At 42.0% G+C, this 57,671-nt stretch carries 47 protein-coding genes, 1 pseudogene and 1 riboswitch (2 of these 49 cut by a window edge); of the genes and pseudogenes, 17 read left to right on the top strand and 31 right to left on the bottom strand.

Going from position 1 to position 57,671, the window contains the following annotated elements; genetic code table 11:
* From GSF13_RS13390 to GSF13_RS13380, 3 genes are all read right to left on the bottom strand, one after another.
* Positions 1–742: the start of an ATP-binding protein gene (locus tag GSF13_RS13390; RefSeq protein WP_227387192.1), read on the bottom strand. 872 nt of this gene lie to the left of the window's left edge; 742 of the gene's 1,614 nt are visible here — the first part of the coding sequence; the start codon lies at positions 740–742; the stop codon falls past the left edge of the window.
* Between the two features lie 31 nt (positions 743–773).
* Complete coding sequence (locus GSF13_RS13385; RefSeq protein ID WP_206472983.1) at positions 774–1,577, bottom strand: PhnD/SsuA/transferrin family substrate-binding protein; 804 nt, start codon at positions 1,575–1,577, stop codon at positions 774–776.
* A gap of 119 nt (positions 1,578–1,696) precedes the next feature.
* Positions 1,697–2,584, bottom strand: coding sequence for a LysR family transcriptional regulator (locus GSF13_RS13380; RefSeq protein ID WP_211868678.1), 888 nt, complete (start codon positions 2,582–2,584; stop codon positions 1,697–1,699).
* Positions 2,585–2,691: 107 nt separating this feature from the next.
* On the opposite strand from GSF13_RS13380, the gene GSF13_RS13375 reads away from it, so the two are divergent.
* Complete coding sequence (locus tag GSF13_RS13375; protein WP_211868676.1) at positions 2,692–3,354, top strand: NAD(P)H-dependent oxidoreductase; 663 nt, start codon at positions 2,692–2,694, stop codon at positions 3,352–3,354.
* A 146-nt stretch (positions 3,355–3,500) separates the two neighbouring features.
* On the opposite strand, the gene GSF13_RS13370 is transcribed toward GSF13_RS13375, so the two are convergent.
* From GSF13_RS13370 to GSF13_RS13340, 7 genes are all read right to left on the bottom strand, one after another.
* Entirely contained in the window at positions 3,501–4,115 is a 615-nt protein-coding gene (locus GSF13_RS13370; RefSeq protein ID WP_010604523.1) for a MarC family protein, read from the bottom strand.
* Between the two features lie 355 nt (positions 4,116–4,470).
* Complete coding sequence (locus GSF13_RS13365; RefSeq protein WP_211868674.1) at positions 4,471–7,155, bottom strand: DUF349 domain-containing protein; 2,685 nt, start codon at positions 7,153–7,155, stop codon at positions 4,471–4,473.
* A complete protein-coding gene (locus GSF13_RS13360; protein WP_010604521.1) occupies positions 7,145–7,426 on the bottom strand; it encodes a DUF1315 family protein in 282 nt (93 codons plus the stop codon). Before GSF13_RS13360 ends, GSF13_RS13365 begins: the two co-directional genes overlap by 11 nt.
* A 2-nt stretch (positions 7,427–7,428) precedes the next feature.
* A complete protein-coding gene (locus GSF13_RS13355; RefSeq protein WP_010604520.1) occupies positions 7,429–7,755 on the bottom strand; it encodes a hypothetical protein in 327 nt (108 codons plus the stop codon).
* A gap of 108 nt (positions 7,756–7,863) precedes the next feature.
* Positions 7,864–9,534 (bottom strand): AGCS family amino acid carrier protein, encoded by a 1,671-nt coding sequence (locus GSF13_RS13350; RefSeq protein ID WP_174169027.1) that lies wholly within the window; start codon positions 9,532–9,534, stop codon positions 7,864–7,866.
* A gap of 135 nt (positions 9,535–9,669) precedes the next feature.
* Positions 9,670–10,797 (bottom strand): carboxypeptidase family protein, encoded by a 1,128-nt coding sequence (locus GSF13_RS13345; protein WP_174169028.1) that lies wholly within the window; start codon positions 10,795–10,797, stop codon positions 9,670–9,672.
* A gap of 245 nt (positions 10,798–11,042) precedes the next feature.
* Complete coding sequence (locus GSF13_RS13340; RefSeq protein WP_010604517.1) at positions 11,043–12,488, bottom strand: glyceraldehyde-3-phosphate dehydrogenase; 1,446 nt, start codon at positions 12,486–12,488, stop codon at positions 11,043–11,045.
* 188 nt (positions 12,489–12,676) lie between these two features.
* Between GSF13_RS13340 and GSF13_RS13335 the strand changes: the two genes are divergently transcribed.
* Positions 12,677–13,477, top strand: coding sequence for a DUF2989 domain-containing protein (locus GSF13_RS13335; protein WP_010604516.1), 801 nt, complete (start codon positions 12,677–12,679; stop codon positions 13,475–13,477).
* Positions 13,478–13,538: 61 nt separating this feature from the next.
* On the opposite strand, the gene GSF13_RS13330 is transcribed toward GSF13_RS13335, so the two are convergent.
* The 4 genes from GSF13_RS13330 to nhaD form a co-directional block, all read right to left on the bottom strand.
* Positions 13,539–14,864 (bottom strand): sodium-dependent transporter, encoded by a 1,326-nt coding sequence (locus tag GSF13_RS13330; RefSeq protein ID WP_174169029.1) that lies wholly within the window; start codon positions 14,862–14,864, stop codon positions 13,539–13,541.
* Positions 14,865–14,943: 79 nt separating this feature from the next.
* Positions 14,944–15,474 carry a DUF924 family protein gene (locus GSF13_RS13325; RefSeq protein WP_010604514.1) on the bottom strand — a complete coding sequence of 177 codons (531 nt, stop codon included), beginning with the start codon at positions 15,472–15,474 and terminating at the stop codon, positions 14,944–14,946.
* Between the two features lie 122 nt (positions 15,475–15,596).
* Positions 15,597–16,943, bottom strand: coding sequence for a lysine-sensitive aspartokinase 3 (gene lysC, locus GSF13_RS13320; protein WP_211868672.1), 1,347 nt, complete (start codon positions 16,941–16,943; stop codon positions 15,597–15,599).
* An 88-nt stretch (positions 16,944–17,031) separates the two neighbouring features.
* A riboswitch (Lysine riboswitch) is annotated at positions 17,032–17,202 on the bottom strand.
* Between the two features lie 145 nt (positions 17,203–17,347).
* Positions 17,348–18,595 carry a sodium:proton antiporter NhaD gene (nhaD, locus tag GSF13_RS13315; RefSeq protein WP_211868670.1) on the bottom strand — a complete coding sequence of 416 codons (1,248 nt, stop codon included), beginning with the start codon at positions 18,593–18,595 and terminating at the stop codon, positions 17,348–17,350.
* A 156-nt stretch (positions 18,596–18,751) separates the two neighbouring features.
* Between nhaD and GSF13_RS13310 the strand changes: the two genes are divergently transcribed.
* The 12 genes from GSF13_RS13310 (at position 18,752) to GSF13_RS13255 (ending at position 34,479) form a co-directional block, all read left to right on the top strand.
* The gene (locus GSF13_RS13310) at positions 18,752–19,996 is read left to right on the top strand and encodes a hypothetical protein (protein WP_206472742.1); all 1,245 of its coding nucleotides are present in this window, start codon (positions 18,752–18,754) and stop codon (positions 19,994–19,996) included.
* Positions 19,997–20,000: 4 nt separating this feature from the next.
* A complete protein-coding gene (locus tag GSF13_RS13305) occupies positions 20,001–20,549 on the top strand; it encodes a hypothetical protein (RefSeq protein ID WP_010371906.1) in 549 nt (182 codons plus the stop codon).
* The gene (locus tag GSF13_RS13300; protein WP_174169034.1) at positions 20,546–23,323 is read left to right on the top strand and encodes an ATPase; all 2,778 of its coding nucleotides are present in this window, start codon (positions 20,546–20,548) and stop codon (positions 23,321–23,323) included. Before GSF13_RS13305 ends, GSF13_RS13300 begins: the two co-directional genes overlap by 4 nt.
* A gap of 107 nt (positions 23,324–23,430) precedes the next feature.
* Positions 23,431–23,982 (top strand): DUF4136 domain-containing protein, encoded by a 552-nt coding sequence (locus GSF13_RS13295; RefSeq protein WP_010604509.1) that lies wholly within the window; start codon positions 23,431–23,433, stop codon positions 23,980–23,982.
* A 400-nt stretch (positions 23,983–24,382) separates the two neighbouring features.
* The gene (darA, locus tag GSF13_RS13290) at positions 24,383–24,559 is read left to right on the top strand and encodes a darobactin family peptide antibiotic (protein WP_157782782.1); all 177 of its coding nucleotides are present in this window, start codon (positions 24,383–24,385) and stop codon (positions 24,557–24,559) included.
* A 65-nt stretch (positions 24,560–24,624) separates the two neighbouring features.
* Complete coding sequence (locus GSF13_RS13285; protein ID WP_211868668.1) at positions 24,625–25,701, top strand: hypothetical protein; 1,077 nt, start codon at positions 24,625–24,627, stop codon at positions 25,699–25,701.
* A 1-nt stretch (position 25,702) separates the two neighbouring features.
* Complete coding sequence (gene darB, locus GSF13_RS13280) at positions 25,703–28,006, top strand: darobactin export ABC transporter permease subunit (protein WP_211868666.1); 2,304 nt, start codon at positions 25,703–25,705, stop codon at positions 28,004–28,006.
* Between the two features lie 8 nt (positions 28,007–28,014).
* Positions 28,015–29,253, top strand: a complete 1,239-nt coding sequence (locus GSF13_RS13275; protein ID WP_211868664.1) for an HlyD family efflux transporter periplasmic adaptor subunit — start codon at positions 28,015–28,017, stop codon at positions 29,251–29,253.
* The gene (locus tag GSF13_RS13270; protein ID WP_102056618.1) at positions 29,246–29,920 is read left to right on the top strand and encodes an ABC transporter ATP-binding protein; all 675 of its coding nucleotides are present in this window, start codon (positions 29,246–29,248) and stop codon (positions 29,918–29,920) included. Before GSF13_RS13275 ends, GSF13_RS13270 begins: the two co-directional genes overlap by 8 nt.
* Positions 29,921–29,932: 12 nt before the next feature.
* Complete coding sequence (gene darE / locus GSF13_RS13265; RefSeq protein WP_010604503.1) at positions 29,933–31,225, top strand: darobactin maturation radical SAM/SPASM protein DarE; 1,293 nt, start codon at positions 29,933–29,935, stop codon at positions 31,223–31,225.
* Positions 31,226–31,228: 3 nt separating this feature from the next.
* Positions 31,229–32,965 carry an ABC transporter ATP-binding protein gene (locus tag GSF13_RS13260; RefSeq protein ID WP_211868662.1) on the top strand — a complete coding sequence of 579 codons (1,737 nt, stop codon included), beginning with the start codon at positions 31,229–31,231 and terminating at the stop codon, positions 32,963–32,965.
* Between the two features lie 2 nt (positions 32,966–32,967).
* The gene (locus GSF13_RS13255) at positions 32,968–34,479 is read left to right on the top strand and encodes an NAD(P)-binding domain-containing protein (protein WP_102056616.1); all 1,512 of its coding nucleotides are present in this window, start codon (positions 32,968–32,970) and stop codon (positions 34,477–34,479) included.
* 307 nt (positions 34,480–34,786) lie between these two features.
* Here the strand turns inward: GSF13_RS13255 and GSF13_RS13250 are convergent.
* From GSF13_RS13250 to GSF13_RS13200, 11 genes and pseudogenes are all read right to left on the bottom strand, one after another.
* Positions 34,787–36,349: pseudogene (locus GSF13_RS13250) on the bottom strand (IS66 family transposase).
* Positions 36,350–36,429: 80 nt separating this feature from the next.
* Positions 36,430–36,774 carry an IS66 family insertion sequence element accessory protein TnpB gene (gene tnpB, locus GSF13_RS13245; RefSeq protein ID WP_211868660.1) on the bottom strand — a complete coding sequence of 115 codons (345 nt, stop codon included), beginning with the start codon at positions 36,772–36,774 and terminating at the stop codon, positions 36,430–36,432.
* A complete protein-coding gene (locus GSF13_RS13240) occupies positions 36,771–37,073 on the bottom strand; it encodes a hypothetical protein (RefSeq protein WP_174169042.1) in 303 nt (100 codons plus the stop codon). The genes tnpB and GSF13_RS13240 overlap by 4 nt, the downstream gene beginning before the upstream one ends.
* Before the next feature lie 698 nt (positions 37,074–37,771).
* Positions 37,772–38,950 carry a cystathionine beta-lyase gene (locus GSF13_RS13235; protein ID WP_010604064.1) on the bottom strand — a complete coding sequence of 393 codons (1,179 nt, stop codon included), beginning with the start codon at positions 38,948–38,950 and terminating at the stop codon, positions 37,772–37,774.
* 2 nt (positions 38,951–38,952) lie between these two features.
* Positions 38,953–39,855 carry an NAD(+) diphosphatase gene (nudC, locus tag GSF13_RS13230; protein WP_010604063.1) on the bottom strand — a complete coding sequence of 301 codons (903 nt, stop codon included), beginning with the start codon at positions 39,853–39,855 and terminating at the stop codon, positions 38,953–38,955.
* A 147-nt stretch (positions 39,856–40,002) separates the two neighbouring features.
* Positions 40,003–40,797, bottom strand: coding sequence for a glucosamine-6-phosphate deaminase (nagB, locus tag GSF13_RS13225; RefSeq protein ID WP_010604062.1), 795 nt, complete (start codon positions 40,795–40,797; stop codon positions 40,003–40,005).
* Positions 40,798–41,059: 262 nt separating this feature from the next.
* The gene (locus tag GSF13_RS13220; RefSeq protein WP_010604061.1) at positions 41,060–42,193 is read right to left on the bottom strand and encodes a DUF5009 domain-containing protein; all 1,134 of its coding nucleotides are present in this window, start codon (positions 42,191–42,193) and stop codon (positions 41,060–41,062) included.
* A gap of 237 nt (positions 42,194–42,430) precedes the next feature.
* Complete coding sequence (nagA, locus tag GSF13_RS13215; RefSeq protein WP_206472717.1) at positions 42,431–43,555, bottom strand: N-acetylglucosamine-6-phosphate deacetylase; 1,125 nt, start codon at positions 43,553–43,555, stop codon at positions 42,431–42,433.
* Positions 43,555–44,466, bottom strand: a complete 912-nt coding sequence (locus GSF13_RS13210; protein WP_211868658.1) for a BadF/BadG/BcrA/BcrD ATPase family protein — start codon at positions 44,464–44,466, stop codon at positions 43,555–43,557. Before GSF13_RS13210 ends, nagA begins: the two co-directional genes overlap by 1 nt.
* 310 nt (positions 44,467–44,776) lie before the next feature.
* Positions 44,777–45,619, bottom strand: a complete 843-nt coding sequence (locus GSF13_RS13205) for a 2OG-Fe(II) oxygenase family protein (protein WP_017219251.1) — start codon at positions 45,617–45,619, stop codon at positions 44,777–44,779.
* Positions 45,620–46,005: 386 nt separating this feature from the next.
* Complete coding sequence (locus GSF13_RS13200) at positions 46,006–47,127, bottom strand: hybrid sensor histidine kinase/response regulator (protein ID WP_174169046.1); 1,122 nt, start codon at positions 47,125–47,127, stop codon at positions 46,006–46,008.
* A gap of 105 nt (positions 47,128–47,232) precedes the next feature.
* Here GSF13_RS13200 and GSF13_RS13195 point away from each other — a divergent pair, with 105 nt between their 5' ends.
* Positions 47,233–50,964 carry a response regulator gene (locus GSF13_RS13195; protein WP_211868657.1) on the top strand — a complete coding sequence of 1,244 codons (3,732 nt, stop codon included), beginning with the start codon at positions 47,233–47,235 and terminating at the stop codon, positions 50,962–50,964.
* Between the two features lie 99 nt (positions 50,965–51,063).
* On the opposite strand, the gene GSF13_RS13190 is transcribed toward GSF13_RS13195, so the two are convergent.
* The gene (locus GSF13_RS13190) at positions 51,064–51,738 is read right to left on the bottom strand and encodes a DUF3334 family protein (protein WP_010378035.1); all 675 of its coding nucleotides are present in this window, start codon (positions 51,736–51,738) and stop codon (positions 51,064–51,066) included.
* A gap of 115 nt (positions 51,739–51,853) precedes the next feature.
* On the opposite strand from GSF13_RS13190, the gene cmoA reads away from it, so the two are divergent.
* Together cmoA and cmoB are read left to right on the top strand one after the other, a co-directional pair.
* Positions 51,854–52,579 carry a carboxy-S-adenosyl-L-methionine synthase CmoA gene (gene cmoA / locus GSF13_RS13185; protein ID WP_102056606.1) on the top strand — a complete coding sequence of 242 codons (726 nt, stop codon included), beginning with the start codon at positions 51,854–51,856 and terminating at the stop codon, positions 52,577–52,579.
* Between the two features lie 8 nt (positions 52,580–52,587).
* Complete coding sequence (cmoB, locus tag GSF13_RS13180) at positions 52,588–53,556, top strand: tRNA 5-methoxyuridine(34)/uridine 5-oxyacetic acid(34) synthase CmoB (protein ID WP_211868655.1); 969 nt, start codon at positions 52,588–52,590, stop codon at positions 53,554–53,556.
* 64 nt (positions 53,557–53,620) lie between these two features.
* On the opposite strand, the gene GSF13_RS13175 is transcribed toward cmoB, so the two are convergent.
* From GSF13_RS13175 to edd, 5 genes are all read right to left on the bottom strand, one after another.
* Complete coding sequence (locus GSF13_RS13175) at positions 53,621–53,812, bottom strand: hypothetical protein (RefSeq protein ID WP_102056604.1); 192 nt, start codon at positions 53,810–53,812, stop codon at positions 53,621–53,623.
* A gap of 240 nt (positions 53,813–54,052) precedes the next feature.
* The gene (gene adk / locus GSF13_RS13170) at positions 54,053–54,697 is read right to left on the bottom strand and encodes an adenylate kinase (RefSeq protein ID WP_010378026.1); all 645 of its coding nucleotides are present in this window, start codon (positions 54,695–54,697) and stop codon (positions 54,053–54,055) included.
* 168 nt (positions 54,698–54,865) lie between these two features.
* Positions 54,866–55,870 carry a type I glyceraldehyde-3-phosphate dehydrogenase gene (gap, locus tag GSF13_RS13165; RefSeq protein WP_211868652.1) on the bottom strand — a complete coding sequence of 335 codons (1,005 nt, stop codon included), beginning with the start codon at positions 55,868–55,870 and terminating at the stop codon, positions 54,866–54,868.
* A gap of 17 nt (positions 55,871–55,887) precedes the next feature.
* A complete protein-coding gene (locus GSF13_RS13160; protein ID WP_010378022.1) occupies positions 55,888–56,508 on the bottom strand; it encodes a bifunctional 4-hydroxy-2-oxoglutarate aldolase/2-dehydro-3-deoxy-phosphogluconate aldolase in 621 nt (206 codons plus the stop codon).
* Positions 56,509–56,531: 23 nt separating this feature from the next.
* On the bottom strand, positions 56,532–57,671 hold the 3' portion of the coding sequence (edd, locus tag GSF13_RS13155) for a phosphogluconate dehydratase (protein WP_095727894.1). The gene runs 714 nt beyond the window's last position; 1,140 of the gene's 1,854 nt are visible here — the last part of the coding sequence; the start codon falls outside the window, past its right edge — the gene reads right to left on this strand; its stop codon occupies positions 56,532–56,534.

Raw genomic sequence — 57,671 nt, 5'->3', positions numbered from 1 at the left:
TATTTAGCTCAATCAAGTCATGCTTATATCGCTCTCGACGCTCATGCTCTTCGGCTAAGGTTTGTGATAGCTCATCAAACGCCAAAGATAGCTCTTGTAACTCATCTTTACTCTGTATTGGTTTCCATTTGAAATCAAACACGCCGTTTTTGACATTCCGAGCGATAAATTTAGCTTGATTCTTCAGTATATACAGATTGGTTGTGAGATATATACCGAGAAAATAAGAGAAAATAGCAACTAACGCCATTTCAAACAGCGCGATGGAAACCGTCCAGCGTTTTACCTCTGACATAGCTCGATTTATGGTGCCAATATCTATGCCTATTTGAATGGTGCCAAACAGGGTCCCACCCTCAACAATATCAGCATGAATATCAAAAATACCGTCGGTAACTGTTTCAACTAACGTATCACCTTCAAATGTACGTTCTTTTAAGCGCTCGTTACCTGCAAAAGAAAGAGTTTGGTTTTCACCATCGATGACTTTAACGTAAAGGATATCTGGGTTACTTAATAACTCATTGGTAAAAGCATCCAGTGTGGCCAAATCGTATGACAGCACCGCATCTTTGGTCGCACTCGCAAACAGGCTTGCGGTTGTCGTTGCGCGTTTATTCATGGCGTCATTTGCAGACTCCATCATAAAATCAATCACTACAAATATGAGCGCACTCAACAACACCGCTTCAATAATAGCGGTGCCAATCATGGTTTTGAGTCTTAACGATAGCCTTTTCATTCAGTTGTGGGGCTTCTTAATAGTCCGCGTACTAATTGCCAACTAAGGTTTCTAATTCTAATGCTTTTACGTCTTGCCAGTCCTCGTTCGACGCCGCCATAATGCCTTTGAAATTCACCGCTTCGAGTAGCCTAATGCCCTCTTCACTCAGTTCAAGAGAGGTCAACGCCTCTACTAATCTTTGCCTTGCATCTTCTGGCATTGTTTTTTTTACGGCAAATGCATGGGGCGTATAACCTTTTGTCGTCCAGAGAATGTCGAGTTGTGATTTAATTTTGGGATCGGCGTTGTTGAAAGTACGCATAACACCACCGCCCGCTTTGACAAATCCTCTCGACACGTTGAGATAAACAGAATCATGGGAAGAGACATACCTTGGTGTAAATTCAATACCTTGTTTCACAAGTTCACCACGGGGCAAAATGCTTGCAGCGAATGCAGCAGGAGCCGGAAAAGCAAGCGTCTCTCCTCGCAACTGCGATAAGTCAGTAATACCCGTTCCCTTTTTAACCACGATGATCCCTTTGATCATTTTATCTCTTTGCTTGGCGATAGCTTGATAACCTGCCTGCTCATTAAATACAACAAAGTGATAGGGATTCATGTATGCCACATCATACTCTTGCTTCAACACCCGAGCTTCAAAGGTTGGTATATCTTTAGCGGTTTTAAACGTGTAGTTATCTTCGGTCTTATCACTGAGATAATCGAGAATAGGCTGCCAATTTTTGGCTAACTTATTTGCAGACTGCTGCGGCACAAAGGCGAAGGTATAATCACCACTCAAACATAAAGCGGGAAATAAAATGAGACTCATCAGCAGGATTTTTATCATCACATCACCACCTAGCAATAAACACTTTTCGAATAAGGACTTAAGCTCCACAAAAGTATAGATCAATATTAAAAAACGGCTTATTTGCTCATTGATAAAAGTGCCTGTCCTTTATCTTTTTATCTTATGTCCTTATCTTTGTTGGCCTTGATATTTTGTAACGCGCTTGCCAGCCAAATGGTAAACTGGTGAACAATCGCCGAACTCTTGCGATAAGTCGTTTGCCTGAGCCAATAGCCATAGCCTGAAAATTCCTCCATTGTTGGGCTTTTACTTAACCACCCCTGTATTACTGCTAACTCTGCTAATACATCGCTCAATAGTGCCAGCCCTTGCCCGGCCACAGCCGCCTGCAAGACAAAGTGTTCTTGCTCAAAATAACGCAAGTCATAATGGCTTTCGTCAATGTGCGCTCGCCAAGGAATATTTTCAAGCCCCGTTTCGTCTTGCCAATGGGTGAGAAATAGTACAGGTTTACCTTGGTCTGGCACCCGATAATTTGGGCTAGCATAAAGCCCAATTTTCTCGGTAATAAGATGAGTTTCATTAGAATTCGGATCCGCTTTGCCATAACGCAGGGCGATATCAATATGCTTCTCTTTATTTAAATCAATGAGTTGATCGCTCGCGCATATTGTGACGGTTTGGTTTGGGAAAGCATGATTAATGGCAGCCATATTCGGAGCAAGCCAAAGTGCAGCAAATGAATTACAACATGAAATAAGCAAATCATTCTTTTGCTCGGTAAACTCAATAAACGCATTATCGAGCATATTGAGTGAATCAATACATACCTTTGCAAGTGCCTGTCCTTGTAATGTTAATTGCACTGCTCGCGTTTTTCGCTCAAAAAGCTGAACCCTTAACTGTGATTCCAGTGACTTTATCTGATGTGACACTGCCGTAGGCGTAACATTAAGTACCCGCGCCGCATCTTTAAAGCTCAAGTAGTGCGCAGCAACCGCAAAGGTTTTTATGTTATTCAAAGACGGTAAATGTGTGAACATAGCAAACCTATAAGTTAGTTTATCTCATCTATTTATGGATTCTTCTCAGTTGTCACATTGCTCTCGCAGGCACAAAATAAAACACAAGACACAACTGGAGAAAAGCCATGAAAAACATTCTATATATAAGTAGTAGCGTAAGAAAGTATAGTGAGACGAGTTCGCAACATCAGTCAATTAGCCGGAGGTTAGGTGAGCAATTTTTGACAAAATTTAGCTGCTTCACACATGAAGTGGAAATCACCCATCGCGACCTCTCCGTGAAACAACCTGCATTCATCGATGAAGCATTTATAGCGGCTGCATTTGCAAAAGGCGTGTTGAGCGAAGAGCAACGCTTAGTACTCGCTGAGTCTGACGAAATTATCAAAGAAGTGACCAATGCCGATATTATCGTGATCGCAAGCCCTATGTATAACTACGGCATGCCTGCCGTGCTAAAGGCTTGGTTTGATCTGGCGATCCGAGTAAATAAAACCTTCAGCTTTGATTTAGCACGAGGTGATAAACCACTTGAGCCAATTTTATCGGGTAAAACTCTCGTATTACTGGCATCTTGGGGAGAATTTGCATTTAAAAAAGGTGAGTCACAATATCATTTGAATCATCTAAGTAGCCATATCGAGCAGTTGGCTCCATATTTAGGTGCTGAGGCGTTTTATGAAATCGCATCTGAGTATCAAGAGTTTGGAGATGACAGGCATAAGCACTCAAAACAACGTGCTATTGATGATGTACACAAACTAGCGCAAATACTTAGCGCTAAGTAAGAGCACAAGTGAGCGTATTACGCTCACGCAGCTTAGTGCTTATAGCAATAGGTAATCTTACTTTCTGAGTTTGGGCTTTCCTTTTAAACTGATTTGGATTATTACAGTAGTAACCACATTGATTAGCATGCATATACTTAATGAAATCATAGCGCGTTTTCTACCCACTTGCTGACGCCAATGGCTTCCATAATGAACTCTACTGATAATGCTGCGAGTATCATGCCCATAAGTCGAGTAAGTAGTGACGCTCCTGCAACTCCGATAAATTGAAGTATTCGCGTGGAATAAAGTAACATTAAAAGTGTGATAAATAATACAACCAACATAGTAGTAGCTGTAACTAGCTGTTCTTGAATGGTATAAACGTGATTATCAGTAATTAAAATTACTGCCAAAATTGCACCAGGAGATGCAGTAGAAGGTATTGCTAAAGGAAAAACGGAAATATCATGCATCGGCTCTTTCGTATTCTCGCTGGATTCTTTAGAAAAAACCATTTGTAATCCAAATAAGAACAATATAACTCCACCAGCAACCTGAAAAGAAAGTAGGCTAATACCCAAAGCTCCTAATAGAATTTGTCCAATAATTATGGACCCTATCAAAATGATGGAAGCATAGGCTATAGTTTTGATCGCCGTCTTCTTACGTTCTTCAGTAGAGAGATTAGCTGTAAGCGCAACGAATATCGCCATAGTGCCAATAGGGTCGATGGTGACCCATATGGTTAGAAAGTCGTGCAAAATTTTTTCAGTCATAAACCGCTTCCAATTTAAATTATCTAGGGGTGTAGAAGCTTGCCTTTCACTTATTATCAATATCTTACTAAAATTAACAGTATCACAAGTTGTTATAGATAGATCTATAAAATAGCTTTTCTTAACTAAATTTTTCGTGCTCATTACTAAAGCTGATATCAAGCAAGTTAATCATGTCTGATGAACTTAAGATTTAGGTGGGTTTGAAAGTGATTGAGCTTGTATCAGGCCGAAATCAACGCAATCCAAATATATAATCAACAAATTAGCGATAACAAGGAGAAAAATAATGGAAGGTCTTGATTCGGAAAGAGGCCAACTCAAACCGCACGGTTTAAGTTGGCTGTATAGGAAGTTAAGCGTTTAAGACCGCCAATAATCTCCCCTTTGAAGTCACTATATCGGCTTTTTCAGCTTCAGCTAGATAACTGATAAGGTAAGTCTCAAGGCTGCTTTCTTCACCTTGCAGTTTTGCATCCAGCATCGCGACTTGCTCAGACATTCTTTCGCTTTGCAACGCTTCCGGTGATGACTGATTCGTTAAAATCTCAAGCCTCAATAGCAACTGAGCAGCGTTTAGCGAGGTTTTATTATTGCCTTGCCAAGAGCTAGGAATATCACCGTCAGTGTCTACTGCTTCCACCAGTTCATTGAACTTTTCACGACGCTGTGAAGAAAATAGATCATCTAATTTCGACTTCACTTGAGACAATAAACGATTCTTTTCTTGCTTCAGTCCTGGCACTACAATAAACGTATTGAGTTCGTTACGAATAGCAACCAGTTCATTTTGAGTTACCGCTTCTATGACCTTGTTGTCGAACTCTGCTAACAACTGACGCTGCTCGGCTTCCTGCGACTTCTCCTGTGCTTTTTGCTCTGCATATTGTGCGCTGCGCTTTTCAAACACGGCATCATTATGGGCACGAAATGCTTTCCACAGAGTATGCTCTTGTTTGGCACCAGCAAAACCAATTTGCTGCCACTGTTTTTGCAATGATTTCAGTAAGTCACAAGCTGCTGCCAAATCTTCAGCCTCTAGCTGCTGCTGTGCAGTTTCAACTAGCTTGGTCTTTTCAACGGCATTGGCTTGATGGAAGGCTTTAAGTTTCTCGTAAACCGCTTGATGGTGCTCACGGTAAATCGAATTCAGCTTTTGATAGACTTTGGCATCCACATTGCCAGCATTTTTCCATGCTTTGGCTAGGCGATTAAATTGTGCTTCAACTTCTCGCCAATCAATACCTTCGTTATCCAAAGTACCAAGCAGCGCTTTCACTTCCTCGATCAGCGCTTCACGTGCAATTTTTGCCTGCTCACGCTGTACTTCTTGCTCCGCAAAGTAAGTGCGACACGGTACAAACAATAATTCAATTTTTTCATCAAATTGAGCGGCTTGTGCCTTTTCCTGTTCCGTTTCAACATGACCAAGCTCGTTCCAACGTACTCTAAGTAATTTTACTTCCTCAGCACGCTTAACTGGGTCAACCGCCTCCTCAGCGAGTTTGTTATCAAGCTCCGCAAGCAATTCTTCACGTTTAGGTGTAGCAGCATACTTTTGCCAATCTTTAAGATCTTTTAATGCTTGAGACAAGCTTTCATGCTGGTTTTCGAGCTGCTTTTTGTAGCTTGGCGTTAGCAACTCAAACTGCTCGATAAAGCCATTAAAAACGCCAAATGCCACGTTAAATCGGCCCTGATCAATTAATCGTTGCACATCGCGTGCTTTCTTCTTCGCGATTTTGAGTACTTTTTCTTGCTCATTTTTCAGCGGCTCGATAGCTGTCATAAACACTTGGCTTGCATCTGATAGCTCAGCTTTTGCTGATCTATGCAATACCTTAGGCAGTGAATCTAGTGCTTTACGCGCTGCAACATAGCGGTCTTTTTGTGCTTGCACTTGGGTATCAAGCGATTCTAATGAAGTTGGTACTTCAACTGCTTTCAACTCTGCTAAGGCATTATTGAAGGTTTCACTTGCAGCAATAAGTGCGGGCAAATCGGCAAGATCACGCTCAATATTTTGCAGTTTTCGGGTGAACTCGCCAAGCGCTTCAACGGTGACATATTGAGGTGCAGACACTTTGCCTTTTAATACTTCACTACGCTTAACCAGTACATCGTGCGAGGCTAAGTCTAGTGTTTTACATGCAATTTCGACCGATTTTTCAATGGCTTCAAGTTCAGCAGTTAATTCAGCAACCTCTAGGGCTTCATTTTGCTTTTGCATTAACTCAGCTTGCTGCGCTTGATGTTTAACTTGTAACTCATTGAGATGACGGTTTAATTTATCTGCTACTTGTTGATACTTTTCATCTAGTGCAGTTACCGTTTCAGCATCTAACCACTTAAGCTCAATGCTTTGCCACTGTGCAAATAACTGTTGTGCTTGCGCGTTCACAATTTCATAGCTTTGCTTATCTCTTAGCGCGTTTAACTTGGCAAGTACAACCCGCGTTTGCTCAGCAACTTGAGTAGGCATTTCTTTTGCTAATCGCTGCTGCTCCAGTGATCCAGTAAGAGAAGTCAGCGCTTCACCTTTGGCTGCTTTTAGGACACTCTTTTCAAGTGAATGCTGTGCAATCAGTTCCAACATAGCGATCTGAAGTGCTTCATCACCTTCTTTGAAGGATTTTTCGATTAACGTGGCGTTCGCAAGGCGCTTAAGCAGTTTAACTTTGTTCGTTAAATCAGTCTCAATTAACGCGACTTTCTCAAGCGTTTTAGCTGGTGCATAGCGTTCAATGTATTCATCACGAATGTTGCTCTGCAGTGCGGTGTCTTGATTAATAACCGCACTCGAAATTTTCTGCTCAGCAAGCTCTTTTAGCTCACTATCTTGCTTATAAACTTTCCACCAAAGACCAAGGTCATTTACCTTAGTAAGTACCTTTTTTCTGATCTGTGCAGACTCGTCCTCAAGTGCTAGCGTATGTAGTAAAGTTGCGTCTTTGCTTAAGTCTAACTTGTCCACTGCTTGTGAGCGAACGTCAACCTTAGGGTGTTTCCATTTCGGTGTAAAAAGGTGTTTAAAGATCATTTTCACTGAACCTAGCTATTTCGTTGTCGGCTTTGAATTCTTGTTGTAATTCGCGTTTGGATTTTTGCACCATTTCACCTTTTTCGTTGATGGTGAACTGCTCATTGGACTTGGCTACTTTTGCTTGATATAGCATGACCAACTGCACGGTTTGCTCTTTTTGCGCATCACTTAGCGACGTACCATCAGGCCACTTTCCAGTTGACGCGCCGTATTGCAAACGCTCGAATACTTCAGGGGTAATATTTTGAACTAAGCTATCTACATTCATTACTACTTTTTCTTTTTCAAAATAACGAGGATGACTCGATTAATTAAGTACCAAACCGCACCTATGCCTATAGCGCTTTTGCTTGCGATCATTTCAAACGAGTTAGGTTCAGGCTGCTGCCAATAGATATATAAGAATCCGCCTAGCACTAAGATCAGTGCAATAAACGAGTAATTCATTACTGATTGCTGACGTTTTACACGGTTTCTAGAGGCCGCTCTCTCTCTGTCTTCTTGAGAAAAGTCTGCTAAATTGGTTTCACAATGCGGGCAGGACTTATGTTTGGAGGAAATAGATTTACCGCAGCTTGGGCACTGTGCTATTGCCATCGTGTTACTTCTCCATAATACAAAAAAGGGCACCTGTGAGGCGCCCTATTCTACTACCTTTGCAAACTCTTGTCCTTAAATGACAAGATAATTTTAATTAAAATTCACTCACTGTTTGTGTTCTTTGTTGAAATCTTCCCAGTATTCTTTAACTGAAGATTTCATTTCTTTTCTGAGTAGTAAAATACCAAATAAGTTAGGTAAGGTCATCACTACAATGGCCACTGCAGCCAACTTCCACACTAGTGTCGTATCAGCAAACGACGCCCAGAAGAAACCTGCAACATAGAATACGCGATATGGCATGACCGAGCGGCTACCCAGAAGATAAATCATCGCGCGGTCGCCATAGTATGACCATGCAATTGCCGTAGAAAACGCGAATAACAACAAGCCAATCGAAACGATGTATTTACCATTTTCGCCCAAATAACCTCGGGTAAATGCTTTGGTTGTCAGCTCTGCCGAATGCACTAAAGAGTAACCAATCACGCTGATGCTATTGTCTGTTGGCAAGCCGTCTTTCACTTCGACGGTACCTGTGTACTTGTGACGCTCTGTAATACCAAAACGTACTTGCTCACCAATAGAACGCGAGTGGATCACGGTAAAGTTTTCTGTTACCGCCTTACCCTGTACGACTTCAATCTCACCATTGAAAGGTTTGACAGTATGCTCTTTTTTACCATTCAAGTAGGCGTACAATGCATCTCGGTCTTGTTGATTCGATTCGTCATATTTACCGTCTAAGATAACCATAGACGAGCGCTCAAAATGAGTTTCGAACTTTTCGGTCCACACACCCGATGACAAAATAACCAATCCCGTCAAGGTACAGATAATAATTGTGTCAATAAACGGTTCAAGAATGGAAACCATACCTTCAGACACTGGCTCATCGGCTTTTGCCGAGGCGTGCGCGATTGGCGCTGAACCTTGACCCGCTTCGTTGGAAAACAGACCTCGGTTAACCCCACGGTTAAATGCATACGCAAAAGAAGCCCCTAAGAAACCACCCGCTGCCGCAGATCCCGTGAAAGCATCTGTAAATACAGAAAGGAAAGAAGGAACGATATTCTCAATGTTGTAGAAAATAACGGCAAAAGAGCCAAGAATATAAATCGCAGCCATTAATGGCACAACGCGAGAAGTGATGGCAGCAATACGCTTGATACCACCAAGAATAACCAAAGCAAGTAGAATAGAAAGCACCGCACCTGTTGCCATCGGTGCAAAACCAAAGGTCGCTTCCATACCTTGAGCAATGTTGTTGATCTGCGGCAAACTACCTGTACCAAATGAGCTAATCACAGTAGCAATTGCAAATAATACCGCTAGCCACTTCATGTTTAAGCGACGATCCATATAGTACATTGGACCACCGGCCATGGTGCCATCATCTGTTTGTACACGGTATTTATGCGATAGCGTGACTTCCACAAATTTGGTTGTCATACCAAAAAAGGCCGTCATCCACATCCAAAATAATGCTGCAGGCCCGCCGATTGAAATTGCCAGTGCCACCCCACCAATATTCCCAGTACCAACTGTGCCAGAAAGTGCCGTTGCGAGTGCTTGGAAGTGTGTGGTATCCCCTTCTAGGCCCTTTTTATCGTATTTTCCGGTAACGACTTTACAAGCATGTTTGAAATATCGGATCTGTGGAAATTTCAAGTAGATTGTAAAAAACAAACCTACCCCTAACAGTACATACGGGAACCAAGGTGAACCACCTAACATTCCATCCAAGCTATCTAATAAGCTGCCTAACGCATCCACGAATATTCCCCTTTATTGTTGTTATTACACCCTGTTGAGGTGTTCTACCTTATTATTTTTAAATATTATTTTGTTGTTCTTTTAAACGCACAAAAATAAACGGGTAATCAATATGGTGATTACCCGTCTTTAAGCTTATCTTAAGTCGTCAACCACATTTAAGATTGCAGCTAAGGTGTCTTGACCAAACTGATATGAGCGTCGGTCTGACCAACCGAAGTATGGATCCGGCAGATTTGCATTATCCTTAAACGGCATTTCAACGGTATAAGCCAACGCTTTGAACGCTTCACCAACAGCACATGATGCTACAGTAAGGTTTGCTTCACCCGGTGCATCTTTATCGTAACCAAATTCATCTTGGAACTCAGGTGTGATAGTTAACAGTGCCGCCTTGAAAGACTCTTCCAAACGCTGTAGGCGCTCATCATAACTCGGAATACCTTCACTGCCCGCAACGAAGTTATACGGTAGTGCTTCGTCACCATGAATATCTAGGTACATATCCAACCCAGTTTCATGCATTTTATTTAATACATAATAAACTTCAGGTGAGTTCTCAAGTGTCGGGGTTTGCCATTCACGGTTAAGGTTAACGCCTTTTGCATTAGTGCGAAGATGACCACGAACGCTGCCGTCCGGATTCATATTTGGCACGACATAAAATATCGCTTTCGATAACAGTGCAGCAGCATGTGGGTCTTCGTCATCCAATAGTTTGTGAAGTAGACCTTCAACAAACCACTCTGCCATCGTTTCACCCGGGTGCTGGCGCGCCGTGATCCAAATCTTTTTCTTCTCATCTGACGGCTCACCAATAGTGAGTAAGCTCATATCACGGCCGTCAAGTGTTTGACCTAGCGTCTCTACAACGCACGCATCGTGGGCTTGAGCCCAGTAGACTAAGTCTAAATGGCGCTCATAACTATAAGGAGCAAAATAAGCAAAGTAGGTATGAACACATTCAGGCTCAAAATCGATAGTTAATGTGCCATTCTCATAACGGGTTGGCACACGGAACCAAGTTTGACGATCGTAAGATGCAACCGCATGATAGTCATCCCAACCTTCAGGGTATGCTGAGTTTAGTAGTTGGTTGATATGAATTTTGTGCTCTAAAAAAGGCGTAGACTCAAGTCTAAAGTGAAACCATTGAAAAAAGTCAGACTCATTGTCTTTATTGATTTCTAGTTGAATATCCGCAGGTGATTCTGCTTTTACCACCTTGATATTACCACTATCGAAATTACTCGTAATGCGCATAGGTTTCCCTAAATAAGTTAAAAACTGTTGTGTAAATACACTGTTACCATACTCAACTTTGCTTCAGTCTAGAACAATATTAAGCCTCAAAAAGAGGTAATACTGTGCCTGCCTTTGCACAAAGTTAAGGTGTAACTTTTTGTTAGCTAATTGTAGCTGACCTATCTTTGCAAGCCTACCACAACCAATTTGTTTCAAAAACTAAAAAAGCCAGCTGGTGCTGGCTTTTTGTCGTAAATTTCGTGTTAGCGAGGTAGGCTCGGGAATTTTACTTCCGCCATGTCTTGCATTACACGTACAACCTGACAGCTGTAACCAAACTCGTTATCGTACCATACGTAAAGTACTACGCGGTCGCCATCAACGATGGTTGCTTTTGAGTCAACCACACCTGCATAACGGCTACCCACAAGGTCAGTAGACACGATTTCTGTTGATGCAGTGTAGTCAATCTGGTCACGTAGTTCAGAGTAAAGTGAAGACTCACGAAGGAATTCATTTAGCTCTTCAGCAGTTGTTTCTTTACCTAGGTTTAGGTTAAGAATTGCCATTGATACGTTTGGTGTTGGTACACGAATTGCGTTACCAGTTAGTTTACCAGCAAGCTCTGGAAGTGCTTTAGCAACCGCTTTCGCAGCACCGGTTGAAGTAATAACCATGTTCAATGCTGCACTACGACCACGACGCTCAGCTTTGTGGTAGTTGTCGATCAAGTTTTGGTCATTGGTGTAAGAGTGAACCGTTTCAACGTGACCATTCTTAATACCAAACTTGTCGTTAAGTGCTTTTAATACCGGTGTGATTGCGTTAGTTGTACAGCTTGCTGCAGACACAATCTTGTCTTCAGACTGAATGTCTGAGTTGTTAACACCATAAACGATGTTTTTGATGTCACCTTTAGCTGGCGCTGTAAGTAACACTTTAGACGCACCGATTGACTTAAGGTGCTTACCTAAGCCATCTTCGTCTTTCCACACACCTGTGTTATCTACGATAAGCGCGTTTTCAATACCGTATTTTGTGTAATCCACTTCTTCAGGTGAGTTTGCGTAGATAATCTGAATGTAGTTACCATTTGCTTTAATCGCACCTTTTTCATGGTCTACTGTGATTGAACCATTGAAAGGACCATGAATTGAGTCACGGCGCAATAAGCTTGCACGTTTCTCGAGATCACCATCGCGGCCACCGCGAACAACAATTGCACGAAGGCGTAAATCAGCGTGAGAGCCGCCACGTTCGATAAGTAGGCGTGCTAATAAACGGCCAATGCGACCAAAACCATAAAGAACGACGTCACGAGGCTCTGGACGTGCACCTTGGTTTAGTAATTCTGCAAGTTCTGCATTTAAAAACTCTTCGATTGAGCGGCCTTCACCTGCATTTTTATAAATGTAGGCATAAGCTAGCTTACCAAGGTCAACACGACCTGGTGCTAATTCCATTTTGCTGATCACTTCTAAGAATGGAAAGCTTTCACGAAGACGTAGTTTACGCTCTTCAAAGCGTGCTACTGTTTTGTGTGCTTTGATAACATCAATGGTGCTTGCGCTCACAAGAGGACGACCGTATACAGAGATTTCAACGCCTTTGTTACGGTATAGACGACCGATTAGGGGTTGCATGCTTTCTGCATAATCTTGACGCTCTTGCCAGCTGTTTTGATATTCTTGCTCGTGAGATAAGGTCATTTTTTCTGCCTAATAAACAATTTTCTTTGAACGGATAGCCCGAATGGGCACGGCTATTCTAATTTAAACTGCCGTGATTCTCCACTGTTACCGAACAATTCATTGCGTTAAACTAGTAAACTATTAGCTCTACCCTGTTTATTCGGGCGTAACCCCCTATAATTATAAAAAATCATTGAGGTCAAACTATGGCGTTTAAAAAGTCGCTAGTCTTTGCAGCGTTACTACTTGCTGGTTGCGACGACACCCTAACCTTGAACCAAGTGTGTAGCGAAACGCCTGGTTTTTGTGAAGACTTAAATAAAGACAGTCACTGTAAAGACGAACGTGCGTCGCTAATTTACGCGCGCTACCACGAATACAAGTCTCCAACGGACGAAAACAAATATGACTTGTTGCAAAATTTAGAAAGCTACAACCAATGTGTTTCTCGCGCCGCCAAAATTGAGCACATCAAGTTAAAAGAAAAAACCACTTCACGAGTGGAAGGTCATCTCACCGCACTAAAAGAAATGACGCGTATTTACAATGAAACAAAAGACAGTAACCACCCAGGCCTGCTCTATTATCATTGGTCTCGTAACAGTGATCGCACAGCAATGAACAAGCTACTGAATATGCAAGACGACCCTAGGGTCCAAAACGATCCCGAAATTCAGCTTTTCCTCGCAGAGTTTTATGCCAAAGTAGATGACGATAAAACCGTTGATATTCTCTATCGCGTATTAGAGCTGAATAAAAGAGGTCATACCCCTAACCCAGAAGTCTATTCATCTTTAGTCAGTATTTTCTACAAACACGAAAAGTATAAGCACGCATATACTTTTGCCCGAGTGGCCCAGCTTTCTGGGGTTGAAGATATTGATATTATTCCAGTAACAAACCAACTGGCTTCAATGGGCAAAGATTTAGCCAACTTAGATTCATTGGCGCAAAGAACTTACGAAAGCATTCAAGCTGGGGAGTTTGTTTCCCCACGAGATTTTTGAGCTTAGTTATAAAAATCAAAACGGGAAGCCAATGCTTCCCGTTTTTGAGAATAAATGATCACTACTTTGCCAGTGCTACGTTAATAAATACCGCGGTCATTAAGATTGGGCAAACAAATCTAACGTACTGAGCAAACAAGTAATGTGCACCACGGGATTCTAAGTGGAGCTGATTACCGCGCTTCCAAACCCAGCCAACAGTAATAAAGTAGAACAGCCCCATCAATGGTAGCTGATATTGCGTGAATAGACTGATCACCAATTCGAACAACCAATCAAAGTTTAGAATAATCGTGCTCGATGCTAATAAGATAACTAACGTAACCAACCAAGTCGCTTGTTTACGTTGAAAGCCATGGTTTTCAACCAAGAAAGATACCGGAATTTCTGTTGAAGAAATGGTAGACGTTACCGACGCAATAGACATAAGCACAAAGAAAGTCAGGCTAACTAATAATCCCATTTCACCCATATTGGCAAATAGCTCGGGTAAAATGGCAAAAATCAACCGCCCTTCACCGATTAATTTGCCGTCTTGAAATACTTGAACACCATTTTGCTGCGCAACGAATATTGCAGGGATAATAAGTAAACCGGCCAAAAATGCGACACTGGTGTCTAGCATTGCAACACTAAACGTCAGCTTAGGTAGATTTTCATTCGGTTTTAAGTACGAGCCATAAATCATCATGCAGCCCACACCCAACGACAACGAAAAGAATGCCTGCCCCATCGCCGCAATGATCAAGTCAGGATCGCTAATTTTTGAAAAGTCCGGAATTAAATACGTTCTAAACCCTTCTGCTGCACCGTTTAATGTCGCCATATAGCCAATAAGGCAAAGCAGTAATACCAGTAACAACGGCATAAGTCTGCGCGACCAAGCTTCTATGCCTGATTTTACGCCTTTAAGAATAATGCTCGCAGTCAAAATTAACATTAGTGGCGTAAAGATGAAGTTTCTCAGCATCGAATCACCGCTAAGAAACTGATGTGCAGCATCTAGTTCAGCCATTTGCGCAAGAGGATCAAGTGCATGAGACAGCATCCACCCAGCCACGATGGAGTAAAAGCTGAGCATCACAATAGCACCAGCAAGGCCGATATACCCCGCCGCGGCTCCTATTTTCGGATTACCTTCACGCCAGGCTGTCTTAAGTGCTTTAACTGGGTTTGCTTGTGCCTGATGGCCTAAGTACAATTCTGTGTAAAGTGCAGGTAATGCGAGTAAGAAAATTACCGCAAAATAAACCAGTAAAAATGCACCGCCACCGTGGTTTGCGGCTTGTGTGGGAAATCCCCAAATATTACCAAGTCCAACAGCCGCACCAGCTGCTGCTAACACAAAGCCAAGTCGGCTTTGAAATCCATCGCGCGTATGAGCCATGTCTGTAATCAATCATTATTTTTGTAGACGGCCGATTATACGTACTTCCGCTAAAAATGCGAGAGGTTCGAGCCGTGCCTCAGAAACTCGAGTTGGGCGTCTCTAGAAAGTCCATTTCTTCTTCTGTTGAATCGCGATTGAGTATTTCATTTCGATGGGGATAACGGCCAAATCTATCGATAATTTTTTTATGCGCGACTTCAAAATCATAATTGGGCAGGTCTCGAAAATAATGATCTGCGGCACGATGGATGATGCGACTTTCGCTATGCATCATAGGTAGGTATAGAAACATCAACTCAGTGTCGTTGAGCTGGCGGTGATAACCCTTTTCGATAGCGTGTTGGGTGAGGCTCAGCGCCAAAGGGTCACTGGCAAACGCCTCTGGAGTGTCTCTGAATATATTGCGTGAAAACTGATCTAAGATAATGATTTCGCACAGCGCGCCAAGTGGCGTCGCTCTCCAGCTCGAAAGTTCACCTTGGTGCGCCATTTGGTGCAAAATACCGAAGCGATTTTTTATGATGCGATCAAAGTCCGCAGACTTCTTCCACCAATCTGATTCAGTGCATTCAACAAACCAGAATTCGTAAACGTCTTTATAATTCATGATGGCACTCCTAGGGAAAAACAAACTTGAAGGTCAGCAGACCCTAACCGTCATAAACAAAGTGCCACCCATCGCTCAATAATGCAACTTTTTTATTAGTTACTGAAAAACAATAAATTCACTTACGCAACCTCTAGTAATTTAGCATGAATTGACTGCACGACCTGATCTGACTCCTGCTGCTCAACTAAAAAGCACAGATTGTGCTTGCTCGCACCATGGCATATCAATCGAATATTAAACTCTGACAACACATCCATCAGGTTAAGTTGGCACTTCTTCAACTGGATCTCAGAACCTATCATGGCCACCAAAGTAAGATTATTTTCAACGGTCACATGACAAAACTCGCCAAGTTCATCCAAACAAGCTTGTTCTAGCTCTGGTCGAGAAGCATTCGGCGCATTATCCAGCGTAAGTGCAACACTAATTTCCGAAGTCGTTACCAAGTCAACCGATATATTGTAATTGCTTAAAATGGTGAAGATACGAGCCAAAAAGCCGCTAGCAAGAAGCATTTCAGGGCTCTTTAACGTCAATAGTATTTGGTTTTTGCGTTGTGTCACTGCGCGAATGCCTGCTTGCGCCGTTTTCTCTTTTTCAATCCAAGTGCCACCCGCTTGCGGATCACGGCTTGAACCAACAAATACTGAAATACCTTTACGACTCGCTGGCAATATAGTTGCGGGATGTAACACCTTAGCACCAAATGTCGCCATTTCTGCCGCTTCATCAAAACTCAAACGAGGAATAGGTCTAGCCTTTACACACAAACGCGGATCGGTACTGAAAATACCAACGACATCGGTCCAAATATGCACACTTGACGCGTCAATTGCCTCTGCTAACAATGCAGCACTATAGTCAGAACCGCCACGACCAAGCGTAGTCGTCTGGCCGTATTGGTCACTACCAATAAACCCTTGCGTCACCTGCACTGTGTCGCCAAGTAGCGCGACCAAATTGGTTTGCGCAGCTTCACGCGTAGCTGCAATATTTGGATTCGCTTTTCCAAATTGATTATCTGTTTTAAGCACTTTACGCACATCAAAGCGCGACGCCTGAACCTGGTTATTACGTAGTATTTGGGTAAACAAATAAGAAGAAAAACGTTCGCCAAAGCTCAACATTTCATCGCATTGCTGTCTGCTAAGTGCAGGTAAACTCGCAAGGCTTTCAAATTCACTGAAAGTTTGCTTGTAACCCTCAGCAAGATCAGCATCCAAAGACACTTGGTCGATAATCGCTTGCTGTATGTTTTCAACCGCTGCAACAACCGCTTTGCGCCCGGCCTCATCTTCCTTTTGTTGGGTTAGCGTTACAAGGTGATTGGTTACGCCAGCACACGCACTCACAACGACCACTCGAACATTTGGGTTGTCACGAACAATGTGAGCACAACGAGACATAGCCTCAAAGTCAGCGACACTGGTACCGCCAAATTTGGCTACAACATACTGCGAATTCATTTTCTCTCCTCTCGACTGTTGGCACAGTCAAATTTTATAAGGAGAACTCGGCATGGGATTTCTAAAAAGACGAACGCTTGAAATGACCTTTGCCAGAAGCTCTCCACCAATACGGTGACAGTTCCGAGGATTCAGCCTCGTAAACCGAAGAATCGTTGCGACGAGCAACTTTTCTCCTCGGCGAATACTTCCCTCACTAGTGGTCATTGGTCTCGTCACCTCACACTAACTACCTAAGCATCGCGCCTCTTCTGTTTATTTTGCCTTTGTTAATCTGAATAAAAGCAAAATAAAAGCCCGCAATAAATGCGGGCGATGTGAGAAAATTATCTTTTAGCCGTCTAGGTGTCAAGTTATTTATGAAAAACTTATCCCAAAGCGCTAAAAAATTAAATCCATTGGTCTTAAATAAGCTGACCCGCGAAATACGCGCCACTATATCCAATGGTATATGCGATAAGCAGGTAGATACTCATTTTAAGATAGCTTGAGAAGGTTAACGCTTTAACCTTACTCATTGCAATGATCCCCGCTGCAGAACCAATGATGAGCATAGAGCCACCAACGCCAGTCGCATAAGTAAAGGTTAGCCATTGCGCTGGAGTCATCGTAATATCTGCTTTTAATAGCGCAGCCGTCAAAGGCACGTTATCTACCGCCGCACTCATTAAACCGACCAAGTAGTTTGCGTATTCCGGTGCAAGATGCAGATATAAATCGGTAAACTTAGACAGTACACCGACCTCTTTCAACGCGCCAACTAATAACAGCACACCCACAAAGAACAACAAGGTGTCGTATTCAATTTCACGGATATAGTCGATGATTTTCTTATTAACGTCTTTCTTGCGCATCAAGAATTGCGCCATTAAGAACATCAAAGACAAGCCAAATAAGAAAGTTAGCATCGGCGGTACATGGTATTGCACGCTTAAGAATAAAGTAGCAAAAATGGTTGATAAGAAGATGAGCGCAATGGTGATATCGGTCTTTTCAATTCTGCGTAATTCAGCCTTTTCAAAAATGATCTTATCATTCATGCCGATTGATAGCATCGCAGCTAAGATAAATACGCTAAAAATAGAAGGGGCAATTAGTAAAAGCAGATCAGGGATGGTTACTTTATCGGCCAAAAATATCATCAAGGTGGTTACATCACCGGTGATCAATGATACCCCACCGGAGTTAACACTGAAGATGATTAATGTCGCATATCTAATTAGCTTTTTCGGGTCTAATTTCAAAGACATGACCACAGCTAATGAAATAAGCGTCGCAGTAATATTATCCGAGATGGATGAAAATATGAATGCAAAAGCACCGACCAAAAACATTAGCTTGCGTTCGCTAATATGGGTTGGCATGATCCGGTGAACAATATTTTGGATAAACCCTTTTGAGTTCAAGTAGGCGACAAACGTCATGGCAGCCATTAAAAACAGCCAAAGCGTCGCGATTTCCAAAATGTTATGGTCTAGTTCAATTTGTACAATTTCTGGGCTTTGACCATGAATTGGAGAGATAAAGGCGATAATCCAACATAAAGTACCAAAAAAAAGCGTTGTTTTGGCCTTGTTTACGTGAATAATATCTTCTATAACGATGAGTATAAAAGCGATGGCGATCAGGGTTAGAATAATGGGCGTGACCATAATGCGCAAACAACCTGTAATTAAATATAACAAGGGGTGGGTTCGATTTCGGGGCGGATTCTAGCACCATCGCAGGCCCCATGCCACGTACAATAAACATTTTGTGACAATTTGATGAAGTGGTGATGAAACTTCTCTACTACACACTGGAAAGTTATGATCCCAGCAAAAAAATTATTAAATACGATAAATGAACACTGGAGCGTACTCGAGCTACTTTTTAAACGATTTAAGCTCGCAGATTTCAGTCTAAAAGATGTACAAAACATCCTAAAGCAGAAAAATTCTAGCTGGTCGAGTGAACGGATATATAAAGAAACCAATCGATTACTCCAACAAGAAATTATTATTCCTTTAGCTAAATCTTCACAGTTAGAAATCAACCGTGCAATCGCTGACTTCGCCAGCTTTCTTTTACAAGAAGAAAGCCTCGGTTTAGCGGAAGAGATCACGGTGCTGGTAAAAGACTTAGAAAGATTAGGTAATCGCATCGCACAAGCCGGTGAAGAGGCTGACTACTCTGAGCTACGCCGCTTTAGCCGCATTATGGACGAACGCGTTCGTAAAATTGTTAAGCTGTTCGAGCATAACGAAAGCGCTATCATGAACTTGGTTGAACAAGCAAAGTCTGACACCTCAACGCTGTCTCTTGGCATGAGATATAAAGCCGTATTAGAAGCTTTTGACGAATATATCGAACCTATGTTGGAAATGGTTGATATTCATGGCCCTTTCCAACGCTGCTTCGATCAGATAGAGCTTCAGGTCAGTGAGCAAATTGACGAGATTGAACAATTAGGCCGTGGTGCTGCAGACAAACGCATGCTGGAGCAGCTCAGAACACGCATTTTAGATATGCACCTCATTGGTAGAGAAAGTTTAAGCCGCAGTGCCGATCTCCTCATGCCGTTACGTGAAGAGCTACGCCGCAATACACTCATTACGCGGCAAGCCTCTAAAGTCCTTGGACAAATTAGAAAGCGCGGTGTTGACCGTTTACTCTCACCAGTTCAACCAGAATTTGTGTCAGACATTCAACGTTTTAACCTTGGGCAAAAGCGTCACATGGTCGCATATATGGCAAGTCTCGTTGAATTTGAGCATGAAGAATATCAGCTGCCCGATCACGACGATGTGCCAGCTTATCAAAGCCCTAACATTCCAGATTACAACTCGGTAAAAACGAGATTTCAACAAACCGGTAAAAAGCGCCAGGCACTATTGGGCTTTTTAAGCGATAGCTACCCTGATCTTGAAGCAGACGAAATGCTGTTCCTTTATCAAAAACTGATCAACGAATCTGACTTGGCACTTAGCCAAGAGCAACAAAAGAGTAAGATCACTATCGCATCGCATACCTTCTCTTTATATCCATTTAGTGCCAAAGCAAAACAAGATTAGCATTATGACGACAATTAACTTAGACATGCTCAATGAACTCCAAGCCATTAATAAAAAACTGGTGAGCGGGTATCATATCAGTGAGCAAGACACTACCCTTTGGCAAGAGTTAGATCAGCAAATTGATAGCTATCAAGCGCTATTTTCAGCTTTAGGCCATGACTTACAGCACGATGCCCGTGGTTTTTATTATTTGGCAAGCGATGAAAGCACGCCAAATATGGGGAAAATTTCCCGTGCGATTGCCCTAACCATTTATATTTTAATTGAGCACTATGCCAACCAAGGTAAAGATCCGCTTCGCGTACTATTTGATGAAAGCTGCGATTTAGAGCTAATGCAAACCATAGTACAGCTCAATAAGCATCTTTTTGACCAGTTGGAGATTTTTTCGGGCTCAGATCTCAGAAAAGACGTGTTTTTACGTATGGTGAGACTGGGTCTAGCCCGTGAGGTTGAGCAAGGCTTTATGCTACTTGCACCGATTTATCGCTACATTGACGCGCTAATGGAAGTAAACGAAGAACAATATGATATTGAGGACGAGCTATGAGCGAGCAGTTGTACGGCCTAAGTAAACTCGCATTATTAAATACCGCCGGATACGCTAAGTGTGTCATTCCTCTGGATAAAAGTGCGTCTATCTGCGCCCCGAATAACACCGGTAAAAGCTCGGTGATCAACGCGCTACAGTTTCCACTTATCAACGATTTAAGACTGACTGAATGGGATGGCCACGATTTAGAAGAAACGCGTAAGTTCTACTTCTCTTCTGATCAATCCTATATTTTGCTTGAAGCCAACCTCCCCCACGGCGATGTGGTCATTGGCGTTGCGGGACTGGGTAAAATCGCCGGTTACGCGCATCAGTTTTTTTGCTATCAAGGCAAACTGAATCTTGATGATTACACCCAGGGTAAAAGTATCATCAAGTACACCAAGCTATTTAATCACTTACAGGAAAAACAACTTAAGCCTGTAGAGCTAAAAGCACAAGAACTTAATGCCCTGCTCACAGGTGGCGCCACACCATTTGATGGCGATATCAACCTGAAGATGATCCCACTGAATAATGTCCAAGATGCGCCTGTATATAAAGAAATATTCCGTCGTATTTTGAATCTGCACAAACTCGGTGCACAAGACGTAAAGCGCTTTATGCTCAAGGTGTTCGAACGCCATATGTCGAACTCGAAAGTCGATTTTTATGAAGTCTGGCGTCGCGCTTTTGATAAGGTTAACCGTGCGCGTCGTGAACTAAATGCGCTGGAGTCAATGCAAGAGCCAATTTCAGCCCTTGAGAAAATGCTTGAAAATGAGGCGGTATTAAAAGGTAAACTGGCGGCTTACGCACCGAAACTCGATTTAGCTTTGGTTGAATATGATAACTATCACAACGAGCAAATTGCAGAGCTGGCAACACAGCTAGAAGACATAGAAGCTGAAAAGCGCGAATTTGAGTCTAAGCAGCAGCTGTACGTCCAACAGTCTCGAGATATCGAGCGTAAACAAACCCAAATAGAACAATGGTTTACTGATTTCCACGCGTTAAAACGTGAATTTGAACTAACGAATCATGCAACGCTTAAAACCAATTTAACTCTGTTGAAAAAGGAATATGAGCAGCTTTCCTTCTCTATTAATAGTGCACAGGGGCAAAGTCTCCATACCCTTGATTTTCGCATCAACGAAACGCAAAAGCAGATTAAGAGTTTAAAACTGCAACTCAAGAACCTTGAGTTCAACCTGTTTACTCGTATGCGTGAAGATCTTTCTTTAAAAGAAGTGGAAGAGATCTCACGGATCTTGAATCCGGATTTGTTATCGTTTTCAACCACCTCTCAAGGTGAAATTGATATCACCGACGAAGATGCCTTTGGCGCATTTTTGGAGTCCCTATCTAAGTCAGTTCAAGGTGGTGAGCTTAAAGTACCTGGTGCTACCGTTAAGTTGAAAAAACTGAGTCCAGTACAAATGCAAAGCGGTGAGAACAAAGCCCAACTGCAAGCACAGCTGGAGTCACTACAACAGTCGCTTAACGACTTAAAGCAGCAGCGTGAAGTCGCCGCAAACGTCGCTGAAAAACAAAAAGAACGTGATGCTCTATATGATGAACTAATGGCTACCGAAGCGGCCATGAAACGCTTTGAGCAATATCAAACCATGTTGCAATCCGTCGATGCTCAGCAAGCACTAAAAGAGCAGCTTGAGATGGAACGTGAGCAAGTTGATGAATATTTACATGATATTCAGCGTAATGCCGGTTCGATTTCAGATCGCCGCTCTATCATTAAAAGCAAGCAAGACTTATTGGTACGCCAAGCCGACCGCTTAAAACAAGTAAAGTCAGAACGTATCGATCACACACTAGACCTATACTCGGGTAAACTGGCACCGTACGAAATCGAAATTAATCTTGATTTTGATAACCTGTCTGAAGTGACCCACCAGTTTAATAAAGACTGTAATGAGCTTAGAAACTTAGACGTTAATGTGCGTAATACCTACTTGCATATCTACAATGCTGGGATCACTAAGTTTGAAAACGAGTCAGACGTTACTATTAAGTATCAAAAGCTGATCAGCGCGTATCACAACCTAGATAACGAACGAGATGCCGTCGATAAACAAGCACGAGTGGCGCTCACTGAAGTGGCCGCAACCATTAAAGGACTGCGTCAAGACTTAGACCGCTTACGCCGAGAGATGAACAGCTTTAACAAAGGCATAAGCCAGCATCGTATCTCTAACTTGCAAGCGTTTAAGATTAATGTGATCCCTCGTAAAATGCTTATCGATAGCATAGACACCATTATCAGCACTTCAGATTTATACGAAAAAGGCGAAAGCTTAGACTTACTTAGCGAGCAGCCTAGCTCAGAAAAGTCCGTTAATGAGGCGAAAGATCACATCATCAAACTTGCAAGTGATAAAGCGGGATTGACGTTAACTGACCTCTTTGACATTCGCTTTGAAGTGGTCAACCGCGCGGGTGACATTGAACACTTCGATAAAATTGACTCGGCCGGCTCAAACGGTACACGGATCACCATCAAGCTTTTATGTGGCATGCTATTTATTCGCTATCTGTTATCTGATCAAGAGCAAGCAATGTATCGTATCCCGATTTACATCGATGAAGCCGCGGATATCGACCCACAAAACCAAAAGGCCATTATCGAAACCGCACTAAGCTTTGGGTTTGTGCCAATTTTTGCATCGGTGAAACCACAGATCAGCTGTGACTACCTAGTGCCGATCCGCAGTGTTGCACAAGGTAGCCAAAACTGGGTAGATGAAAAAGACTGGATAGAAGTGGAACATTAATCTCAAGTTAATGTCTTAGATACAATTATTAAAGGGTGCTTGTCTCTACCATTTAACGCCTTAACACGTTAAGGTAGAGCAAACATCCGACTAAGGAGTAAAGACACATGTTTAAGAATATTGTTATCGCCATTTTGGTGCTGATGTTAGCGGCCTGCGCCAAAACCCCTGATTGGGATTATGATAAGTCTGTACAATTCGCTAACTACAAAACCTATGCTTGGTCACCTGAAGCGGACCTAAAAAATAATGGTCGTGAATACCAAGTCAATGACTTAATGGAAAAGCGGATCCGCAGTGCAATTCAAAACGAAATGAGCAAACAAGGTTTCACTCTCACCGATCCGCAATCGGCTGACTTACTGGTTAACTATCACGCATCAGTTGATACAAAAATTGAATCTGACTCGCTTCACACCACGTATGGTGCGCGTTGGAATTACTGGGGTATTGGCTGGCAAACACAGACCACAACACGTGAATATGAAGTGGGCACGCTAGTACTCGATATGATAGACAAAGCGTCTAACCAGCTAGTTTGGCGTGGAGCAAAAGAAGGTCGCTTACGTAGCAATCAATCACCGGATCAAAGAACAGAGTCAATAAACAAAACCATCTCAGAACTATTGGCTAACTTCCCTCCCAAAGCACAGCATTAAGTTTTATAAGTGGAGTATGTATTACTCCACTTCTACATCTACATCTACATCTACATCTACATCTACATCTACATCTTCCAAAAATCTATCACCATAATGCAAACTCTAAAAATAGCCAAACAGCCCACCAACAAACCCATAAAATTAACATAAATTCAACACAACTTCATTCTCAGCGTAAGCTTCGCCATGCCCCAAGCTAGGCCCATCAAATAAAAAACCAATAAAAACTAACAATCCAATGACTTACAAAAAATTAAGTTAAAGAAAATAAGTGCAAACCAACGTCACACTCTAACAAGTTAAAATAAAAAATTTGACACCACATTATCATTTAATGTACAAATATTTCGAGGATGTATCCTCAAGGTATAATTTAACTTTTAAGAAGGAATTAAAAATGATCGTTGAAGCACCAAAAGAAAAAATTTCTGTTGCAGAAAAACTAGATGCGTTAAAAGCTAGCTTTTCAGATCAAACACTAAATATTGCAAACGTTGACCAATCTCGTGTTGATAGCATTGCGATTGCTCCACCAATTACCGCTTGGAACTGGTCTAAGTCGTTCGAGAAGTAACCACCTTTTGGTTGATTAGCTGTTAAAGATGTGCAGTGTTAACAGCTTTATTTAGGACGAATGTTATGAATATTTTAACGAGCGAATTACCCAGTTGTCTGAAGTTTGAGAACGACTCCTTTGTTGAGATATTTACGCGATGTAAATTAACATTAATGATAGATATCATTGAGAAAGAGGTATTATCAAACAAACCGCTCTCAGAATTGTTTGATAAGCTCTCTGAAAGACTGTCAACTAATGATCTGTACCAGCTTTTAAAATTACCAAGATTTTGGAATACATTGATCGCACGCCGTGGTGATGAAAAATATCAATCAACGATAGAGAGATTACTAATTACAGAACTTTCTTTCTTGGAATTTAACCCTGACTATATTATCCAAAGTGATTTCATTGATGAAACCTCAGTCACTTGGAACTTACGCGGTAACCTTGGTTATCAAGCATCCTCAGATAAACTGTTTAAAAATCAAAATGTTCATCCCGACTCAAACATTCTTCTAGACTACTTTAGTGACCTAGCAAGAGGTGTCCAAAAAGATATTCCTTGGGACGATACGGGCATTACTCCAGAGCTTATTCAATGCTCGACTCCAAAAATTTACAATGCGCTAGATTACATAAAAGCGGTTTCAGATCCGTGCTACACAATTTTAAAAGAGAGCATTTGCTCAATAGCAATCCGGTTTGATAAGACAAAAAATCGCTTTAACTGTGCTTCAACTAATATTAGCAATGGCTTAATTGTCTTGATTAATCCTAATCTTAGTGAGGTGAGTGTTGAAACAATTGCCGATGCTATCGTTCATGAGATGACACATAATCTATTTGACCTAGCTGAATTGTATGAGCCGTGTCTACCAACAAAATTTCACTCTCGTATCATCAAATCGCCTTGGACAGGTAGAATGTTAGATCCAAATACCTATATTCAAGCCTGTTACACTTGGTATGGTTTGAAGAATTTCTGGCGAAAGGCGTATGCTTATGAGCCTTCAGATAATGCATATTATTATCTACAACAAGCATCTAGAGGCTTTTCATCATCAAGCTTTTTAGATGCTATCACTGATTCAAAGTTTGAAATAGAACAAAGACTATTCGACACGCTCAAAAATTTGCAGAGTTTAGGTAATTAAGATGTCTAAACTATTGAGCGATGGAAAAGCACTTTCCGCTGTCACTGGGGTTTTATCTTTATCACTGGGCGCTGTCTTACTTGGATTGATGTTTATTTTTTTTCTAGCAGACAGCTCTATAAATTCTGGACTTTCCAGCGACATATATAAAATTGAAACCCAATTTAACCTACCATCCGGTGAAACCGTGGTAAGCTCTAAAGCGCCTGCTGCACTTATACCTGTATTAGAAAAAGATCAAGCTGTAAAAAGGGTAGGCAAAGTTTATCGTGAGAATATAACTATATTATATAATGATATAGAATTAAAAGGCACTGAAGTCTATGCATTAGATAAAACTGCACAACTCATGCTAAATCTAGGCTCTGAAGAGCTGGGTATAAGTGGAGCTTTCATCTCGTCCACGCTCGCTGAAAAGATAGCGGAAGATAAGAGTAAAATAATTGGAAAAACAATAAAAATAAACAATACTGGTTTATATAGAATAGAAAAAGTAATAAAAATAGATGACACCTTATCAATCCAACCAGATGTGATTGTTAACTTCGATCATTTATATAATGGAAAAATAAAAGAAAGTTATACTGATTGGTATGACACTCATCTTCATCTATTTGTCGAACTGGTAAACAAAAATGACCTAGATCTAGAAAAAATCGTTAGTAGTAACGCACCGCAGATCCCTGGGGCACCTTTCACCCCAAGTTCATTTATTAACCTTTCAAAAAGAGCAGTTTCAGATCTTCATTATGATAGGAATCACCCTGACGCGCTTGGAATTACATTTTCAAAATCAAGCTTATATCTAATCTTTGGAATCTGCATATTTTCTTTCATTCTTGGAACCGTTGGATTTTTAAGCTCGATAATCTCAATAAAAATCTCTCAATTAGATCGTATAAAAACATTAACAAGCATTGGCGGTAGCGAAATACAGATTATCTTTATTTCTCTACTAGAAAACAAAAATTCTCTTATCATAGCCAATATCACATCAGCTATATTACTTTACCTTATCCTTCCACCTCTTTCCGGTGAGTTTGATATTTTATCTACGGTCAACACAGAGGAAAAGTTATTTACATTATCTTTGATAATAATAACAATTACATCCCTATACACTCTATCTAATGTGTTTGTTATTAAGAGAGTTCTGTCGTATCAAAGCGATGAGTCCATCACCAAATCGACAGGACTAAAAACGATGTGGCTTACAAAAGTCACTGTGTTTCTTCAGATGTTAATCACTTCTATTGTAATTTTTATCGCAGTTAGCTTAACTTATGAACTGTTTACCGAAAAAAAGGCCGACTACGGCTACGATATCGCAAAAAGCCACTTTATAAAGCTAGATGGTGTTAATGATGTAAGTCCTATTACACTGAGAAATAAAATCAATGCCGAATATGGAGAAGTTTCTGCTGTAGCTAGCTGGCACCCATTTGATAAATCATCACACTTTGTCACGGTTTCCACAGCACAACAAAAAATAGATCAGAATATCACACCAATTAACTACTTTTATGCAGGTGAAGAATTTATAAAAGTATTTGGTCTAAATCCGCTAGACTTAGACAGTATCATTCACTCAAATTATGACAGCCATATAAATGGAAAGACAAGGGTTGTAGTAACTCAAGCATTCGCAAATTTATATGACAATATTCCTATCGAAAAGTTATCAATGCATAAATTTTATGCTGACTTAGGGAATGGCGTAGAAGAAATTGAAATAGTTAAAGTAGTTAGTGACTTTTTTTTAAGTAAGGTAAAACCATTTCATGATCCTATTATGATTGTCCTTAATGAAGAGAAAGCAACATCGGTATTACTTAACACTTCTAACCGAATTGTCGATCGTATAAGCATAAATAATAAATTAGATTTTAGCTCAAGCTATGCAGCACTTGAGTCAGAGTATTCAGATTTATCAAAAATCGCCAATTATTTACTTTGGGTTGTCGCTCTGAACATAGTTTTGATTTCCCTAAATACAATTGCCAACAGCTTAGTTGATGTAGAGCGTAATAGTTACACTCTAGATATAATGAAGCAACTAGGAGCTGGATTGAAAGATATTTTTTCTTACACCCTAAAAAACAATATTTATTTATATACTTTTTCTTCTTTATTTGGAACTTGCATTGGTTATTATATTCTTAAAGACAACCTTTTAATATCTGATAACTTCTCCTTTGGTTTTACGAGCTATATATTTTCTTCTATGGCCATCGCAGCCATCTTCATCAGCGTGATAATTCTTAGCTTTTTTGTTGTTAGCAAAAAGTATCTAGAGAGGCAGTAAAGATTTAAATGGACACTATAATAGAAAACCCTAAAGGTAAGCGTAAAAAGATAGTAGCGTTCTTCTTATTAATGACATTCATCTTTTTCTTTCTTTTATTCCACAGCAACAAGTCGATATCAAGTATACCATATGAAAAAGCAAAAATTATTGCCGTAACAAACTCTCATTCAGCAATTACATCTATAGGTACGATACGTCCGATGAAATCTATCAAGCTGTCCTCTGACATTGGCGGCAGAGTAAAAAGTTTTATCAATCGGCAACATACACTTGTAGAAAAGGGAGATGTTATTTTAGAGCTAGAAAACTATGACTACACATTAAAGTTGACAGAAAAAATGGCTCAAATATCAGAACAGATTAGTAATTTGGAAAATATGAGATTAAATTTGAGGCGTGAGCTTACCTCTTCAAAGTTGTCATTAGAAGATGCCCTTTATAACGTAGATGTACTTGAAAGAGAACTGGATCAAAAACTCAGGTTATTAGAAAAGAATCTTTCTCAAAAATCAGATGTAGAAGACATAAAAAGTAACCTGACTCGATGGAAAGAGAAACAAGGTGTTCTGACTAATTACTACCAATCACAACATAATCAAATTACACATCAGCTAAAGCAGATAGGTGAAACGGTGGAAATATTAAATAGTTTGCTACTCAAGCTTCAGGAGAGCGAGCAGCAGCTTCTTATTAGGGCCCCTATCACAGGCAACCTTGTTGGCTTTGATGTCGAGTCAGGACAACAGATATTGCCTAAAGAAGAATTTGCTTCCCTAGATATGGTGGGTGAATACTTAATTGAAGTAGAGTTAAATGAATTTTATCTAGAGCGAATCAATAAAGAAACAAGAGCTACAGCCAAGATAGACAATAAAAATATTAACTTAAAGATATTAAAAATATTCCCATTAATTAAGCAGGGAAAGTTCAAAATGCACCTTGAGATGCCAAATACCGATGAATGGCAAGGTAACATTAAAGTCGGCCAATCTGTCGAAATAGAACTTGCCAATAGCGATAAGAATATCCTACCTACACTTCCAGCCGAAGCAACGTTTCAAAAAGGTGATACCACATTCGTATATCTTCACTCGGATAAACAGAGTAAGGCTATTAGGACTCCTATCCTTATTAAGGAAAGGATTGGGGATCGAGTAGTGATTGATGCTCCTATGGTGTTAGGTAAAAGCGTCGTAATTTTAGATTGGAACAAAAAATATAAGGAGGAATTATACATTGAATAGCGTCATTCAACTTGAGTGCGTGTGTAAGCACTTCTATACAAATAAAATTAAAACTACTGCCTTAAATAAAGTATCTCTACAAGTTGATAAAGGTGAATTTATTGCCATTACAGGAAAGTCAGGTTCAGGAAAATCAACATTACTCAACGCAATTGGATTATTCTCGAATATTGACTCCGGTAGTTTACATTTAAATGGTTTTGATGTTTCAGCGATATCTCAAAAAAAGAAATTAAAGTACAGAAGAGAACATTTAGGGTATGTGTTCCAGTCTTTCAATTTAATCCCTGATCTATCAGTGTTGGATAATATTATGTTGCCACTCAAATTTAGGGGTGTGCCACACAAAGATAGACTAGGACTGGCAGAGCAAGAATTAGAGCGTATGGAATTAATTGCGAGGAAAGATCATTACCCTAGTCAATTATCTGGCGGTCAACAACAGCGGGTTGCGATTGCCCGAACAATGGCGTGCAAACCAAGTATTATTCTTGCGGATGAACCGACGGGAAATCTGGATGAAAAAACTGGCCAGCGGGTCTTAGATATACTGCTGGAAGTAAATGACACAAGCGCTTCTACAATCATAATGGTAACGCACAGCGCTGCTGCAGCAAGTGTTGCAGGTAGGCGAGTAAGTATGGTTGATGGTGAATTAGTTAATTAAGGAAAATAAATTATGCTCGGTGATATTTCTATTAAAGTTATTGATGCTGCAGAAAACAGTAAAGAAACCGTAGACATAGAAGTGAGTGATTATCAGTACTCTCGCTTAGCATCTCAACTTATTGGTGAGATCAAAGACTATGATATTTTAGACGATGAAGAATTAGCTCTTTTCAGAGAAGAAAAAGCAAGCGATTTCAAAGCAAAGCCACTAAAAGCAAGTAAAGTTGTAGTTGTACTCAAGGCTACACGTCTATGCAACTTACGCTGTACATATTGCCATTCGTGGGCAGAAGGACCAAATCAATCTATAAAATTCGAAAACCTCGTTTCAATTGTTAAACGAATATTAGCAATCCCAAATGTATCTCGAGTGGAGTTTGTTTGGCACGGTGGAGAAGTAACACTTCTTAGACCATTGTTCTTCAAAAAGTTGATTTGGTTACAAGAACAATTTAGACGCCCAGATCACTTCATCACCAATACTATGCAATCAAACGCAGTTAATATATCGGATGAGTGGCTCACTTTCTTAAAAGGCATTGGCATGTCCGTGGGAATTAGCTTTGATGGTGTACCTGAAATCAATGATACTCGGAGACTTGACGTCCGAGGAAGACCAACCAGCATTAAGGTTGCTGAAGGAATTCGACGGCTTAAGCATCATGGTATAGCCTACGGTGCTTTAATAGTCGTCGACAAAGATGTATACAACTTAGATCCTGAACGACTTTTAAGCTATTTACACTCAATTGAATTAAATGACATAGAATTTCTGAACATCGTCCCAGATAACCGAGCAAAGCCTGGTGATGATATCGGTAATGCCTACATTAGCTACAAAGAATACATTGAATTTTTAAGCTGCGTTTATCGTGTTTGGTACGGGCACTACAAAGACAAAGTTAGAATCAGAATGTTTGAAAATTTTATCGATGTTTTATCGGATAAAACTAAGCAACTTTCCGCTTGTTATTGGGCAGGAAATTGCTCTCAAGAAATAATCACTGTCGAACCAAACGGTGATGTTTCACCTTGTGATAAGTATGTTGGAGATATTGGCAGTATTTACGGCTCACTTCTAAATTCAGATCTAGCCACCCTGCTCGAAAAGTCAAATCATAATCAAGCATCTGTAAAAGAAGAAATTGACGCGACGGATCGTATGCGAGAGTGTGAATGGTTCTCAATTTGTAATGGTGGTTGTCCGCATGACAGAGTGATAAATGCTCGCCATGTCGAAGACTATAATGATAAATGTTGTGGAACTGGTAAATTACTTAGAGTTATCGAAGAGTCAATATAAAGAATGATATTTATCCCAGAAGGTATTGTTTTTCAAAAACTTAAAACTCTATGTGCGAAACAGCACTTTACGCTATTCATTGTGGCTGTACTTAATGTTTTAGTCGTCATCAGTTCATTTGGCATTGCCTATACTGTTGAGCTACTGTTTCAAGAGTCAGTCACGAGAGAACGTTTAAACTATTTTGTCTCATTTATCTTGCTTTTATTAATTACATTCGTGCTTTCGAATGGCTTGAGGCAAAAACTCGTATTTGATATAAAGGAGATGCTAAGCAATAAACTACTTAGCTTTGCGATGGGGAGAATGCTATATAAGCAACAAGAGTTATTTGATGTTACTTCCCCTTCCAAGCTTTATTCTAATATCGACTATGATGTTAAAGCTATAAACACCTACGTCCACTTTATTTTAAGCATTTTCTTTCAAGCTTCCGGCACTTTATTGTGTGGCCTAATTTATTTATTAGCCACCAGTTTGTATATGACTTTGCTTTCAATAGTCACCGTTCCGCTGGTTATTCTTATCATTTTTAAAGTAAGCCAGCGAGTTTCCGAGGCCAACGCCCATAAACGGGAAACCGTTGCTAATCTAAACTCGACAATCATTGAATCATTATCAGGTATACAATCAATAAAAATCCATAGAATGGAAGCCTTACTTGGAGAACAAATAGAATCGGGAGCGAGTCAAGTCTACAATGCAACTAAAAGACTTCATTCTTTAGAATCTATTGTATCTGGATTAATCATTTTGGGCAGTTTCTCTAGCGTGATCTTTGTTTTGTGGGTAGGCGGGTTGAATGTCATAGAAGGTTCAATGGCGTCGGGAGAATTAGTCGCGTTCATTATGGTATTATTACTGATGTCGTACTCCTTCGCCTCAATAAGTGACATAAACTCCGTTACAACGAAGGCTCGAAACGCAGTTAGCAGCTTAGATAGTTTACTAAATCAAGAGCCCGCTGAACGGTTAGCTTCCGCCACCAAAGATACGTCAACACACAATAAAATTGAATTAACCAACCTGTCGTTTAAATATCAAAAGGCAGATTCTGAATCATTATGTGCTATAACGCATAAATTTAAAGAGCATAAAGTTTACTCTATTATCGGCCGCTCAGGCTCCGGGAAAAGCACTTTAATAAAGCTAATTGCGGGTTTATATCAAAGCTATCTAGGTGAAATTTTCATTCATCAGAATCAGAAAAACTCACAATCGACTCACCAAAAGGTCACGATGGTCGAACAAGATCCTTTCTTTTTCAGTGGACCACTTTGGCAAAATATCACTCTACAACTCAGTTTTGATAATGTCGACGAGTTAAAGCTCAAGCGAGTGTCTCAGCTCTCAAACTTTGATGTCGTCATGCAAAGCAATGGCTTTACCTTTAATAGCGAAGTCACCTTGAATGCCGCAAATTTATCTGGTGGAGAAAAACAGAGACTTGCGATAGCAAGAGCGCTATATTCAGACAGTGATATACTCATTTTAGATGAAGCTACAAACTCTCTCGATCTCGCCACTGAATCCGGTCTTCATAGTCACTTAAAAGAAATAGCAAAAAATAAAACTGTACTAATAATCACACATAACCTAAATAGCATCTACCTTTCAGATCAGGTTATCGTAGTTGATAGCGGGCAGATCGTGGCTACTGATACGCCACAAAATATAATAAAGAATGAACACTTTAGAAAAATAAGCAAAAACCCCGAAACCTTACAAAAGGAGTGTTGAGAATGGAGTTAAATTATAAAGTCATCATCATTGGTGCTGGACCTGCGGGCTTACAATTAAGCTATTATCTTAACAAAGTAAATGTGTCCCATATTGTTTTGGAACGTGCAAAAGTTGCAGGAAGCTTCTTTGAAACTTATCCAGTCCATCGTAAATTGATATCGATAAATAAGGTAAACACGGGCTTTGATAATAAAGAGAAGAACCTTAGATGGGACTGGAATTCACTACTAAATGGCGACGATAAGTTTTCTTTTAAAGACTTTGATAAATCTTACTATCCGAGTGCGGACAACCTTGTCAAATACCTTGGTGAATTCGCGACAAAGTACGAGTTACCTATTCATTACGAAACCCACGTTGCAAAGGTTACAAAAGACGACCACCAATTTACAGTCGTCGATGGTAACGGTAAAGAATATGTAAGTGAGATCTTAGTTGATGCCACAGGGATCGGCGAACTCAACATTCCTAATATAAAAGGCATTGAGCACTCTATAGCCTATACAGAAATGAATAACGACGTAGCTCAATTCACAAATAAGAAAGTACTCATATTAGGGAAAGGTAACTCGGCATTTGAAACAGCTGATAGCTTATTAGAAGTCTCATCAAACACCCATTTAATAAGCCCAGATGATTTCAATTTTGCTTGGGTCAGCCACTACCCCGGGCATTTACGCTCAGTGAATCAGGCGTTTCTAGATACTTTTTTCTTGAAACAGCAAAACGCGATCTTAAACGGAAAAATTGCATCAATTGAACAGTTAGATTCTGGGCAGTATTTGGTAGATATGATTTTTTCAGAAGATGGAGAATCAGAAAAAAACACTTATGATTACGTCATAAACTGTACAGGGTTTAAGTGTAACTTCGATCACTACGCACCAAGTACTTTTCCTGAGTTGTGCTTGAAAAACATGTTTCCTAAGCTTAATCATAAATGGGAAAGTAGTAATATTCCGAATCTGTTTTTTTGCGGAGCGAATATGCAATGCAATGACTACAAAGATTCCTCAACTCCTTTTATACACGGAATTAGGCATAACGCGGAGTCATTATCTGAAATAATTATCAAGAAATTGAATCTTGTAGCCCAGCAAAGTAGAAAGCAACTTGATTCTTCTTCAGAATTATACAATGAGATCAGCGAGCGTATAAAATCAGCAACCACAATTTGGTTTTTGTTTGGGAACGCTTATGATTTGTATTCAAAGAAACCAAATGGTGGCTTTGAATTTTTTGAAAGCGTCCCAAAACTCGTTTACGAAAATGAGGAACAGTTTAAGCAATTTTCAGGTTTTAGATTGGAATTTAGCTACCGCATACCAAGTGATAAAGATGAGCAACTCAAGTTTTCTCAACATGGTTTTTTACATCCTGTAGTCAGCAAGTATAAAAATGGAGAGCTAGTCGATGAGGTTCATATGTTAGAAGATATCTATGGTGAATGGGAAGATTTAAGCAAGTTGGACAATGGTATAAAGGAACTAATTGTATCTAATTTCGCGTAAGTATTAACAACGCAAGTAAGCTAGGAGTTCCCGTTAGTTTACTTGCGTTGATAGGATTGCCTAACTAGCTACTTGTTGCAACTGCTTTAGTATCATGACTTTTGCGAGCGCCACTTAGCATAAATAATAGAGACAAAATATAACGTCGACTCATAATGCTTCCTTACTTAGATTTTTGGTTTTTAACTCATTAATTATCTTTGCATCCATCCAGTAGATGTCGACATTGGAATTCTCGTTATCCATCCCTCGATTAAACAATATGTATTTACCATCCCAAGTAACGTAAGCGTACGGCTAACTACACCTAGAGGCTAACATGCCAGGGCAGTAAACTGTCGATATCGCACTGTGGCTGGGCTAATTCGTTTAAGCAATGCATCACATAATCGAATGGGGTGTGGCCGTTTGCTCTGGCCGTTTGCTCTGGCCGTTTGCTCTGGCCGTTTGCTCTGGCCGTTTGCTCTGGCCGTTTGCTCTGGCCGTTTGCTCTGGCTGTTTCGATCACGCTGTAGAGGATTGCGCTACTCTCAGCGCCACTTGTGGTGAAGCTAAACAGCCAGTTCTTTCGCCCTATGACGAACGGTTTGATAGCGCGCTCTGCCCGGTTGTTGTCTATCTTTAGATGTCCGTCATCGAGGTAGCTAATGAGTTTCGGCCACTGCCTTAGCGTATAGTGGACGGCCTCGCCCAGCTTCGATTTTGGTACCACCGTTTGTGCTGATTTATCTAACCAGGTTTTAAACTGGGCCAGCAGCGGTGCGCTTTGTTGTACCCGTGCAGCCTGCCGCTCCTCTGCGCTTGCTGTTTTGTTTGCAGTCTCAACTCGATATAACTTTTGAATATGGTTGAGCGCCCAGTTCGCTTTACCAGTTTTACCCTTGGCCTGCGCATCTGCGGCTTCTTTGAACTTGCGTCTTGCGTGCGCCCAGCAACCAACCAGTGTCGCCTGCGTTTGCTCATAGCCCGCATAACCGTCAACTTGCAGATAGCCGTTGTAGCCCTGTAAAAATGCCACAGGACAGCGACTCGCACGACTATTCTGATAGTCGAACAGGGCAATATTGGGGATGCTCTCCTCTACCATAGGCGAGTCCGTGCCGCTGCAATACAGCCACATGTAACTGGTCTGTTTGTCTTCTTTCACCACCTTAACCGTAGTTTCATCGCCGTGCACCACCGGTTGCTGTAGCAACACTTCGTGCAGTCTGTCGTAGAGCGGTTTAAATAAACTGGCACTGCGGATCACCCAGTCCGCCATGGTTTGCCTGCTCAGCGCGATACCATATTGTTTGAACAGGCTTTCCTGTCGATACAGCGGTAAGCCATACTGATATTTACTGGTGATGATCTGGCTGAGCAAACTGGCCGTTGCTATGCCTTTAGGAACCGGGCTCGGTGGGACTGGGGCTTGTTTTATCTCAACCCAGGTTTGTGTTTTTTCACAGTGCCGGCAGCTGTATTTTGGTCTGACATGTTCGATGACTTTGACCTGGGCCGGGATAAATTCCAGCTTTTCGCTCACATCCTCGCCCATTTTGTGCAGCTCACCGCCACAGCAGTCACACTGTTTGTTGTCGATGTCATGCACAACACGTTCGCGGGGCAGATCTTTTGGCAGTGGCTGACATGTCGGCTTTTTGCGCTGATATTCGATGGTTTCCACGTCTTGCTCAGGTGCTTCTTCAACCAGCGTTTCGGCTTCATTGAACAAGTCAGCTTGTGCAGGGTGCGACTCACTGCTGGCCCCGAAGCGTTTTTGCTGGGCCAGTCTGAATTGTTCTTCGAGGTAGTTATTACGCGCCTGAAGCTAAGCAATGATCTGCTTCAACTGCTGAGGATCATCAGGCAGTTTATTCATTTCTTTCATGCAGTCTACTGTATCAACAGAGTAACTGTTTTTAAATTAATAGCTTAGATTAATTCGTGATCTAAAAACCCCTGTTATGATCATACGTTATAACCATAGCTGAGCGGCTTGTGGGCAATGACCGATAAGCCAGACAATAACCACTGCCATTGTTCGGCGCTGAGTGTAATGACGTCATCGTCTTCTTTGTCGGGCCATTTAAACTTGTCTTTTTCAAGGCGCTTGTACCACAAGGCAAAGCCGGTTTTATCCCAATATAACACCTTCAGCTTGTCCTTGTTTTTATTGCAAAACGCAAACACCTGACCGCTCATCGCGTGTGCTGCCATTTCTTGCTCAACAATCGCCGCGAGCCCATTGATGGATTTACGAAAGTCTACTGGCTGGCGGTGCAAGTAAACAGACTCGTTGTGCCAGCAGATCAAGACAGCGCCCTGAGCAGTGCAGCCAACCACAGGGCATCTGTGTTTGATGGCAACAACACCGTATTCTGACCATGCTTGAGCTGTAACAACTCAGGCAGAGAAACGGACTCAGATGCAGCAGGCTTAGCGGCAATAAAAGATGACTCAGGTGGTTTTTTAGTGCGAAGTTTACTTCGGCGATTATAAAAAGACTTGGTACTAAGGTTGTGCTGCGTGCAGAAGTCAGTGACAGACAAACCACTGAGTTCCTGTTGTTCGATAAGTTTCAGCCATTGCTCTGCGGTTTTGTGTTTAGGCATGGTCAGCTCCGAATTGAGGTCAGAGCTGTACTTTATAGGCTGAGCGTATTCAGTAGCTAGGTGTGGTTCTGGCGACGCTTACGATACATTATAAAAGTAAAATATAGCAAACCAAGCATGTCGCACAAGTGGTTTTGACCCGCTGCGCTCAAATACAGAGCACAACGCAACAATTAAATAAGTTTGTAGTTAGTTTTAAGATTTGTTTTCGCACTTTATCGTCTCTTCCCCAAGACGATAGGCATTATTTGCCAACACATAAGTTCCCGAAATAATAGCAGTAGTAGGAACGAGTATCGGCGTTAATATAATTCCACTCACGGAATAATACGTATTGGTTTCGTCTGCAACATCGACTATCTTTAGGGTTTTTCTATCCGATGAGATCTCACACTTGTTGATGTGGGCAGTATCCTGGACGGGCATTACCACACAAGCGCTTAGTGAGATTACCGGTAACATAATCAGTCTGTTTAATTTCATCACCTTTCCTTGAATTTAGTTTTCAATACTTTCATGACGTAGCTCTTGGACATTACCTCCCTCTAAAGGTTCCCTGTGCTTTACGCTTAAACTGCGCCAAACTGGTATTGCTTTCTACAGTTTTCAGTCTTGATCCAACAGCGATTATGGCTCAATAAATCCGAGGTGCCTCGTTAAAAGTGAAGCACCCAATACTGATAAGTTGAGCCAAAGTTTTAAGATTTCGCGAGGTTTTGTTCGTAGACCTTAAGTGCGTGTTCTAAATCTTCTATCAAGTCTTCTACATCTTCAAGACCGATGTGAAGGCGGATCACGGGGCCAAGTGTCCAACCTGTAGTTGATCGCAAATGCTCCATGGTTTTATTGGCTGTAACTAAACTTTCATAGCCGCCCCATGAGAAACCCATTTTAAAATGGGATAAGGCATCTAAGAAACGGTTAATCGCCTTTTGGCTACCTTCTTTCATTACGATTGAAAATAAGCCATTACTGCCATCAAAGTCTCGCTTGAAGAATTCATGACCGGGGCAAGTCTCAAAAGCGGGATGTCTAACGTGATCCACGAGCGGATGCGCTTCGAGCCATTTCGCCACTATCATTGCCGACTGTTCGTGTTGTTTTAACCTCGCAGGCATAGTACGTAACCCACGTAGTGCTAAATAAGCATCATCTGCAGAGGTACATTGACCCAGTAAATACGAGTGTTCTCTAAGTTCAGGCCAATAACGCTCGTTTGCAACAGCAACCCCCATCATGACATCCGAATGCCCAACAATATACTTGGTTGCCGCTTGAATGCTGATATCAACACCATGATCGAGCGGACGAAACTGCCAGCCATTACCCCACGTATTATCAAGCATAGTGATAACGCCACGGCGCTTTGCAACTTCAACCATCGCTGGCACATCTTGAACTTCCATGGTGATTGAACCTGGAGACTCTAAGAACAACACTTTGGTATTGTCTTGAATTAACGCGTCAATACCAGCGCCAACCATAGGGTCATAATAAGTGGTTTCGATACCATAGCCTTTTAACAGCTTATCGCACAAATCTCTGGTTGGTTCATAGGCAGTATCCACCATCAGCAAGTGATCGCCTGCTTTTAAAAATGACAGTAGTGACTGTGCGATAGCAGCAGCACCAGACGGATATAAGGCGCAACCCGCACCATTTTCAAGCTCAGTAATGGCATCTTGCAAGGCGAAATGGGTATTGGTGCCACGGCGGCCGTAAAACAGGGTGCGATGTCCACGGCCTTTTATCGCTTCTTGCATTTCGGCAACGCTCTCAAAAACTACAGTAGAGGCGCGCTGAACAACTGGGTTTACTACCCCTTTGGTATATTCTGCTTTTCTTCCAGCAGCAACGATTTTAGTATGCTTTTTCATAATTACTCTTCTGATTGTGCACGCCAGTATTCAACTAAATATCTGGAGATAGAGTCTTCTCTGGTGAGTTTATAGCCGGGCTTTGTATCACCCCACTCTGAAAATGTATTAAGCTCCGCCCGTGAAAACCATTTAGCTTGCTCAAGCTCATCTTGCTCGACAAAAATCTCTGTGGTTTTTGCCTTCGCGATAAACCCCAGCATAAGTGATGACGGGAACGGCCAAGGCTGTGAGGCAATATAAGTGGCGTCGTATGCTTCAACACCCGCCTCTTCCATCACTTCCCTTATCACGGCTTGCTCTAACGATTCGCCGGGATCAACAAACCCAGCCAGCGTCGAAAATACCCCTTCTGGCCAAACAGCCTGACGGCCCAACAAACAGCGTTCAACGCCATCAGGGAAAACATGAGTGACAAGCATGATAACGGCTGGATCTGTACGTGGAAACGTCATGTGGCGGCATTCAGGGTTAACACAACGTCTTGCATGACCTGCTTCAACCATTTTATTGGGTTGCCCACAACGTCCGCAAAAACAATGGGTTTTATGCCAGTAGCATAAGCCTCGTGCAAGCACACCAATTGAGCCTTGTTGCTTTGGTAAGTTACGACCCACTTGGCGCATATCGATGAATTCTGACTCGGAGTCAATAAAAGAAAGCTTGTCTCGTTGTTTAGAGACGTCAAGCGCAAAATAGCTGTGCGCTTCGTCACGACCTAAGAATATCGCGTCTTGAAGTGCTAAATCAGCGACTTCTGTGCGAGAAAGATAATGTAATTCATTATCTCCGACACGCACTAAATTAGCGTCGTCTTGAATTAATAACCAGCGACTATTGTCACCCATTTGAGATAATAACCAGTTTTGATCTTTTCTTTCGTTAGACGCTCTGTCTAACGTCATTTGAGTGTAATACAGCAAGCCCCTATTCCTTCGTGTTCTGGAACATTTTATCCACCTCGGCGAGACCTTAAAGCTACCATAGCACAAAGGTGCAGGCAAAAAAAAAGCCCATAAATGGGCTTTTGAAAACTACAGTGTGATTTCACACTACAGAGAGGCAAGATAGTCCAACAGCTTTTGATTTTCGTTTTCAATATGCTTATAGAATTCAATATCTTTTAGCTTAGATGCCGCAGCTTCATCGATGACGATTACAGCATCACGATGCATTTGTAGTGCCGAAGCCGGACACGCCGCAGTTAACGGGCCTTCCACCATAGCAACAACGGCATCAGCTTTGTTTTCACCAGTCGCTAATAACACGACTTTTTTAGCATCTAAAATCGTGCCAATACCCATTGTGATTGACAAATGAGGTTGGTACTCATCAGCTTTAAAAAAACGAGCATTATCATCAATCGTCGCTTTCGTTAGGGTTTTAACCCGAGTGCGTGACGTCAATCCAGAAGATGGCTCGTTAAAGCCAATATGGCCATTTCTGCCAATACCTAACAGCTGTACATCAATACCACCAGCAGATTTAATACGCGCTTCATATTCGCCGCACGCCGTAATTGGATTTTTTGCATCCCCCGGCGGTACGTGCGTGTTACTTCTATCAATGTTGATATGGTCAAATAGCTGCTGCTGCATAAAGTAACGATAACTTTGTGGGTGCGAGCCATCTAAGCCTAAATATTCATCTAGATTAAAGCTGGTAACTTCCGCAAAACTGATTTCGTTTGCTTGGTTACGCTTAATTAATTCTTGATACAAAGCAACCGGTGTTGAACCCGTCGCTAATCCCAACACAGAGTTAGCTTTACGCTTTAATTGCGTTGTAAAAATGTCTGCACCATATGCTGCCACTTCGGCAGCGTCTTTTAAAATGACTACTTGCATACGATTAACCAAATGTTGAGATGATTAGAATAAAATGGGATCTGAGCCTTGCCTCGCGTGCAATCAAAGCAAGGTCAGATCGAACCTAATTGGGATACACAACATTAGGTTATTACCATTATGACAACGCTGTCATTATTATCAGAAATAATTCGCTTGTAAAGCAAAAGTGAAAAAAAATATGGATATTTTTTACTCTATGCAATCTAAAGGTGTTAAAAAGCCCACAACGGTGGGCTTTTTGAAAGGAGGCTTGTGAATATTATACACTTACAAAAATACGGCGTTTATACATCCAGTGCAGCACTAAAAGCTGTACCGCCAGTAGCGCAAAAACAGCAATTAATGGTTGCCACGCAGCCGGCACGGCGGCAATCACGCCACCGAATACGCTTTTACTAATAAAGGTCCAATTCACTAAGCTTGACGCCAAATAAATAATAATGGAGTTGGCTCCTATAATAACAAATGGATACGCCCAACGTTGAAAGCTCAGTACATCTACTATCGCGTAAAATACCGCTAGTAGAATTGCACTCCAGCCGACGGTTACTAGCACAAATGAGCTTGTCCACAATTCTTTATTAACTGGAAATTGCATGTCCCAAAGCCAACCTAGTGCTAAGGCGAGTACACCAGAGCCTGCCAAAATACCAACAATTTTCCACTCTCCCTGCGTTTGTGCATTGGCGATCGCACGACCAGCAAATACACCTGCGATAGCATTTACAATGGCAGGTAAGCTTGACAGCACACCTTCTGGGTCAACCGGACGATTTTGATAACTGGTCCCTGGTAGTAAATACGTATCAATGAACGCATTCCAACTACCAACACCATTTGCACTTAAGTCCCCCGCTTGCCCACCAGGAACCGGGATAAAGCAAAGCAGTAACCAATAAAATGTCAATATGCCTACACCCACATAAGCCAAGGTTCGCAAGCTCGTATGCCAAACCAGTAAAGCACAAAAGAACCAAGCAAACGCAATGCGACCTAATACACTAGCGTAGCGAACACCGTCTGGATCCATTGGGATCCCAGTTCCCCAACCATGATTGTATAACACGCCAAAAGCACACAGTAACAAAAGGCGCTTCAGTGCTTTGAGATAAAACGATTTACGTTCATTAAAGGGCAGATGATCGATACGTTTAGGCGACAAGCCCATCGCCACACCCGATAAAAAGATAAACAGTGGGAAGATAAGATCATAAAAAGTGAAGCCATGCCAAGGACTGTGCAGTGTGTGCGCTTCAAAAGCCTTCCACCCTTGCCATCCGGTCAGTACAAACAGTGCCGCAAAAATAGACTGGCCACCTAAGATCCAGAACATATCCATGCCGCGTAAGGCATCTAAAGACGCAAGTCGCTTTGGCTTATTATTCGTTGTCATTGCTATTTATCCGCGTGAAAACATTAACTATGGATCGCTCAATCAAGCAAATCCATTTGCCTCAAGGTTTGGTTTGAGCATTACGCACATTACTGTAACTTTCTGAGTTGTCGATCCACCCATGCTTAGCCAATAATATCGGCTAAGCTAAAAAAGCAAAGCCCCGCGGTACTGCTGCGAGGTTTGATCAGGGAAACTTAAGCGGCCGTTTTCGTCCACTCTTCAATTACAAATCAGTTATAACAACTGACCACCAATATAGGTTTGCTTCACAATCAAATCGCTGTCGAGCACCACGAAATCAGCATCAGCGCCCGATCTTAGATGCCCCTTGTGAGACAGGCCAAGATATTGTGCAGGGTAAAGAGAAGCCATGCGTAAACTCTCCGCTAGGCTCACGTTAAGCGTATTAACGGCGTTTCGCACCGCACTTGCCATATCCAATACACTGCCAGCAAGCTCACCGGTTGTTGAATTCAACCGATCGCCAGTACGAATAACTTTTCTGCCATCAAAAAAGTCAAACTCCGTATCATCTGTCCCAACTGGAGGCATGGCATCCGTCACTAGCATCATTTTGCCGCGCTGCTTAGTGCGAATCGCAAGCTGCGCCGACAATGGATGAACGTGATGGCCATCAACAATCAGACCACACCAGCTATTGTCATTCCAAAGCGCGGCGCCGACAACGCCCGGCTCACGGGAAGTAAACGCAGACATTGCATTAAATAGGTGCGTAAAGCCATCAACGCCAACATTAAGTGCGGCGTTAGCGGTGTCATAGTCCGCGTTTGAATGACCGATACACACTTTCACACCCAATGAAATCAAGCGTTCGATATCGCTAAGTGGCAGAGTTTCAGGTGCTAAAGTCACCATTTTGATGCCTAAATCTTGACGCGCGTAAACCGCAAATTCTTGCTCTGAAATTGGTCTAATGAACTTTTCGCTATGCGTACCCTTTTTCGGGTGAGATAAGTGTGGGCCTTCAAAGTGGATCCCAAGCACTCCGGGCTGATTAGTAGCAATAGCTTCTGCTGTTGCATCTGCCGCTTGTTGCATCACTTCAATTTTGTCAGTGATAAGGGTTGGCATTAATCCCGTGGAACCAAATTGGCCATGTGCTTTAACCATAGTCGCCAAGCATGCCGTCGATTGCTCGGCGTTAAAAAATGCACCGCCACCACCATTAACTTGTACATCAATAAAACCTGGTGCAACTAGCCCTGATAGCTTAGATACATTGGTTACTAGCGACTCAGTTACATAACGAATTTGGCCGTTGTTTACTTCGAAATAAACGTCTTTTCTAAAACTTTCACCATCAAAAAATTCTGGAGCAAAATAACATTGAGTCGTCATTAGTTCGCCTTTTTTAATTCTTGACCTGCACTTTGAATTGCAAAGTAAATTGCCCCCATTTCAGGAGGTTGTTTAGGTAATTGGACTTGTTTTGCAACTTCTGGGTCGAGCCAAGGTTGTAGCGGCTCTGATAATCCGCCGATCATAGAGAGTCTAGGTGGGTTTAGTTCAAGTAAACGCTTCGCTAAACGACTAATATATTCCGCACCAGACTTTACGATAGTAAGAGCAATTTCATCATTTTGCTTAGCTTGTTCTAATACATAACGAGCCAGCTTTGCATAACCACTAGACGGTTGTCCCGCCATTTGCTCTGCAATACCCATCGCCCCTTTCGCACTGAAGTGCTCTAGTAATACTTGGCTCAATGACGTTTTTTCGCCAAGGCCATCGAGATCGAGTAATGTAGCTTTTACCGCCTCTAATCCCATCCATGCGCCACTACCCATATCGCCTTGAGCAAAGCCATGACCACCATAGTTCACTGTTTTACCATCAACTAACGCAAAACCACAGGAGCCGGTGCCCGTAATAATCACGGCACCATCGCTACCTTCATGAGCACCAATACACGCGGTGTGTAAGTCTGTGGTAAGGAACATTTGTTTAAAGGGATGCTCCCATTGCATGATTTTGTCATAGAGCGCGGGTAAGTTAACACCTGCAAGGCCAAGACCTGCATTTAGCTCATGTACTTGTTCAACACGAAGACCTGCGTCTTGTAACGCCATTTGTGTCGACACCATGATAGATTCAAGCGTGCGCTCTAGACCATGTAGGGGATTCGCAGGACCGCCTAGACCCGTACCCAAAACGCCATGTTGAAGAGAATAAATTGTAGCGCGGCATTTTGTTCCACCACCATCGACGCCGATGTATAGTTGGTCTTGGTTAACCTGTTTAGCCATCATGTAAAGACCCCTACTTTGTTCTGGATTAGACCGCGTTATTGTTTTCGTTAGACACGGTTTTTCATTCATGTTGAATTGATGTTACACAACAAATGACAGCGTTGTCATTAATTTTTTCAAGAAATTTCTTCATTTTGAAAAAAACTAATATTGCACAGATTGTGAGGATTGTCAGTGAAAAATTGCAATAATCGTCAAATTACAAGGACTAACAGAGATTAGGGATTGTTAGACACATAATAAAAAAGCGACTCAATATTACATCAAGTCGCTTTATCGATTTAACCTTATCGTTCAGGTTATTCGCAGATTACTTAACCCCAAGTTCTCTTAAACGCTCTTGCAAATAGCTATCTGCAGTGTAACGCTCTGACAACACAACATCCGGTCTTGGATGTAAGAATAGCGGCAATGAAATACGAGATTTCGTCGACGCTTTGCCTGTTGGGTTAATCACACGGTGAATTGTCGATGGGAAGTAATCACCCGACGCCTCTTGCAGCATGTCACCAATGTTAATAATCAACGAACCAAAGTCGCATGGTACGTCTAACCAGCTGCCATCTTGTCTTTGCACTTGTAGGCCAGGCTCATTTGCCGCAGGCAATACAGTAAGTAGATTGATATCACCATGCGCTGCGGCGCGAATTGCACCTGGTTCTTCATCGCCTGTCATTGGTGGGTAATGAAGAATACGCAGTAATGTCTGCTCTGATTCTTTGATCATATCTTTGAGATCAATAGAGAATCTCGCTCTCACATCTGCAGGCGCTTCCGCTTGTACCCAGCTTAGCAACTCTTGAGCAAACTCGCTCGCTAAACGGTAATATTCACGAATCTCTGCTTCTAATTGAGCCGGTACGCGACCTTTTGGATAAACGTGAAAGTACTCTTTTATGTCTTTTACTGTAAAACCTTTAGCAACTTCAGAGACTTCTGGTGGGAAGTAACCATCTTGAGTTTCTTTATTGAAAAGGAATTCGTGTTTTTCTTCTGAATTAAAAAATTCTTGCCAATGTTTGTAGATTGATTCAACCAACTCTTGTGGGATTGGGTGATTTTTTAGTACACCGAAACCCGTGTTTCTTAAAGATTCTACAAATTCTTTCGCAGCATTTGGCGATTGATAGTCTACGGTAGGTAACTGTTGCATAATGGTTCCACCAAAATTATTAGTAATTCATGGTTATTTACTCAATTGCACATCGGGGTAAATAACGCACTTCCCGTGTCATCTCAACACTGCGTACCTAGTAGAAGGTAAGGCGTATGTTATCGGGTCTGTTAACCTAGGGGGTTGTTTTTAAGCAGTAAACTTGTATTTAACAAGCCTCACTCAAAACAGCAACAGCAAAGGCTAAAAAGCCCTTATACGATCGTGTTGTCGATAATTCTTCAAAAAGTGTAGCTAATTACATGGTCAGCAGAGTACTTTTTAAAGATTACGTTTTAACAGCGAGCGAGCTTATTGAATTAGGACAAATGATATAAGGACTTATGTCCGCTTTTATGTATAGGGCCTGAGACTTTTGATGCAGATCAAGCATTATCGGGGGTATCTATCGGTATTTGGATATCCCACTCCAATCCTTGCGGTGTATTTTTCACGCTAAACTCTCCATTGAGTGCCCCTGAAACCAAGTTGGCAGTTAAATTTGCGCTTAACCCAACATGGCCTGCATTACCTCTTTTTGTCGTCACAAACGGTTTTAATAACTCTTGTGTACTAATTCCTCTAAGCCCTATTCCATTGTCAGTATAATTAACATGTAAATTGTTACCTGAGCGCGTAAAGGTGATAGTGGCAAGGTGATCATGGTCAATCCAGGCATGCGCAATAGAGTTTTCAACTAAGTTGCTCAATACCTCAACCAGTGCTTGACCATCCACGTAAACTTCAGTTGCTGTGTTACCAACAAACTGAATTTGTACGTCTTGCTTTGAAAAATCTTTTTTCAGTCTTGTTTCTATTTCTTGTAATTTAACGTCAGCACAACTGCTATCTCGCTCAGACTGAGAGACCGATTTTAATAAACTGACAAACTTAGCCACTTTTTCTAGATTACGGCTGCACAGCGCACTACTGTCTTTGATCTGCTCAAACCCCGTTACCAGCTCATCCTGCGTAAGCGTACCTGCGGTGAGTGCACTTTGTAGCTCCTGCATGACGCCTTCTAAAAAGGTGTTGGACGTAATACTGGTACCAAGCGGGGTATTAATTTCGTGTGCAATCCCCATCACCATTTGGTTTATAGCCTTAGATAGCTGCTGTTTTACCGCTAACTTTTGCGCTTCAATTAACTTAAATTGGGTGTTTACTCTGGCTATGATTTCAGCGGGTTTATAAGGTTTGGTGATGTAATCAACACCACCGACTTCGAATGCTTGTACCAAGCTCTCGCTGTCTTCATAAGCACTCACAAAAATAACCGGAATGGCCGCCGCCGAATTGTCGGACTTAAGCACTTTACATAGTTCAATCCCCGACATATTTGGCATTTTTATATCGGTAATAATTAACTCAGGCTGGTGCTTTTTAACAATACCTAAGGCAATATCCCCACCCCGTGCTGCCAATACTTTATACCCTTCCTTTCTTAGTATGAGCTGCAATACTTGGAGGTTTTCCGGCATATCGTCAACAATTAAAATGTCTGACATGTAACGTTACTCAAGTCCTTAAGATAGACACTTTTTACAGCATAGCTTGAGATATTGTATATCGCGACTATGTTTATATATAAATTCACGCGTAAATAATAACTTATGTCCTCAAAAGCATTACTAAGTTGGATCGCACTTTTCGCCTTGATGGCTGCCCTAGGAAGCGCAACGCTTATCTACTACTCAACAACTACTCACAGCACTCTCGCGACCGACGTTAATACCGCTTACCACAACCACTTATCACTAGAGATGTATAGCAAAGATAAAAACGTCCAATGGCTAGGTGAAATCAAATCTGCACCAAGTCATCCATTACCACTTCCGTTACAACAAATCTATGAAACCCAAGCAAGACTAAAGTCTCAATTTTTAGCAGATACGGTTGAGCAGGCCGATTTGCCTCAAAGTTATCAAAATGCCATCTCACAATTGCCTCTCATTGCAAACGCTGAACTTGAAACAAGCACAAATCAACAACTCCTAATACTGTTGATTACCGGCCTTGCCTTCGCGGTATTAACACTATTTTTAAGCTTTTATGTTTGGTTTATGCGCACCAAACATTTCTCCCCGCTATATCGCATCGTCAATACGCTACGTGCACAAGCGTTAAATGGCGCCCCTCTTTCTGTGGTGCCTACAAACAGTGACGTCGATGTAAAACGGCTCACGCAAGCGATCCATGTTGCCACCACCTCTCAAAGCCAAAAGTTGGCGTCAGCCGCAATTATCGAAAACTATAATCGCGAACTAAAATCCATCACCGGCTCCGAGCCTATCGTGCGCCATGCACTAGAGTTTATTGCCAATGAGTTCAATGCACCGAGTGTTTGCCTCTATGCCAATTTAGAAGACGACGCCTTGTCGTTAGTGAAAAGCCATGGGGTGACACCAAGCCATTCAATTATTGCCTCCACTCTAGCGCATTGCGCAGCAAATAATGAACCACAAGTACAACAAGAACCGTTGTGGCTCAAAGAACAAGAAGTTGAAGTGAAGTTACAAGGCCGTTATTGCTTTCCACTAGCCATCGGTAATCATGTTGTCTATGTGCTGCTAGTCGGTAGTGCTCAGGTGTTGATAGACAGCCAATTTGAAGCGCTCGAGTATTTGTGTAAGGACTTAAGCCTCGCGCTTGCCATCAATGAAAATATCGAAAAGCAGCAAAAGGCAGAATCGGCCTTAAGCGAACAACTCGAACTTACTCACCATATTATCAATGCTATCCCAAACCCCACGTATTATCGTTCGACTGACGGTGTATTTATGGGCGTAAACAAGTCCTTTTTAACACTGTTAGATCAATTTGAAGTAGATGTGATTGGCGCCAAGTTAGACGAGGTTTTTGATCTAGGAATAGCCAGTCTATTTGAATCCAAAGCTCACGAAATTACCACCACAACCCAGGAGCAAACCTATGAAGTATTATTGCTTGATGGCCAAGAACAGCCGCGGGAACTGATTGTATACGAAGCGCCATTTTTTAATGAAAATGGCGATGTAGCTGGTATTGTTGGCATGTACCTTGACGTTTCGGAGAGGAACCAACTACAACGTGAACTCATAGAAGCAAAAAACTTGGCCCAAAACTCGGCAAAAGCGAAAAGCGAATTCCTCGCCAACATGAGCCATGAAATTAGAACCCCAATGAACGCGATTATTGGTATGTCTCATCTCGCGCTCGCGACAGAATTGAATGCAAAACAGCACGACTACGTATCAAAAATAGATACAGCCGCAAAGCAATTACTGAGATTGATCAACGATATACTCGATTTTTCAAAAATCGAAGCTGGCAAAATCGAGTTAGAATATCAGGCCTTTTCAACAGAAAAACTACTCGACAATGTCGCCACCATCGTCAGTGTAAAAGCCCAAGAAAAACAACTAGAGTTAGTCTTTGATATCGACTCACAAGTGCCCTACTGCGTGATTGGCGATCAATTTAGAATAAGCCAAGTACTCATCAATTTAGCGGGTAACGCAGTTAAATTCACAGAAAACGGTGAGGTTGTTATTCGTGTCGCCCTTGTCAATGTCGAAAAAGGGTTAGCAAAAATTAAGTTTAGCGTAAAAGACTCTGGTATTGGCATGAATAAACGCCAGCAAAAAAACCTATTTCAATCTTTCTCGCAAGCAGACAATTCGATCACCCGAAAATATGGCGGTACAGGGCTTGGCCTCACGATTTCGCAACAATTGGTCAAGCTTATGGGGGGAGAAATATATGTTGAGAGCGAGGAAAACGTCGGTTCGGAATTTTATTTCACATTAGAAATGGAAGTCAGTGACGAGCTGAGTCAGGCGAAAATGGCCTCTACCCACTTATCAGAACTATCAGCAACAATTATTGACGATAACCAACACGCATTGGACGTGTTAAGCGGTATGCTAACAAACTTTGGTATGCAGGTTTGTTCTTATTTAGACCCTCATAAAGCGTTAAATCAATTCGTCCTGACACAAGAGTTACCCGATCTTATTTTCGTCGATTGGCATATGCCAAAATTAGATGGCATTGAGCTGATCACTAAGCTGCAATCGCAGGTCGATGTGTCGCAAAGTAAGTTTATTTTAGTCACCGCTTATGGTCGGGAGCTAAACCTGAACGACAGCCAAGCCAGTTTAGTTGATGGTGTACTTTTAAAGCCGATTAACCCGTCAAACCTTGTGGACGTTATTCAAAATGCCGTGTTTGACTCACCGGAAGTAAGAACCACTATCACCAAAAAAGAACAAACGATTAGGAAACAAGCACTAAATGGCATATCAATTTTGGTCGCGGAGGATCAGCCAGTCAATCAGGAGATAGCAGCGGAGATCTTATCTAGCTTCGGAGCGCAAGTAGCGGTCGCAGACAATGGACAAGAAGCCATTGATCAAGTTCATAGCAAACACATAGATATTGTTTTAATGGATATGCAAATGCCAGTGATGGACGGCATTACCGCGACGCAAAACCTTCGCATAGAGTTCGATAAAAATACACTTCCTATTCTAGCGATGACCGCCAATGCCATGGAAGAAGACATACAGACTTGCATCGATGCTGGTATGAATGACCACGTAACCAAACCCATCGACGTTGAACAACTCGTTAAAAGTATTTTGAAATACGTATGCACCGAAGCCGATGGCCTTTTAACAACGCCAGAAGTTAACCCACCAAAAGTCGTTGCAGAGATAGAGGAAATTGATGAGATCATTGAGTTTGAAGGTATTGATATTGCCGAGGGTATTGCTCGAGCAGCTGGCAACCAAAAGGTTTACTTCGATATCTTAGAAAAGTTCCTGTCCCAGCAGATTGAAGAGCTGATCAATTTAAAACAGGCTTTAGCCATTGAAAATTTTGAACTGGCACATAGCATGTTACATGCATTAAAAGGTGCTAGTGCTAACCTTTCGATTGTTAGGCTGACCGAGGAATTTAAGCACATTGAGGCTTCTCTCAATGTCCGCCCACCTAATGCAAGCGAAATTGACGAGCTGATTAAATACGTTAAATATGCACTGGAACAATGCCAAAAGCGTCGTAAAAAAGAAGCGTCTCATCAGGTAAAAAGTGTAACGAAAAACAACGAAGAAAAAGGTGGCAATAGTCAATTAGAGGAACTCATCCAGCTCGCATGTGCATTAAGAGATTATGATACTCAAGCCACAGAGCTAGTAGACTCAATTTCAGTAAGTAGCTATTTGACTGAACCAGAACTACAGAAATTAAAAACCGCCATCGCCCGCTTTGAGTTCAATGAAGCCTTTATGATGCTAACATCCATAAAGCATGTAGAAGAAGCACCTGAGCTCAATGCAGGAAAAGGCGCACTGCATTAGTGCCATTACTATATATTTTATCCGAGGGCGCAATGAAGATTTTTACCTAACAGAAAGGCCACAGATGTGGCCTTTCTGTTAGGTGCTCTAAATACGGTTTTACAGTCCTAACTGATCCATAAAGTCGTCATCTACAACATCTTCTTCCTGAGGCTTCGCTGGCTTTTTCTTCTCAGCCTGACTTGCAATAATGTCATCTGGGTCTACCGACTCTGCAATATCAAAGTCATGTAGCTTAATGAATTCAGTTTTATCCATTGCCAATTCAAGATAGAAAATATTCTGGCCTTGAGTGGTAAAGGTAACGCGTCTCGCCTGCGGGCGATCCATCGTTGTGTCTACCGAGATCTGCACCTGTTTGTTGATAGCCATCATCTTAGGCTGGTTTTGCGTGATAGAGGTATGTAGCTGCTCACGTACTTTGTTGGTGAAATCACCAACAATCTGATTCATCAACTCACCCAATACATTGGCAACGTCATCAGATAAATGACTATGCGCAATTTCTTCTTCAGGCATGCCCATGTTACGCATGTAGTCGGTATACACCTCCATCGCGGCTTGCGCGGTAAAATTAGTTACGACTAAACCGGTAAAGCCGCCATCAAACAATACGAAACAGCCGATGTCAGGCCTCATACAGGTACGAGTTATCTTTTGTACCATCGCGGAATAATTAATTTGGTTGCCGCTTGCCGACGACAGAACTTCTGTTACTGAGTGGCATAGCGTTGAGAGGATGTCTTCTGTGCTAATCACTTTGCTTTTCGCCATTTTTGGTCTCATAGTTACTTCTTATTATTAATAGTAGCCAAGCTACTGAATTTATCACTGACTATCCAGCATAAAATGCTAAAATAGCGAGATTATTTTCAAAGAGAGATTAAATGTGACGGGCAAAGACAGTATTTATGCCACTGAACAAGCAGTGAAAGATTTCACTTTCGACGCCAATGTCGTCGAAGTGTTTCCAGATATGATCCAGCGCTCAGTGCCGGGCTACGCGACAATAGTAAGCACAATGGGCAAACTTGCGGGTACTTACGCGCAAAGTAACTCAAACTTATATGACTTAGGCTGCTCTTTAGGCGCAGTCACGCTAAGCATGCGTAGAAATATAGATAAAGAAAACTGTCATATCATTGCCGTGGACAATTCACAGCCTATGGTAGAGCGCTGCCAACTGCATCTAAAAGGCTTTAAATCCGACGTCCCAGTCTCGGTCACGTTAGGTGATATCAATGAAATAGAGATTAGCAATGCATCTGTCGTTGCGATGAACTTCACCCTACAGTTTATTCCACCAGAAAACCGCAAAGCGGTTCTAGAAAAAATATATCAGGGTTTGAAACCTGGTGGTGTACTGCTATTAAGTGAAAAAATCCGCGGTGAAAACGATACTAAAGACAACTTACTTATCGACCTTCACCACGACTTTAAACGCCACAATGGCTACTCAGAATTAGAGATCAGCCAAAAACGCAACGCGATTGAAAACGTGATGCGCACGGACTTGTTAAGTACCCATATGACAAGATTAGAAGCTATTGGCTTTAATCAAACTCAAGTGTGGTATCAGTGCTTTAACTTCTGCTCAATGGTAGCAATAAAATAGAGGCAATTATGAATCATTGGTTTACCGACTTTTATGCAACCATTGCGAAAACCCCTTTGAGCCATTGGCTAGAAACGTTGCCTGCGCAGCTTAGCCATTGGCAAAAAGAAGCCCAACATGGCGACTGGCCGAAATGGGAAAAAGTCATTAAAAATCTACCAGAAATCTCAACCACCCATGTTGATATAAAAACCAAGGTTGAGATAGGTACTGGCGAAGACGTCAATGAAGGTCATCAAAAGCAGTTAACGCATTTACTAAAACGCATGATGCCATGGCGTAAGGGACCATTTCATTTACATGGCGTCCATATTGATACTGAGTGGCGCAGCGACTGGAAATGGGACCGACTGCTCCCCCATATCAGCGACCTTCACGGCCGTAATGTATTGGATATCGGCTGTGGCTCTGGTTATCACTTGTGGCGTATGCGCGGTGAAGGCGCAGAGCTTATTGTTGGCATTGATCCCTCCGATCTATTTTTATGCCAATTCCAAACTATTAAACACTTTAACCCCGATCCGAACGTGCATTTACTACCCCTAGGTGTAGAGCAACTTCCTGAGCTAAAAGCATTTGATACTGTGTTTTCAATGGGCGTGCTATATCACCGTCGTTCACCAATCGACTTTTTAGCACAGCTAAAGTCTCAGCTAAGAAAAGGTGGCGAATTAGTGCTAGAAACACTCGTGATTGAGGGCGATGTAAATACAGTATTGGTGCCGACCGATCGCTACGCTAAGATGCGCAATGTCTGGTTTATTCCAAGCTGCGACGCATTAACATTATGGCTTGAGCGCGTGGGCTTCAAAGATATCAAGGTAGTAAACAAAGACGTCACGTCGTTAGACGAACAGCGCCAAACTCCTTGGATGGAAACAGAGTCGCTTGCTGATTTCTTAGATCCAAATGACACCAGCAAAACCATTGAAGGCTACCCCGCTCCGCTCCGTGCTATATTTATCGCGAAAGCGTAATATTTTGTTAAATAAATCATGCTTAATGAAGGCTTGGACTGTTAATCCAAGCCTAGTAACACTGCTAATGTTGACAAGCAGCACTACAGTCAATATTTGTAGGGGCAACTGTACCGCAACACCCGCCATGGCTATATGTGAAGCACTCAGGCCCATTTGATAACCCACCAGCAATAGCGGGGGTTTGAGCATGTGGAATTGCCTGTTTATCTTTAGATAACGTTTTAATTTTCTTTTTGTTGAGTTTTAAGTGCATTGTCAGCTCCTTTAGTTAGACATTTGTACACCTCTACAATAACACAAAAAAAACAACAACAAGCACAGTTTAGTTACACTTAATTCACATTCCTCTATAAGTCCGGCAATATGATTTGTTTACTATATAAAGTAAATGTGTAGTAACCCCTTGCTCATACTTAAGTCAAAAGTTCGCTATAAATCCCGCTAAAAAAGGAGCTAAATTAGCTCCTTTTTTCGTATGTACAGCTAATGGGCATTAACCCAATAGTTCACCTAACTGTTTGCTTACCGCATCAACAGCTTGTGTACCATCTAGTTTGTGATATTGCGTGTTACCAGCATCCGCTTCCGCACTGTAGTAGTCTACTAGAGGTTTAGTTTGCTCATGGTAAATCGCTAGACGTTTACGTACTGTCTCTTCAGTGTCGTCATCACGAATGATTAGGTCTTCACCCGTTACGTCATCTTTGCCTTCTACTTTAGGCGGGTTGTAAACGATGTGGTAAACACGACCAGAACCTGGGTGTACACGACGACCGCTCATACGCTCAACGATGATCTCATCTGCCACATCAAATTCGATAACATGGTCAACTTTGATGCCATTTTCTTTCATTGCATCTGCTTGTGGAATTGTGCGTGGGAAGCCATCAAGCAAGAAGCCATTTGCACAATCTTCTTTTGCGATGCGCTCTTTTACCAAGCCGATAATGATTTCATCAGATACTAGTTGACCTGCATCCATGACTTTTTTCGCTTCAAGACCCAACGGAGTCCCTTCTTTGATAGCAGCACGTAACATGTCGCCTGTAGAGATCTGAGGGATCCCATATTTGTCCATTAGAAATTGAGCTTGAGTACCTTTACCTGCACCCGGCGCGCCTAGCAAGATGATGCGCATAATTGAATCCTCGTTTGGAGTTATTGGTGTTTGTGTGGTGAATTTTTCCATATACGGTGCCGATCCTCAAGGAACTTATACTAATTGATAAGGAAGAATGGCAATTTTTCCGTCAAAAACAAAAAAGCTCCGCGATCTGCAGAGCTTTTGGCCAGAAATTAATCCTGATTATAAAAATGCACCTAATGCTTTAACTTGGTCTAGCATGCGGCAAGAGAAGCCCCATTCGTTATCATACCAAGCCATTACTTTTACCAGCTTTCCATCTACTTTGGTTTGTGTAGAGTCAAACACTGAAGAAGCCGGGTTGTGGTTGAAATCGATAGAAACCAAAGGTAATTCATTGTACTCAAGGATTGCACTCATCGCGCCCTCAGCAGCCGCTTTGATTGCCGCATTCACTTCTTCTTTTGAAGTGTCACGCTTAGCAACAAACGTTAAATCAACCAGTGATACGTTGATGGTTGGCACACGAACCGCCATACCATCTAGTTTGCCAGCAAGTTCAGGAAGCACTAAGCCAACCGCCTTTGCCGCACCCGTCTTCGTCGGGATCATCGACTGAGTAGCACTACGCGCACGATATAAATCCGGGTGGTAAACGTCTGATAGATTCTGATCGTTGGTGTAGGCATGAATGGTTGTCATGCTACCTTGCTCAATACCAATAGTATCATTCAATACTTTTGCAATAGGCGCAAGACAGTTTGTGGTACAAGATGCGTTAGAGATAATGGTTGATTCAGCATTTAGCACTTCGCTGTTAACGCCATGAACAACCGTTGCATCCATATCTGTGCCCGGCGCAGATACAATCACTTTTTTCGCACCGGCTTCAATGTGTTTAGCCGCAGCTTCGCGAGAAGTGAACAACCCAGTACATTCAAGTACGATATCAACGTTTAGCGCTTTCCAAGGAAGATTTGCAGGGTCACGCTCTTGCGTTAGCGTGATTTCGTCACCACCGATAACGAGTGTGTTGTCGTTAAGAACAACCTGCCCTTGAAAGCGACCATGTACAGAGTCAAATTGAGTCAAATGCGCGTTTACGTTTGCAGGTGCGAGATCGTTGATGGCAACGACTTTGATGTCTTTATTCTGACCTGACTCGTACAGTGCACGAAGTACGTTACGACCGATACGTCCATAGCCATTAATTGCGATATTAATCATGATAACTGTCCCCTAATCTATTTTACTTCACTTGCTTGTTTCGCAAGCGCTTCAATGGCTTGCCAGTCTTTGTTTGCGATAAGTGCTTTATCAAGCATCCAAGTACCGCCCACACATACCACATTGTCGAGTGCAAGATACTTAGGTGCAGTTGCCAACGAAATACCACCCGTTGGACAGAATTTTACTTGTGGAATTGGTCCGCCAATGGATTTAAGCATTGGTGCACCACCTGCAGCTTCCGCTGGGAAAAACTTTAAGAATTCAAAACCGTGACTTGCAAGCTTCATCACTTCGCTTGGCGTTGCAGCACCTGGAAGAAATGGAATACTTGACGACTTTGCCAGTTCCAATAATTCGTCATTGACACCAGGACTTACCATGAAGTCAGCGCCGGCTTCTACAGAGGCATTAAAGGTTGCCTTATCCACTACCGTACCAGTACCAACATAGGCGTCTGGTAAAGCCGCTTTAATGTCTTTTACCGCTTGCGCTGCCACCGGTGTACGAAGTGTCACTTCAAGTGCTTTTAAGCCACCATTAAACAATGCCGTAGCAAGCGGCACCGCGTCTTCTAGGTTATCAATAACGATAACCGGAACCACTGGTGCTGCTGACAATATCTCTTTAATACTCATGCTCACCCTCATTCCCACTGTTATTATTCTTCGATGCCAAATGAGCATGCACCTTGATCTGCACTGCTCACTACGTGTCTAAATCCTGAGAATAGCTCTCGACCCGTACCAAATGTTTGCGATTGCGGTGAGAGCTGTAATTCGCGCTGTGCCATTTCTTCATCAGAAACATGTAGCACTAATTCGCCTTTTGGTGCATTTAAGGTGATCAAATCACCTTCGTGTACTTTTGCAATTGCACCACCTTCAACCGCTTCCGGCGCAAGGTGGATCGCCGCAGGTACTTTACCCGAAGCACCAGACATACGACCATCTGTCACAATCGCCACTTTAAAACCTTGGTCTTGTAATGTAGCCATGACAGGTGTCAGTTTATGTAACTCAGGCATACCTTTCGCTTTAGGGCCTTGCTCTTTAATCACGGCAATAAAGTCTTGGTTAAGCTTGCCAGCAGTAAAGGCTTCTTGTAATTCGCTTTGAGAGCTGAATACTTTCGCCGGTGCAGTCACCGTTTGATGCTGCTCTTGTACCGCAGACACTTTAATCACCGCTTTACCCAAATTACCATTAAGTAGTTGCAAGCCGCCTTGCTTGTTAAATGGATTTGCTACTGGGCGAAGTACTTCTTCATCCAGTGAGTTCTCGGGTACTGGTACCCACTTCACTTTGGCAGGACCTTGGTTATCGCTGATGATCACATTGCTGTTGATATCCAGTAGTGGTTCCATCGTGTAAGCATCAAGTCCTTCACCCACAATTGTTTTTACGTCATTGTGTAAGAAGCCGCCATCTCTTAATTCACGCATTAAGAAGCCCATGCCGCCAGCCGCTTGGAAGTGGTTTACATCGGCATGACCATTTGGATAAATACGCGTTAATAACGGCACTACTTCAGACAAATCCGCCATGTCTTTCCAAGTGATTTGAACACCCGCCGCTTTTGCCATTGCGACTAAGTGAATGGCATGATTGGTAGAACCACCAGTAGACAACAAACCGACCAAGCCATTGATCACCGTTTTTTCACTCACGATATCCGCAAGTGCATTGCCGCTTTTACCGTCAAGTAGCTGAGTTAGCATGGTCTCAACCGCACTCGCCGTTAAGCCATCTCTTAATTCTGTGTATGGATTGATAAACGAGCTACCAGGTAAATGAAGACC

Source organism: Pseudoalteromonas sp. M8 (assembly GCF_018141365.1).
GTDB lineage: Bacteria > Pseudomonadota > Gammaproteobacteria > Enterobacterales > Alteromonadaceae > Pseudoalteromonas.
The sequence above is the reverse complement of the archived record's forward strand: the minus strand, read 5'-3'. Positions and strand labels throughout refer to the sequence as shown.

Bases quoted from the DNA above. Each gene is read 5' to 3' on its own strand.
- GSF13_RS13210 (WP_211868658.1), bottom strand. From the start codon at position 44,466: ATGATGGCTAAACAGGTTAACCAAGACCAACTATACATCGGCGTCGAT.
- GSF13_RS13340 (WP_010604517.1), bottom strand. From the start codon at position 12,488: ATGACCTTATCTCACGAGCAAGAATATCAAAACAGCTGGCAAGAGCGT.
- GSF13_RS13235 (WP_010604064.1), bottom strand. From the start codon at position 38,950: ATGAAAAAGCATACTAAAATCGTTGCTGCTGGAAGAAAAGCAGAATAT.
- GSF13_RS13200 (WP_174169046.1), bottom strand. From the start codon at position 47,127: ATGTCAGACATTTTAATTGTTGACGATATGCCGGAAAACCTCCAAGTA.
- darB (WP_211868666.1), top strand. From the start codon at position 25,703: ATGTCTAAACTATTGAGCGATGGAAAAGCACTTTCCGCTGTCACTGGG.
- nhaD (WP_211868670.1), bottom strand. From the start codon at position 18,595: ATGGTCACGCCCATTATTCTAACCCTGATCGCCATCGCTTTTATACTC.
- GSF13_RS13370 (WP_010604523.1), bottom strand. From the start codon at position 4,115: ATGACTGAAAAAATTTTGCACGACTTTCTAACCATATGGGTCACCATC.
- GSF13_RS13355 (WP_010604520.1), bottom strand. From the start codon at position 7,755: ATGGCAATAGCACAGTGCCCAAGCTGCGGTAAATCTATTTCCTCCAAA.
- GSF13_RS13275 (WP_211868664.1), top strand. From the start codon at position 28,015: ATGGACACTATAATAGAAAACCCTAAAGGTAAGCGTAAAAAGATAGTA.
- GSF13_RS13240 (WP_174169042.1), bottom strand. From the start codon at position 37,073: ATGCCTAAACACAAAACCGCAGAGCAATGGCTGAAACTTATCGAACAA.
- cmoB (WP_211868655.1), top strand. From the start codon at position 52,588: ATGAATCATTGGTTTACCGACTTTTATGCAACCATTGCGAAAACCCCT.
- GSF13_RS13375 (WP_211868676.1), top strand. From the start codon at position 2,692: ATGAAAAACATTCTATATATAAGTAGTAGCGTAAGAAAGTATAGTGAG.
- GSF13_RS13300 (WP_174169034.1), top strand. From the start codon at position 20,546: ATGAGCGAGCAGTTGTACGGCCTAAGTAAACTCGCATTATTAAATACC.
- GSF13_RS13255 (WP_102056616.1), top strand. From the start codon at position 32,968: ATGGAGTTAAATTATAAAGTCATCATCATTGGTGCTGGACCTGCGGGC.
- GSF13_RS13360 (WP_010604521.1), bottom strand. From the start codon at position 7,426: ATGAATGTAGATAGCTTAGTTCAAAATATTACCCCTGAAGTATTCGAG.
- GSF13_RS13335 (WP_010604516.1), top strand. From the start codon at position 12,677: ATGGCGTTTAAAAAGTCGCTAGTCTTTGCAGCGTTACTACTTGCTGGT.
- adk (WP_010378026.1), bottom strand. From the start codon at position 54,697: ATGCGCATCATCTTGCTAGGCGCGCCGGGTGCAGGTAAAGGTACTCAA.
- GSF13_RS13195 (WP_211868657.1), top strand. From the start codon at position 47,233: ATGTCCTCAAAAGCATTACTAAGTTGGATCGCACTTTTCGCCTTGATG.
- GSF13_RS13260 (WP_211868662.1), top strand. From the start codon at position 31,229: ATGATATTTATCCCAGAAGGTATTGTTTTTCAAAAACTTAAAACTCTA.
- nudC (WP_010604063.1), bottom strand. From the start codon at position 39,855: ATGACGTTAGACAGAGCGTCTAACGAAAGAAAAGATCAAAACTGGTTA.
- GSF13_RS13160 (WP_010378022.1), bottom strand. From the start codon at position 56,508: ATGAGTATTAAAGAGATATTGTCAGCAGCACCAGTGGTTCCGGTTATC.
- GSF13_RS13310 (WP_206472742.1), top strand. From the start codon at position 18,752: ATGATCCCAGCAAAAAAATTATTAAATACGATAAATGAACACTGGAGC.
- GSF13_RS13205 (WP_017219251.1), bottom strand. From the start codon at position 45,619: ATGCAACAGTTACCTACCGTAGACTATCAATCGCCAAATGCTGCGAAA.
- GSF13_RS13220 (WP_010604061.1), bottom strand. From the start codon at position 42,193: ATGACAACGAATAATAAGCCAAAGCGACTTGCGTCTTTAGATGCCTTA.
- GSF13_RS13380 (WP_211868678.1), bottom strand. From the start codon at position 2,584: ATGTTCACACATTTACCGTCTTTGAATAACATAAAAACCTTTGCGGTT.
- GSF13_RS13385 (WP_206472983.1), bottom strand. From the start codon at position 1,577: ATGATAAAAATCCTGCTGATGAGTCTCATTTTATTTCCCGCTTTATGT.
- GSF13_RS13365 (WP_211868674.1), bottom strand. From the start codon at position 7,155: ATGATCTTTAAACACCTTTTTACACCGAAATGGAAACACCCTAAGGTT.
- lysC (WP_211868672.1), bottom strand. From the start codon at position 16,943: ATGAATTCGCAGTATGTTGTAGCCAAATTTGGCGGTACCAGTGTCGCT.
- GSF13_RS13305 (WP_010371906.1), top strand. From the start codon at position 20,001: ATGACGACAATTAACTTAGACATGCTCAATGAACTCCAAGCCATTAAT.
- GSF13_RS13345 (WP_174169028.1), bottom strand. From the start codon at position 10,797: ATGCGCATTACGAGTAATTTCGATAGTGGTAATATCAAGGTGGTAAAA.
- GSF13_RS13285 (WP_211868668.1), top strand. From the start codon at position 24,625: ATGAATATTTTAACGAGCGAATTACCCAGTTGTCTGAAGTTTGAGAAC.
- GSF13_RS13330 (WP_174169029.1), bottom strand. From the start codon at position 14,864: ATGGCTCATACGCGCGATGGATTTCAAAGCCGACTTGGCTTTGTGTTA.
- nagA (WP_206472717.1), bottom strand. From the start codon at position 43,555: ATGACGACTCAATGTTATTTTGCTCCAGAATTTTTTGATGGTGAAAGT.
- nagB (WP_010604062.1), bottom strand. From the start codon at position 40,797: ATGCAAGTAGTCATTTTAAAAGACGCTGCCGAAGTGGCAGCATATGGT.
- darA (WP_157782782.1), top strand. From the start codon at position 24,383: ATGATCGTTGAAGCACCAAAAGAAAAAATTTCTGTTGCAGAAAAACTA.
- GSF13_RS13325 (WP_010604514.1), bottom strand. From the start codon at position 15,474: ATGAATTATAAAGACGTTTACGAATTCTGGTTTGTTGAATGCACTGAA.
- GSF13_RS13190 (WP_010378035.1), bottom strand. From the start codon at position 51,738: ATGGCGAAAAGCAAAGTGATTAGCACAGAAGACATCCTCTCAACGCTA.
- GSF13_RS13295 (WP_010604509.1), top strand. From the start codon at position 23,431: ATGTTTAAGAATATTGTTATCGCCATTTTGGTGCTGATGTTAGCGGCC.
- darE (WP_010604503.1), top strand. From the start codon at position 29,933: ATGCTCGGTGATATTTCTATTAAAGTTATTGATGCTGCAGAAAACAGT.
- gap (WP_211868652.1), bottom strand. From the start codon at position 55,870: ATGATTAATATCGCAATTAATGGCTATGGACGTATCGGTCGTAACGTA.
- GSF13_RS13175 (WP_102056604.1), bottom strand. From the start codon at position 53,812: ATGCACTTAAAACTCAACAAAAAGAAAATTAAAACGTTATCTAAAGAT.